The sequence below is a fragment of the Azospirillum picis genome, from assembly GCF_017876115.1.
Classification (GTDB): Bacteria; Pseudomonadota; Alphaproteobacteria; order Azospirillales; family Azospirillaceae; genus Azospirillum; species Azospirillum picis.
Genome location: NZ_JAGINO010000008.1, coordinates 1 through 55045, shown reverse-complemented (window position 1 = coordinate 55045; position 55045 = coordinate 1). Strand labels below are relative to the sequence as shown.

Annotated in this window: 52 protein-coding genes and 2 tRNA genes; 24 read left to right on the top strand and 30 right to left on the bottom strand. The window is 69.8% G+C overall.

Going from position 1 to position 55045, the window contains the following annotated elements; all coding sequences use genetic code 11:
• Positions 1–161 precede the first annotated feature (161 nt).
• The gene (locus J2850_RS13090) at positions 162–1433 is read right to left on the bottom strand and encodes a pentapeptide repeat-containing protein (protein ID WP_209982286.1); all 1272 of its coding nucleotides are present in this window, start codon (positions 1431–1433) and stop codon (positions 162–164) included.
• 6 nt (positions 1434–1439) lie between these two features.
• A complete protein-coding gene (locus J2850_RS13085; RefSeq protein ID WP_209982284.1) occupies positions 1440–2384 on the bottom strand; it encodes a hypothetical protein in 945 nt (314 codons plus the stop codon).
• Positions 2385–2597: 213 nt separating this feature from the next.
• Here J2850_RS13085 and J2850_RS13080 point away from each other — a divergent pair, with 213 nt between their 5' ends.
• On the top strand, positions 2598–3728 hold the full coding sequence (locus tag J2850_RS13080) for a Do family serine endopeptidase (protein WP_209982282.1): 1131 nt from the start codon (positions 2598–2600) through the stop codon (positions 3726–3728).
• An 18-nt stretch (positions 3729–3746) separates the two neighbouring features.
• The gene (locus tag J2850_RS13075; protein ID WP_209982280.1) at positions 3747–4499 is read left to right on the top strand and encodes a hypothetical protein; all 753 of its coding nucleotides are present in this window, start codon (positions 3747–3749) and stop codon (positions 4497–4499) included.
• A gap of 255 nt (positions 4500–4754) precedes the next feature.
• On the opposite strand, the gene J2850_RS13070 is transcribed toward J2850_RS13075, so the two are convergent.
• From J2850_RS13070 to J2850_RS13060, 3 genes are all read right to left on the bottom strand, one after another.
• Positions 4755–5333: a tyrosine phosphatase family protein gene (locus tag J2850_RS13070; protein WP_209982278.1), complete on the bottom strand. Its 579-nt coding sequence runs from the start codon at positions 5331–5333 to the stop codon at positions 4755–4757.
• A 172-nt stretch (positions 5334–5505) separates the two neighbouring features.
• Positions 5506–5766 (bottom strand): hypothetical protein, encoded by a 261-nt coding sequence (locus J2850_RS13065; protein WP_209982277.1) that lies wholly within the window; start codon positions 5764–5766, stop codon positions 5506–5508.
• A gap of 505 nt (positions 5767–6271) precedes the next feature.
• On the bottom strand, positions 6272–7000 hold the full coding sequence (locus tag J2850_RS13060; protein ID WP_246513041.1) for a tRNA-uridine aminocarboxypropyltransferase: 729 nt from the start codon (positions 6998–7000) through the stop codon (positions 6272–6274).
• 322 nt (positions 7001–7322) lie between these two features.
• On the opposite strand from J2850_RS13060, the gene J2850_RS13055 reads away from it, so the two are divergent.
• Positions 7323–7508 (top strand): hypothetical protein, encoded by a 186-nt coding sequence (locus tag J2850_RS13055; protein ID WP_209982273.1) that lies wholly within the window; start codon positions 7323–7325, stop codon positions 7506–7508.
• Here J2850_RS13055 and J2850_RS13050 read toward each other — a convergent pair.
• From J2850_RS13050 to nhaA, 5 genes are all read right to left on the bottom strand, one after another.
• On the bottom strand, positions 7502–8440 hold the full coding sequence (locus J2850_RS13050; protein WP_343206883.1) for an ImuA family protein: 939 nt from the start codon (positions 8438–8440) through the stop codon (positions 7502–7504). The two genes, J2850_RS13055 and J2850_RS13050, sit on opposite strands and share 7 nt — an antisense overlap.
• A gap of 267 nt (positions 8441–8707) precedes the next feature.
• Positions 8708–9148, bottom strand: a complete 441-nt coding sequence (locus J2850_RS13045; protein WP_307354402.1) for an SH3 domain-containing protein — start codon at positions 9146–9148, stop codon at positions 8708–8710.
• A 470-nt stretch (positions 9149–9618) separates the two neighbouring features.
• Positions 9619–11034: an oxygen-independent coproporphyrinogen III oxidase gene (hemN, locus tag J2850_RS13040; protein ID WP_209982269.1), complete on the bottom strand. Its 1416-nt coding sequence runs from the start codon at positions 11032–11034 to the stop codon at positions 9619–9621.
• A 144-nt stretch (positions 11035–11178) separates the two neighbouring features.
• Complete coding sequence (locus tag J2850_RS13035) at positions 11179–11616, bottom strand: DUF4112 domain-containing protein (RefSeq protein ID WP_209982267.1); 438 nt, start codon at positions 11614–11616, stop codon at positions 11179–11181.
• 177 nt (positions 11617–11793) lie between these two features.
• A complete protein-coding gene (nhaA, locus tag J2850_RS13030) occupies positions 11794–12993 on the bottom strand; it encodes a Na+/H+ antiporter NhaA (RefSeq protein ID WP_209982265.1) in 1200 nt (399 codons plus the stop codon).
• A gap of 316 nt (positions 12994–13309) precedes the next feature.
• Between nhaA and J2850_RS13025 the strand changes: the two genes are divergently transcribed.
• The gene (locus J2850_RS13025) at positions 13310–13564 is read left to right on the top strand and encodes a hypothetical protein (protein ID WP_209982263.1); all 255 of its coding nucleotides are present in this window, start codon (positions 13310–13312) and stop codon (positions 13562–13564) included.
• 186 nt (positions 13565–13750) lie between these two features.
• Complete coding sequence (locus J2850_RS13020) at positions 13751–14476, top strand: TerC family protein (protein ID WP_209982261.1); 726 nt, start codon at positions 13751–13753, stop codon at positions 14474–14476.
• 85 nt (positions 14477–14561) lie between these two features.
• Here J2850_RS13020 and J2850_RS13015 read toward each other — a convergent pair whose 3' ends face one another.
• Positions 14562–15761, bottom strand: coding sequence for a YbfB/YjiJ family MFS transporter (locus J2850_RS13015; protein WP_209982259.1), 1200 nt, complete (start codon positions 15759–15761; stop codon positions 14562–14564).
• A gap of 168 nt (positions 15762–15929) precedes the next feature.
• Between J2850_RS13015 and J2850_RS13010 the strand changes: the two genes are divergently transcribed.
• The 5 genes from J2850_RS13010 (at position 15930) to J2850_RS12990 (ending at position 20490) form a co-directional block, all read left to right on the top strand.
• On the top strand, positions 15930–16883 hold the full coding sequence (locus J2850_RS13010; protein ID WP_209982257.1) for a LysR family transcriptional regulator: 954 nt from the start codon (positions 15930–15932) through the stop codon (positions 16881–16883).
• Between the two features lie 126 nt (positions 16884–17009).
• Positions 17010–17342 carry a ferredoxin FdxA gene (fdxA, locus tag J2850_RS13005; RefSeq protein ID WP_209982255.1) on the top strand — a complete coding sequence of 111 codons (333 nt, stop codon included), beginning with the start codon at positions 17010–17012 and terminating at the stop codon, positions 17340–17342.
• 366 nt (positions 17343–17708) lie between these two features.
• The gene (locus tag J2850_RS13000; RefSeq protein WP_014248912.1) at positions 17709–18209 is read left to right on the top strand and encodes a CarD family transcriptional regulator; all 501 of its coding nucleotides are present in this window, start codon (positions 17709–17711) and stop codon (positions 18207–18209) included.
• Between the two features lie 231 nt (positions 18210–18440).
• Positions 18441–19337, top strand: coding sequence for a metallophosphoesterase family protein (locus J2850_RS12995; RefSeq protein ID WP_246513040.1), 897 nt, complete (start codon positions 18441–18443; stop codon positions 19335–19337).
• 256 nt (positions 19338–19593) lie between these two features.
• Positions 19594–20490 (top strand): RNA polymerase factor sigma-32, encoded by an 897-nt coding sequence (locus J2850_RS12990; protein WP_209982251.1) that lies wholly within the window; start codon positions 19594–19596, stop codon positions 20488–20490.
• 98 nt (positions 20491–20588) lie between these two features.
• Here J2850_RS12990 and purH read toward each other — a convergent pair whose 3' ends face one another.
• The 4 genes from purH to J2850_RS12970 form a co-directional block, all read right to left on the bottom strand.
• Positions 20589–22193 carry a bifunctional phosphoribosylaminoimidazolecarboxamide formyltransferase/IMP cyclohydrolase gene (purH, locus tag J2850_RS12985; RefSeq protein WP_209982249.1) on the bottom strand — a complete coding sequence of 535 codons (1605 nt, stop codon included), beginning with the start codon at positions 22191–22193 and terminating at the stop codon, positions 20589–20591.
• 269 nt (positions 22194–22462) lie between these two features.
• A complete protein-coding gene (locus J2850_RS12980) occupies positions 22463–24082 on the bottom strand; it encodes a heparinase II/III family protein (protein WP_246513039.1) in 1620 nt (539 codons plus the stop codon).
• Positions 24083–24357: 275 nt separating this feature from the next.
• A complete protein-coding gene (gene rsmB / locus J2850_RS12975; protein ID WP_209982244.1) occupies positions 24358–25650 on the bottom strand; it encodes a 16S rRNA (cytosine(967)-C(5))-methyltransferase RsmB in 1293 nt (430 codons plus the stop codon).
• A gap of 148 nt (positions 25651–25798) precedes the next feature.
• Positions 25799–25873 (bottom strand) — tRNA-Gly (locus J2850_RS12970).
• A gap of 148 nt (positions 25874–26021) precedes the next feature.
• On the opposite strand from J2850_RS12970, the gene J2850_RS12965 reads away from it, so the two are divergent.
• The 3 genes from J2850_RS12965 to J2850_RS12955 all read left to right on the top strand — a co-directional run bounded on the left by J2850_RS12965 (position 26022) and on the right by J2850_RS12955 (position 29390).
• Positions 26022–26816, top strand: a complete 795-nt coding sequence (locus J2850_RS12965; RefSeq protein ID WP_209982243.1) for an enoyl-CoA hydratase-related protein — start codon at positions 26022–26024, stop codon at positions 26814–26816.
• 206 nt (positions 26817–27022) lie between these two features.
• On the top strand, positions 27023–27745 hold the full coding sequence (locus J2850_RS12960) for an aspartate/glutamate racemase family protein (RefSeq protein WP_209982241.1): 723 nt from the start codon (positions 27023–27025) through the stop codon (positions 27743–27745).
• 136 nt (positions 27746–27881) lie between these two features.
• Positions 27882–29390 (top strand): DHA2 family efflux MFS transporter permease subunit, encoded by a 1509-nt coding sequence (locus tag J2850_RS12955; RefSeq protein WP_209982239.1) that lies wholly within the window; start codon positions 27882–27884, stop codon positions 29388–29390.
• A gap of 4 nt (positions 29391–29394) precedes the next feature.
• On the opposite strand, the gene J2850_RS12950 is transcribed toward J2850_RS12955, so the two are convergent.
• The gene (locus J2850_RS12950) at positions 29395–30504 is read right to left on the bottom strand and encodes a hypothetical protein (protein WP_209982238.1); all 1110 of its coding nucleotides are present in this window, start codon (positions 30502–30504) and stop codon (positions 29395–29397) included.
• Positions 30505–30850: 346 nt separating this feature from the next.
• Between J2850_RS12950 and J2850_RS12945 the strand changes: the two genes are divergently transcribed.
• The gene (locus J2850_RS12945; RefSeq protein ID WP_209982539.1) at positions 30851–31741 is read left to right on the top strand and encodes a LysR family transcriptional regulator; all 891 of its coding nucleotides are present in this window, start codon (positions 30851–30853) and stop codon (positions 31739–31741) included.
• Positions 31742–33018: 1277 nt separating this feature from the next.
• On the opposite strand, the gene J2850_RS31755 is transcribed toward J2850_RS12945, so the two are convergent.
• From J2850_RS31755 to J2850_RS12930, 3 genes are all read right to left on the bottom strand, one after another.
• A complete protein-coding gene (locus J2850_RS31755) occupies positions 33019–33804 on the bottom strand; it encodes a response regulator (protein WP_246513038.1) in 786 nt (261 codons plus the stop codon).
• 426 nt (positions 33805–34230) lie between these two features.
• Positions 34231–34917 carry an SOS response-associated peptidase gene (locus tag J2850_RS12935; RefSeq protein WP_209982236.1) on the bottom strand — a complete coding sequence of 229 codons (687 nt, stop codon included), beginning with the start codon at positions 34915–34917 and terminating at the stop codon, positions 34231–34233.
• Positions 34918–34994: 77 nt separating this feature from the next.
• Positions 34995–35645, bottom strand: coding sequence for a glutathione S-transferase family protein (locus J2850_RS12930; protein WP_209982234.1), 651 nt, complete (start codon positions 35643–35645; stop codon positions 34995–34997).
• Positions 35646–35832: 187 nt separating this feature from the next.
• Here J2850_RS12930 and J2850_RS12925 point away from each other — a divergent pair, with 187 nt between their 5' ends.
• From J2850_RS12925 to J2850_RS12910, 4 genes are all read left to right on the top strand, one after another.
• A complete protein-coding gene (locus J2850_RS12925) occupies positions 35833–37227 on the top strand; it encodes a leucyl aminopeptidase family protein (protein ID WP_209982535.1) in 1395 nt (464 codons plus the stop codon).
• Positions 37228–37398: 171 nt separating this feature from the next.
• The gene (gene fliG, locus J2850_RS12920) at positions 37399–38421 is read left to right on the top strand and encodes a flagellar motor switch protein FliG (RefSeq protein ID WP_209982231.1); all 1023 of its coding nucleotides are present in this window, start codon (positions 37399–37401) and stop codon (positions 38419–38421) included.
• A 40-nt stretch (positions 38422–38461) separates the two neighbouring features.
• Positions 38462–39412, top strand: coding sequence for an AraC family transcriptional regulator (locus tag J2850_RS12915; protein ID WP_246513037.1), 951 nt, complete (start codon positions 38462–38464; stop codon positions 39410–39412).
• Positions 39413–39437: 25 nt separating this feature from the next.
• The gene (locus tag J2850_RS12910) at positions 39438–39899 is read left to right on the top strand and encodes a DUF2000 domain-containing protein (RefSeq protein WP_211113896.1); all 462 of its coding nucleotides are present in this window, start codon (positions 39438–39440) and stop codon (positions 39897–39899) included.
• Positions 39900–39904: 5 nt separating this feature from the next.
• Here J2850_RS12910 and J2850_RS12905 read toward each other — a convergent pair whose 3' ends face one another.
• Positions 39905–41137: a sensor histidine kinase gene (locus J2850_RS12905; RefSeq protein ID WP_209982230.1), complete on the bottom strand. Its 1233-nt coding sequence runs from the start codon at positions 41135–41137 to the stop codon at positions 39905–39907.
• 88 nt (positions 41138–41225) lie between these two features.
• Entirely contained in the window at positions 41226–41723 is a 498-nt protein-coding gene (locus J2850_RS12900) for a low molecular weight protein-tyrosine-phosphatase (protein WP_209982228.1), read from the bottom strand.
• Between the two features lie 108 nt (positions 41724–41831).
• On the opposite strand from J2850_RS12900, the gene cobB reads away from it, so the two are divergent.
• Both cobB and J2850_RS12890 read left to right on the top strand, forming a co-directional pair.
• Positions 41832–42572: a Sir2 family NAD+-dependent deacetylase gene (gene cobB, locus J2850_RS12895; RefSeq protein ID WP_209982227.1), complete on the top strand. Its 741-nt coding sequence runs from the start codon at positions 41832–41834 to the stop codon at positions 42570–42572.
• An 88-nt stretch (positions 42573–42660) separates the two neighbouring features.
• Entirely contained in the window at positions 42661–43230 is a 570-nt protein-coding gene (locus J2850_RS12890; RefSeq protein WP_209982528.1) for a uracil-DNA glycosylase family protein, read from the top strand.
• Positions 43231–43270: 40 nt separating this feature from the next.
• Here J2850_RS12890 and J2850_RS12885 read toward each other — a convergent pair whose 3' ends face one another.
• On the bottom strand, positions 43271–43621 hold the full coding sequence (locus tag J2850_RS12885) for a metallopeptidase family protein (protein WP_209982223.1): 351 nt from the start codon (positions 43619–43621) through the stop codon (positions 43271–43273).
• Positions 43622–43743: 122 nt separating this feature from the next.
• Between J2850_RS12885 and J2850_RS12880 the strand changes: the two genes are divergently transcribed.
• Positions 43744–44049 carry a 4a-hydroxytetrahydrobiopterin dehydratase gene (locus J2850_RS12880; RefSeq protein WP_370878929.1) on the top strand — a complete coding sequence of 102 codons (306 nt, stop codon included), beginning with the start codon at positions 43744–43746 and terminating at the stop codon, positions 44047–44049.
• A gap of 45 nt (positions 44050–44094) precedes the next feature.
• Here the strand turns inward: J2850_RS12880 and J2850_RS12875 are convergent, their stop codons facing one another.
• A complete protein-coding gene (locus J2850_RS12875; protein WP_209982221.1) occupies positions 44095–45957 on the bottom strand; it encodes an extracellular solute-binding protein in 1863 nt (620 codons plus the stop codon).
• A 164-nt stretch (positions 45958–46121) separates the two neighbouring features.
• Here J2850_RS12875 and ppa point away from each other — a divergent pair, with 164 nt between their 5' ends.
• Positions 46122–46679, top strand: a complete 558-nt coding sequence (gene ppa, locus J2850_RS12870) for an inorganic diphosphatase (RefSeq protein WP_209982218.1) — start codon at positions 46122–46124, stop codon at positions 46677–46679.
• 130 nt (positions 46680–46809) lie between these two features.
• On the opposite strand, the gene J2850_RS12865 is transcribed toward ppa, so the two are convergent.
• Positions 46810–47760 carry an L-lactate dehydrogenase gene (locus J2850_RS12865; RefSeq protein WP_209982217.1) on the bottom strand — a complete coding sequence of 317 codons (951 nt, stop codon included), beginning with the start codon at positions 47758–47760 and terminating at the stop codon, positions 46810–46812.
• 263 nt (positions 47761–48023) lie between these two features.
• On the opposite strand from J2850_RS12865, the gene J2850_RS12860 reads away from it, so the two are divergent.
• Complete coding sequence (locus tag J2850_RS12860) at positions 48024–50717, top strand: bifunctional acetate--CoA ligase family protein/GNAT family N-acetyltransferase (protein WP_209982215.1); 2694 nt, start codon at positions 48024–48026, stop codon at positions 50715–50717.
• A 94-nt stretch (positions 50718–50811) separates the two neighbouring features.
• Here J2850_RS12860 and J2850_RS12855 read toward each other — a convergent pair whose 3' ends face one another.
• The 6 genes from J2850_RS12855 to J2850_RS12830 are packed head-to-tail and all read right to left on the bottom strand — an operon-like array spanning position 50812 to position 54458.
• On the bottom strand, positions 50812–50979 hold the full coding sequence (locus J2850_RS12855; protein WP_209982213.1) for a hypothetical protein: 168 nt from the start codon (positions 50977–50979) through the stop codon (positions 50812–50814).
• A gap of 56 nt (positions 50980–51035) precedes the next feature.
• Positions 51036–51866: a ModD protein gene (gene modD / locus J2850_RS12850; RefSeq protein ID WP_209982211.1), complete on the bottom strand. Its 831-nt coding sequence runs from the start codon at positions 51864–51866 to the stop codon at positions 51036–51038.
• A gap of 24 nt (positions 51867–51890) precedes the next feature.
• Positions 51891–52886, bottom strand: a complete 996-nt coding sequence (locus tag J2850_RS12845; protein ID WP_209982209.1) for a magnesium transporter CorA family protein — start codon at positions 52884–52886, stop codon at positions 51891–51893.
• A complete protein-coding gene (gene folD / locus J2850_RS12840) occupies positions 52883–53800 on the bottom strand; it encodes a bifunctional methylenetetrahydrofolate dehydrogenase/methenyltetrahydrofolate cyclohydrolase FolD (RefSeq protein ID WP_209982207.1) in 918 nt (305 codons plus the stop codon). Before folD ends, J2850_RS12845 begins: the two co-directional genes overlap by 4 nt.
• A 2-nt stretch (positions 53801–53802) precedes the next feature.
• Positions 53803–54174 carry a DUF167 domain-containing protein gene (locus J2850_RS12835; protein WP_209982205.1) on the bottom strand — a complete coding sequence of 124 codons (372 nt, stop codon included), beginning with the start codon at positions 54172–54174 and terminating at the stop codon, positions 53803–53805.
• Entirely contained in the window at positions 54174–54458 is a 285-nt protein-coding gene (locus J2850_RS12830) for a YggT family protein (protein ID WP_209982204.1), read from the bottom strand. The genes J2850_RS12835 and J2850_RS12830 overlap by 1 nt, the downstream gene beginning before the upstream one ends.
• Positions 54459–54719: 261 nt before the next feature.
• On the opposite strand from J2850_RS12830, the gene J2850_RS12825 reads away from it, so the two are divergent.
• Positions 54720–54795: transfer RNA gene (locus J2850_RS12825), tRNA-Ala, on the top strand.
• Positions 54796–55045 lie beyond the last annotated feature (250 nt).

The following is a 55045-nucleotide window of genomic DNA, read 5'->3' as shown; positions in this document are numbered from 1 at the left end:
GTTAAGAAGCAATCCTTTTTCCGTCCGGCGGAAGGATCTCCGCGGACATCCCGGACCGGGGTGCCACGCCGGACGGCTCCCCCGTCCGTTGCGGTGCGTTACGGAAATTTGAAACCGATCAACGGTTTCGCGCCGGAGACCGCCATCCGGCGCCCGCCCGGTCAGGGCGCGCCCAGCCTCGTCCCCTCCAGGATGGCGCCCTCCAGGACAGCCGACGAGCGGTCGCAGCCGGTCAGGTCGGCCATGGTCAGGTCGCTGCCCTTCAGGTTCGTCCTGGCCAGGGAGGCGCCGGCCAGCCGCGCCCGCACCAGCGAGGCCCGCATCACCTTCGCCCCGGCGCTGACCAGCAGCATCCCGAGGTTGGCGTTGTCCAGCCGGCTGTCGATCAGGATGGCGCGGTCCAGCTTCACCCCGCGCAGGTCGGCGGCGCTGAGATCGGCGGAGCGCAGGTCGGCCCCGTCGAACTGCGCCGCCTGGAGCTGCGCCCCGGCCAGCCGGGCGTTGCGCAGCCGGGCGCCGCTGCCCTTGGCCAGGGTGAGGATCTTGCCCGCGAGGTCGGCCCCCTCCAGGTTCAGCCCGCTGAGATCGAGCTGGCATCCCTGCTTGCCGCTGGAGCCGAGCCAGATCATGTGCTGCTTCAGCATGCTGTCGAGCTGGCCGGCGGGAAGGGCCGGCATCTCCTCGGCGGCGGCGGATTCGGGCTCGGGATCGGCCGGCGGCGCCGGCGGGGCGAGCGAGGCGGCGCGCGCCTGCTCGTCGGTGCGGATCGCCTGCTCCAGCCCCCCGTCGTCCAGCGTGGCGCCGTCGAGGATCGCGCCGCGCAGGTCGGAACCATTGAGGTCGGCCCCGCGCAGGTCGGCGCCGGAGAAGTTGGCGCCGCGCAGGTCGACGCGGTCCAGGCGGGCGCCGGACAGGCGTGTGTTGGTGAAGTCGGCCGACTGCGCGAAGCTGCCGGACAGCTTGGCTCGCGCCATGTCGGCGTTGGTGAGCTGGGCCGAGCCCATGTCGGCCGGGCCGGGATCGAAGCCCACCACCTTCAGTTCGCCGGCGCTGTTGCGGTTGACCATGCTGCCGTCGCGCAGGTCAACCTCGACCATGACGGCGCCGTCCAGCCGGGTGCCCCGCACGTTGGCGCCGCGCATGTCGGTGCGGAACAGCCGCGCCTGCGACAGGTCGGCGCCGCGCAGGTCGGCACCGTAGAGGTCGGCATGGTCGAGCACGGCGCCGCGCAGGTCGGCATCGCGCAGGATGGCGCCCGCCAGATGGGCGCCGGTGAGGTTGCGGCCGGCCAGCGACAGGCCGGACAGGTCGAAGAAGGGAAGGTTGGCGCGGGCGCCGTTCGGCCGCCCCTCGGCAAACCGGAGATGGCGCTCGCACACGCGGTCGAGCTGGTCCTGGGTCAGTCGGATGCGGGATTTGCCGTCTTGCGCCATGGCCGGTCACGCGAACAGGGCGTCGATGTCGGCCTGCGAGATCGAGGCTCCGCCATCGCCGCCGGACTCCGCTGGCGGCGGCGGGGGCGGGGGCGGTGCCGGTCTCGCGGCCGGGGAAGGCGGAGGAGGAGGGGGTGGCGGCGAGGGCTCGATGCCGGCCGGCAGCGGCTCCGCCCGCTCCGCCACCTCGGGCACGCTGGCGAACAGGGCGTCGATGGCGTCCTGGCTGACCTCCGGCCCGCCGAGCTGGGGGCCGTTCAGCAGGTGGGCGTCGGGACGGGTGTCGCCCATCTTGCGGTGCGAGGCGACGTCGCCCGGGTGGTGGTCGACGGCGGTCAGCCGGTCCACCCCCCAGATCTCGATCATCGTGTTCACCCGCTCCTCGATGTAGCGCAGCGTGTTGACGACCTTGGTGGTGCGCTGGCCGGTGATGTCCTGGAAGGAGCAGGCGGTCATGACCTCGATGCACCATGCCTCGATCGCGTCGATCCGCTCGGCGAGATCGGCATCGTCGCGCGGCATCGACATGGTGATTTCCTGGATCTTCTCCGTCGCGTTCAGGATGTCGGTGGTGGCGCGCTCGGTGGCGGCGACGATCTCGTCGAGCTCGCCGGTCGCCGCCTCGATCCGGTTCGATCCGGTGTCGGTCGCCTTCAGGGCGGCGATGTCGCTGCGTGCCTCGCGCACCACCTGGGTGATGGCGGTCAGCTCCTGCTGGATGCGCGGGTCCTCGCCGGGGAAGGCGGCATAGGCGTCGGGCTGGGTCCCGGTCAGGCGGTTGACCTGCTCCTCGAGCTGGCCGACCAGCCGCTGGAAGTCGTCGGAGGCCACGACCCGGCAGCGCCGGTCGCGCATGCGCAGGAAGGCGCGGCCGCGCGCGGTCTGCGACAGCGCCTCCTCCATCTGCAGATACTCGTGCTCGCTCAGTTCGAGCAGTGGCCCGCCGCTCATCGCGTTCAACCCGGTTCCGTCATCCGCGCCGCCCGGAACCGCCGGGAGGCTGCGCCGACGCTGGTCTATACCATCGAATTTCTTTACCGGGAGTTTCCGGCGCCGCGATCGGCAAGGACGAGAAGCAAGGGGCGAGGCAGGCTTGAACCACCTTCTTCCTTGTCCCAAATCAGCCCGGTCAACAAAGAACCCACGAATGGAAAGGACGAAGCCATGAAAGCGGTCGTGCGGCCGGTGGTGTTTGCGGCGGCGGTCGGGGTGGCGGCGCTGGCCGGCATCACCCTGTCGGCTCCCGGCGACTCGGCCCTTCACCGGTTCGGGCTGGGCGCCTCGCCGGCGGCTGCGGCGCTGCCGCTGGGCGCCGTGGGCGGCGGCACCATCGCCCCGATGCTGGAGCAGGTGACCCCGGCGGTGGTCAACATCGCCGTGCTGAGCCAGGCCCCCCAGGCGGAGAACCCGCTGCTGCGCGACCCCTTCTTCCGCCGCTTCTTCAACCTGCCCGACCAGATGCCGCAGGCCAGGCCGCAGGTCAGCGCCGGGTCCGGCGTGATCATCGACGCCGCCAAGGGCTACGTCATCACCAACAACCACGTGGTCGAGAACGCGCGCGAGATCGCGGTCACGCTGAAGGACCGCCGCCGCTTCACCGCCAAGCTGATCGGCCGCGACGCCGCCACCGACATCGCCCTGCTGCAGATCAAGGGCGAGGGGCTGACGGCGCTGCCGCTGGGCGACTCGGACCGCGCCAAGGTCGGCGACTTCGTGGTCGCCATCGGCAACCCCTTCGGACTGGGACAGACGGTGACCTCGGGCATCGTCTCGGCGCTGGGGCGCAGCGGGCTGAAGATCGAGGGCTACGAGGACTTCATCCAGACCGACGCCTCGATCAACCCCGGCAATTCCGGCGGCGCGCTGGTCAATTTCCAGGGCGAGCTGATCGGCATCAACACCGCCATCATCGGCCCGGCCGGCGGCTCGGTCGGCATCGGCTTCGCCGTGCCGGTCAGCATCGTCCGCTCGGTGGTCGAGCAGCTCCGCGAATATGGCGAGGTGCGGCGCGGCCGGCTCGGCATCGCCATCCAGGACCTGACGCCCGACCTGGCCGAGAGCCTGAACCTGAACGGCGACGAGGGCGCGCTGATCGCCAAGGTCGAGCAGGGGTCGCCCGCCGACAGCAGCGGCCTGCGCAGCGGCGACGTGGTGGTCGCGGTGGATGGCCGGTCGGTGCGCAGCGCCACCGATTTCCGCAACCGCATCGGCCTTCTGCGCGTCGGCACGCCGGTACAGTTGACGGTGGTGCGCAGCGGCGGGCAAAAGTCTCTGACCGTCCGCACCGCCCGCTGAGGAGCGATCCCGTACCGCATGATGCGCTCCGCCCCGCCCCGCCGCCCCTCCGCGCCGCCGGCGCCGTCCCCCGGACGCAGCGCCGCCCAGCGCCAGCGCGAGATCGCCACCCTGCTGATGCGGCTGGACGCCATGCTGAAGCAGTCGGCCGAGCTGGCCCAGGCGGCGCGCGAGCGCATCTCGGTCGGCGGGCTGGGACGCTACCGCCGCTTCAGCCGGCGGGTAAGGGACTTCTTCGCGCTGGCGGCGCTGGCCCAGGAGCGGCTGGACGCCGCGCCGGAGGAGATGGGGGACCTCATCGACCCGATGACCACCGCGCTGGAGCGGCTGCACGCCCGCATGGTGGTCCAGTTCGTCGAGGGCAGCGCCGCCTTCTTCGCCAGCTTCGCCCGGGTCAAGGCCCTGCCGATCGGCACGCACGAGATGTGCGGGGTGGAGTTGCGCGGCGTGCTGGAAATCCGCAAGTTCCTGGACGACCCGCTCTACGAGGGGGAGCGCGGGCAGGCGCTGCGCGTGGAAGCCGACCGCATCGCCCAGTTGATCCGCCGGGTGATGGACCGCATCCCGCCGCTGCCCGATTTCGGGGAGGAGCCGAGCATCGGCCCGCGCGGCACCGTCAACAGCCCGCTGAAGGGGCCGAACGCCCACTTGCCGCCGGGCCGCGCCGCCGGCCGGCCGGCCCCGCCCGCCGGCAAGGCCGCCCCGCCGCCGAACCCGAGCACGGAAGTCCGCTCGCTGAGCCTCGACCAGTTCGAGGACGACGAGGACTAGAGTGTGATCGTTTCAAGCGGTACCGCTTGAAACGTGAATCACACGGAAAACCAAAAGCTTAGAGTCTGCCTGGTGCTTCAATAAGCACCAGGCAGACTCTAATACCAGTGGTCATTGATGATGACCGCTGGCATCCGCGCCGACTGGCGCGGCGGTGGCACATGCCGCCGAAGCTATGATCCTGACAAGCCAGGTTCAAAAGCCGTTGGTATAAGGAAGCGGGCAGGAGGCCGACGGCAGGCCCGGCGCGCGTGCTCAGTCGATCAGGTCCTCGACCTCGCGGATGCGGCCGTTGTCGATCATGAACTGGACCAGCTCGGGGCGCTGCCTGCCGAGCGTGCGGTGGCGCCGGCGCACGGCGTCGACCAGTTCCCCCCGGCGGCCGAGGATGTCGTCTGCGAATTCGGTCATGCGCAGGTTGGGCCAGGTCTGGGCGCGGATGGCGACCACGGCGGCGACCGCCTGCTCGGCGGGAAGGTCCGGCCGCGCCTGGGCCAGGATCATGGTCAGCGCCGCGGTCGAGCGCGACACCCCGGCATGGCAGTGGACCAGCAGGTGGCGGCAGGCTTCCGGCTCGGCCATCAGGTCGCGGCCGAAGGCCAGGATGCGCTCCACATCGGCACGCTCCGGCGCGATCTGGCCGCGGGTCGGCTCGATGACGTCATGGAAGCGCAGCTCCAGCCGCTCATGTTCACCGTAATCGCCGAATTCGGTGGGTTCGGTCATCTCGGGGTCGAGGATGGACAGCACATGGCTGACCTTGCCGCCGCCGAACTGGCAGAGCTCGCTGAGACCGCAGACGGTCAGCCCGAAGGGAACGAAATCGCTGGCCATGGAATTCCCGTGATAGCGCGAGGAAGGCAGGGCATTTGGCCCCCTGCCCCGCGCCGGCGTCAACCCGGCGGCCGTTCTATGCGCAACGGCGGCCGCCCGGCCGATCGGTGATCCGGGCATTCGTCAAGTGGTCGGGACGGCCGGATGGGGCGAGCAGGTCAAGAGAGGGCTGTCATTTCCGCATTTCGCCACACACCGGGACGGTGACCTTCCTGACCCCGGACGCCTCCCCCGGGATGGTGATCATCGCGGTATCGATGGTCGTGCCGGTCATGGTGCCGAACAGCGTGGTGTTGGAGGACGAGGTCGAATAGGAGAGTGGTCGCACCGCCAGAGCGACCGGGCCTCCGGCGGCGTCGGTTTGCTCCTGATGGCGATTCGCACGCATCCGCCCTGCGGCATGTCGAAATTCCCCGGCAACGGCGCGTTCCAAGCCTCGCCCGCTCCGTGCTTGTAGTAGTTGTTGGCCCGCATCTGGGGATAGTGCGGACCGCTGCCGGTCGAGGATGCGGCGCATTCCGTTGTACCGCCCGCCGGGCGGGCGCCAGGACGTGCCACCGGAACTCCCGGGCTCTTGCGGGGTGGCCCCCTATGGAGAGAAGAGCTCCGGAAAGCGCCGGCCATGACGGGTAAGGGCTCCGCCACGCATCCGCCGGCTGCTCCCGTTTTTCAAGCAGAGTCCGGAAAGCCGGAAAGGTCCGGCTCCGGCGTCAGATCACTCGGCGCCAGATCACTCGGCGTCAGATCACATGGAACAGGTAAAGCAGGATGATGACGGGGATCGGGATGCCGACCAGCCACAGCAGAATGCCCCTCATGGCGCGTGTCCTTCCATCTCGGATGCGGGCCGGAGGTCCGGCCCCTTCACTTCCGGAAACGGCTGCGCAACCGGTTTGGTTGCACCGACGGCAATGAGCGGAAGAGGTGCACCGAAGGGATCAGTCTTCTCCGCCGTCCCCGCCCCCATCCCCGCCGCCCTCCTCCGGCGCCGTGCCGGTGGCGTCCTGCGGCTGCGGTTGGGCGGGGCGGCGCGGGCGGGGTGCGCGCAGCTTCTTCAGCAGCAGCGAGAAAGGCTTCAGTGCCGTATCGAAGACGGTCTGATCGCCTTCCAGCCGCGACAGCAGGAAGGCGCCGGCCTCCAGCGTGGACACGCTGTCGCGGCGCGGCTCCTTGCGCGCCTGGCCGTAGAGCGAACGGAACTGCGGATTCAGCACGATGCGGCGGCATTTCAGCAGCCAGGCATTGCGCCACCACAGGGTCTTGGCCTGGCTCCAGGTGCCGTCCAGGACGATGACGCCTTCCAGGTCGGCCAGGATGTCGGCGCTATCCTTCAAGAGCTGGCCGTTCCTGTCGACCACCCCGACCTCGGGCCGGGCCGGGCCGCCCTCCTTCACCGGACCGAGATACAGCACGCCCCAGCGCTTGTGGTCGACCTCGCGCCCCAGGATGCGCCTCAGGCCGGGCCAGCTAAGCCCGACCTTCACCATCGAGTTCGCGAACTGCAGATGGGCGAGCTGGGCGGTGCCGAGAGCCTCCCGCTTCTCCTGCGGGTGCTGCAGGATCAGCAGGAACACGCCGTTGTCGATGGGCTGTACCGCCTCGCAAATGCACAGATGGCTAGGTTTTAGGCAGTTCGGGCAAATGTCGGTTTCAGTGGGGCTGTGCATGGGAGGTACGCAATCCTTGAAGGCAATTCGCCGCGAATATGGGTTGGAAAGGCGCGGAAGGGAACCAGATCTCATACGGACGGCGACGGCCCCGATGGAAAGCGTGGGCGCCGCCACGGCATGTACGACAGATCCCCCGTGTCATGTGGGTGCGTATAAACCGTTTGTAGAGAGTTCGTCGTGTGTCATTGATCTTGTGTGACGCGACTCACAGCTGGCCTGGAACTTGCGTGTTTATGATCCAGGCAAACAGGACGGGTGGGCCAGGGCGGCCTTTCAGGCTGATCCGCGGTGCCATCCGGCGCTCAGAAGGAGACCTGCCATGCTGCCCGCCCACCTCGCCGACCGCCTGCTGAAGCAGCGCCGTGCCGCCGAAACCGCGGAATTCGCCCGCCAGCTCCCGCTCCATGCCGACGATCCCCGTTGGCTGACCGACCCCGCGGAGACCGGAGCCGCGGAGACGGGGCAGGAGTCACTGCAAGCCCCCCGTTGGGCCACCGACTACTGAACGGCCTCCCTCCGGCCGGAATCCGTCAGGATCGGAGGGCGCCCCTGTCGGTTGTCCGACACCGCCCAAGCTCCTGACCGTTCCGGATGGTCACGCCGGTCTCCGGCGGACCCGTCCCCGGTCGACCCGGCCTGCCATTCCTCGGCCTGCAATCGTTCTGCTTGGCGCCGTTCAACCTGATGCCAGGTCCCTTGTTCCCAGGACAGGGTCCAGCATCCCGGACGGCCGCCGCGGCAGCGCTCCAGCGCGACGCTCCAGCGTGGCGCCCCCAGCCCGGGAGGCCCTCCCCCTGGACGGGGAGCGGCATCCTCCTCCTCATCCCGGCTGGGAACCGCATCCAGGCGCCAGCGGGTCACCGCGGCGCTCATCCCGTCCGCCTGCCCCCCTGCCTGCCTGCCCGCCCGCCCCCCTGCCGCCCTGCCGTCCCTGCGCCGTGTCGGCGCGAGGTCGAGCAGCAGCCCGGTGACCCCCGACGACTCGGCGGCGAGCTGGAGCCGCCGGCCGGCGGTCAGGTCGAGCCCCTCCACCTCCCCCAGCACCGCCGACAGGGCGGAGCAGCGCAGGGCCTCCTCCATCGCCCACAGCGCGTCAGCCGGCCTTGCCGCCCGTACCGCGATCAGCCGGTCGGGTGTCAGGCCGTAGGCGGCCAGCCCGGGGGCATGCAGGTCACGCCCACGCAGGATCCAAAGGACCGGCGCGCGTGCGCTCGCCATTCTGGCCAGCAGGGCAGCGGCGAAGGCGGTGCCCGCCCCGGCATCCTCCGCGGCCAGCGCATGCAGGCAACCCAGCGGCAGGCCGCCGTCGGGGAGCTGGCCGTCGATCTCCTCGACGCCGAAGGGCAGGATCCGCCCGCCCTCGCCGCCCGCCCCCTCCATCCGCCGGATGCGCGCGCGCAGTTCCGCCAGCCGGTCGGCGCGGCTGCCAGCAGCCACGGCCATCCCGTATTCGCCCATCCCGTGTCCGCCCACTCCTTGTGATGGGAGTGCGTGCACGTGCCCCTGCCCGCTCCGGTCCGTCGCGTCGGCAGAGGATGGGGATCGGGAGAGGATGGGCATGACCGGACTCCGCTCGACAGGCATATGTTCCTGATATGTTCTATCATGGAGCCGTGTCGAGGGGGAGCCTGAGACTTCTGTCCGACGGCAGGTGGCTTTCATCCCCGCCGCCGGACAGGAGCCGGACAGGTCATTCCAAACGGGTCACTGGGCGATCGGGGTCGCGCCGATCTTGTGACGGGGGGCGGCCTTGATCGTCGGCCCGGCATTGTCGACCGGCTTGGCCAGCGTCGTGGTGGTGCCGCGCGAGCCGGCCGGCGTGCTGCCTTTCAGCCGCAGCAGGTAGAGCCGGACATAGGCGGTGGAACCGCCCGCCTTCACCGCGATCCAGTCGCTGTTGCGCACCCGCCCCAGCGCGGCGACCGGCTGTCCGGCGGCGAGCGAAGCGACGACGCCCGCCCCCGCCGCCGGCTTGGCGTAGAGCGGCGTCGGCTTGTCGGTTTCCCATTCGCCATGGATCGGCTCCAGCCCGGCACCGGCGTCGGGCGCGGTGCGCACGTTCGGCGGGTTTGGGATGCGTTCCCGCGGCATGCAGCCGGGAACCAGAAGCGCGGACAGCGCCAGCAGGAGGGGAAGGGTACGCACGCGCCGGATCATTGCTCACCTTGTCAGTCGGTGCTTCCAAGAGAAGGGCCGCAAAGGGGGTGTCGACCTTCGGCGCGACCATACAGGAGCCGGGGAGACCTTCGCCACCGCAGCGCACCCACGGGGGCTATGCGCTTTTTGGGGCGGGAACGGAAGGGCGTGCGCCTGCCGCTACCCCGAATGTTCCAGGGCATCCCTGCGCAGGAGCCGCCCGCCGACCGCGTATCTGGATGGCCGGCCGACGGTGGACCGGCGGCGGCACGGCCTCCGGCGGCGGGCCGCGCATGCTGCCGATGCCAGGGATCGGCGGGGTTGCCGCGCAGCCTTGTGGATTCGGAGGCGCGATACGGGAAAAGGCGGCCGGCGGATGGTGCCGGCCGTCTTTTCCCTTCGGCCTTTTTCCCTTGAGCCTTTTTCCCGTCAGCCCTTCTCCCGGCCCCGCCTTGGCGGCTTCCGAAACGCGGGCGGGATCACACCGCGCGGCTGTGCCGGCCGGCTCCCTTGGACAGGTGGGTGTCGAAGCGGGCGGCGACGATGCGCATCAGCGGACGGGCGCTGTCCGGGACATGGACGCGCCGCCCCTCCACCACCGCCACGCCGTCGGCGACGAGGTCGGCCATGCCGGCCAGTTCCGGCTCGAAGGTCGCCTCGTCCAGGCCGTGGGCGCGGGCGATGGCGGCGGTGTCGACCGACAGGTCGCACATCAGCCGCATGATCAGGTCGCGGCGCACCCGGTCGTCGCCGGTCAGCGCGATGCCCTTGGAGGTCGGCAGCCGGCCCTCCTCGATGGCGGCGGCATACTGGTCGAAGGGCACGGCGTTCTGCACATAGCCCTGCGGCAGGGCGCCGATCGACGAGGAGCCGAAGCCCAGCAGCACGTCGGCATCGTCGGTGGTGTAGCCCTGGAAGTTGCGGCCGAGCCGGCCCTCCTCCTGCTGTACCGCCAGCTCGTCGCCCGGACGGGCGAAATGGTCGAGCCCGACGGCGCTGTAGCCGGCGGCGGCCAGGGTGTCTGCGATCGCCGCGAACTGCTCCCAGCGGCCGAGCGAGCCGGCCAGCACCGATTCGTCGATCTTCTTCTGGTGGGTCTTCATCCACGGCACGTGGGCGTAGCCGAAGACCGACAGCCGGTCGGGCGCCATCTCCAGCGCGATTTCGGCGGAACGAGTGACGCTTTCCACCGACTGGTGGGGAAGGCCGTACATCAGGTCGAGGTTGATGCCGCCGATGCCGGCGTCCTGCAGCCAGGCCAGCGCCTGCTCGGTCACGGCGCGCGGCTGGACGCGGTTGATCGCCTCCTGCACCGTCGCGTCGAAATCCTGGACGCCCAGCGAGGCGCGGTTGACCCCGGCACGGCCCAGCGCCGCCGCCATCTCCGCGATCAGGGTGCGCGGATCGATCTCCACCGCCAGCTCGGCGCCGGGGACGACGTCGAAGCGCTCGCGCAGCAGGCCGATCAGCGATTCGAAATCGCCGGGCGCCAGCATCGTCGGGGTGCCGCCGCCGAAATGGATGTGGCGCACCGCCAGCCGGCCGGGGATGCGGTCCGCCACCATGGCGATCTCGCGCCGCAGATGCCCGAGATACTCGGCGATCGGGGCATAGCGGGCGACGATCTTGGTGTGACAGCCGCAGTACCAGCACATCTTCTGGCAGAAGGGGATGTGCAGGTAGAGCGAGCCGGACTGCGACGGCTCCACCGCCTCCAGCCAGCCGCCATAGACGTCGCCGTTCACGTCCGGGGTGAAGTGCGGCGCGGTCGGGTAGCTGGTGTAGCGCGGCACCCGCAGCCCGTCATACTTGGCGAGCAGGGCGGCGTCGACCGCTTGGGCGGGGGACCGGAGGGCGGGGGCCGGACGAACGGCCAGGGGCGTGATCGCGTTCATGGGCGACAGAGTGCCGCAGCCCCCCTGGCCCTGCCTTGATCCACGTCAAGCTGCCCAGGCACTCGTGCCGGCGCGGAAGCAGGCCAGCACAGGCCGCGTCCCGGCCCCGAAGCGGAAGCGAAGGATCCCGGATATCGGCGCCTGTCAGCGCCTCGCCGGCGCACCGGCCAGACGCTGCTCCAGATGCTCGTGCAGCAGGTTCAGGTTCATCCGGTTGGCCTTGAAGGCCACGTCGAACAGCGTCCCGATCACCGGAACGGAACCGCCCGCCCAGTCGAGCATGACGTTGAAGACCATGCGGGCGATCAGCGACTTGGGCAGCCCGAAGCGCGACGCCTCCAGAATGAGGTAGGCCGACACCACCGCCGTCGCCGTGTCGCCCGCCACCGGCACCAGGCTGGCGATGCCGTCCAGGCCGATGGGGATGCGGGTGCCGGGGATGCGCCAGCGCGTGTCCATCAGCCGCGTCAGCCGGCGCAGCCGCTCCAGGCGCTGGAAATCGTCGGGGCTCAGCCCGCCGGGCTGATCCGGCCGGGGATCATGGGTGACGGTGCGCCGGCGTGCGCGGATGGCATCGATCATCGCATGTCCCCCGTCTGGCGGTCTCGCGCCCACCGCGCATGGTCCCGCATGCTGTGAAACCTGCGACCACCCCGTCGGGTTCCGCGCCCGGCGGCAAAGTTGGTGCGACAAACGAATGCAGGGCGAATGCCGGGCGACTGCGGGGCAAGGGCGGGGCGAGGGCGTCCCGGAGCCGGATTAGCGTGCCACCGCCACCGTGCGCCGCCGCCGGCCGGACAGGTGGAGCAGCGCGTATCCCGCCAGCGCCGAGCCGACCGAGCCGGTCAGCACGCCCAGCCGCACCTCGACCGCATGGACGGGGTCGGAGAAGGCGAGCGTGCCGATGAACAGGCTCATGGTGAAGCCGATCCCGGTCAGCACGGCGACGCCGTAGATCTGGCCCCAGCGGGCCCCGGCCGGACGCTCCGCCGCCCCCGTGTGCACGGCGATCCACACCGCCAGGAACACGCCGGCCTGCTTGCCGAGGAACAGGCCGAGTGCGATGCCCAGCGGCACCGGCTCCAGCAGGATGGCCGGGCTGATGCCGCCCAGCGGCACGCCGGCATTGGCCAGCGCGAAGACCGGCATGATCAGGAAGGCGACCCAGGGGTGCAGCGCATGTTCCAGGCGAAGAAGCGGCGCGTCGCCCGCGCGCCTGCCCCCGTCGCCGGCGTCCCGCAGCGGGATGGCGAAGGCCAGGACCACCCCGGCCAGCGTGGCGTGGATGCCGGACTTCAGCACGCACACCCACAGCACCAGCCCCAGCAGCAGGTAGGGAGCCAGCGTGCGCACGCCCGCCCGGTTCAGCAGGAAGAGCCCGAGCGCCGATGCCGCCGCCAGCACCAGCGCCGCCGGCACCAGCCCGTGGCTGTAGAAGACGGCGATGATCACGATGGCACCCAGGTCGTCCATGATGGCCAGCGCCAGCAGGAAGACGCGCAGGCTGCCGGGCACGCGGTTGCCCAGCAGCGCCAGCACGCCGAGGGCGAAGGCGATGTCGGTCGCCGCCGGGATCGCCCACCCCTGCAGGGCGCCCGGTTCCGCCTGGGCGAACAGGCAGTAGACCAGGGCGGGGGCCGCCATGCCGCCAAGCGCCGCGATGCCCGGCAGCATCGCCTTGGCCGGGCTGGACAGTTCGCCCTCCAGCGCCTCGCGCTTGATCTCCAGCCCGACCAGCAGGAAGAAGACCGCCATCAGCCCATCGTTGATCCACAGGATCAGCGGCTTGTCCAAGCCGACGCCGCCGGCCGTCACCGCCACCTTCATCGCCAGGATCGCGTCGTAGAGCGGAGCGGCCGGCGAGTTCGCCCACAGGAGCGCAAGCACCGCCGCCGCCATCAGGACCACGCCGCCGGCGCTCTCGGTTTTCAGGAAGGCGGCAAGCCGCGTCAGCTTCATGGGCCTCGTCCCCTCCAGCTTTCATCGACTGGAATACATGGGAATGCCAAGCCTCGCTTGGTAGACGACCGCAGTGCGAAACGACCGTAAAGAGAGTCGCGTCGAAGTGACGCGCTTCAGCACCTAAGCTGCTGCTGCCGTTCCAAATTCTGAAATCGAATACTTCCCTGCCGGCATGATATGTCTTTTGCTTGCTGGCGGCCGTCCGGATCATCGGACACAATACAGTCCACAGCATCAGAAAAGCCGCAAGGGACAGTCACCCTGCGGCTTGGGACAAGGCCGGGCAACGGCCGTCCTTCCGGAGGAAACGACCATGACCACGCTTTATTGCGCCTGCTGCGGCCGGCCCTTCGTCCGCCCATCCACCCGCGGCCCGGCGCCACGCTATTGCTCGCAGGATTGCCGGGTGCAGATGGCGGTGCGCCGCCGGGCCTGGGCCGCCCGCGCCGCTCCCCAGGCGATCGCCGGGCGGCTGGAGGCCGACCGGGCCGCGCCGGCCTTGTCCGGATGGGCCATTCCCGACCGGGCCTCCACCAAGGCCGGCGGGCGGCGGATTTTCGCCCCCTGATCCCGGACCACTCCTCCCCGATGGGCCTATGACCGGCTTTGCGGCGCAAAAACGGCGAAAGTCGCTCTTGCAGAGGGTCGCGCGCGACCTCATGTGGTCGCGGTCACGCTGGCCCGTCGGTGTCGGCGTGCCGCCGACCAACCGCGCCCCGACCGCGCCCAACGACAGCCGGAGCCCTGCCCCTTCATGCTCGACCTGCTTGCCGACCCGAATGTTTGGGCCAGCCTCCTGACGCTGACCGCGCTGGAGATCGTGCTGGGCATCGACAACATCATCTTCATCTCGATCATGGCGTCGAAGCTGCCGGTCGAGCAGCAGAAGAAGGCCCGCCAGTTCGGCCTGGCGCTGGCGCTGCTGTCACGCCTCGCCCTGCTGGCCTCCATCGCCTGGGTGGCGCAGCTAACGCAGCCGCTGTTCACCGTCGCCGGCTGGGACGTCTCAGGCCGCGACCTGATCCTGATCCTGGGCGGCATGTTCCTGCTGGCGAAGGGCACCCTGGAAATCCACCACACCGTGGAAGGCCATGAGGAGGAGGGGTCGGGGCCGAAGCGCGCCACCTTCACCTCGGTGGTCATCCAGATCATGTTCCTGGACATCGTCTTCTCGCTCGACAGCGTCATCACCGCCGTCGGCATGTCCGACCACCTGCCGGTGATGATCGCCGCCGTCGTCATCGCCATGGCGGTCATGCTGTTCGCCTCCGGCCCGGTCGGCGACTTCGTCAACCGTCACACCACGGTGAAGATGCTGGCGCTGTCCTTCCTGCTGCTGGTCGGCGTGGCGCTGGTGGCCGACGGGCTGGGCTTCCACATCCCCAAGGGCTACCTGTACTTCGCCATCGCCTTCTCGGCGCTGGTGGAGGCGCTGAACCTGATGGCGGCCGGCAGGCGGAAGAAAGCGGCAGGCCATTGAAAGACGGGCTGGGAGGCGCCGGCCAGGCCGCCTCCCAGCCCTCAAGCCCCCGACCGGGTCGAGCGGAAAACCTGCAAAACCTGTTTCAGGCTTTCGTCGAGATCATCGCCGGGTCGCCGGAGGATTGCCGGCCGGCGATCAGCATCCCCAGCACCAGCAGCACCGCCGCCGCCAGCACCGCCGCCGCCGCGCCCACCAGGGCGAGGTTGAAGCTGCCGGTCCGCGCCACCACCATTCCGGCGGGCAGCGGCCCGATGATCTGGCCGAGCCCATAGATCGCGGTCAGCGCCCCGACCACCCGCGCCGAGCCTCCGGCCGAAAGCTGCCGGCCCAGCGCGAAGGACTGCGACACGGCGCCGACGAAGGTGCTGCCGAACAGGATGGCGGCGACCAGGGCCAGGACCGGCGACCCGCTCATCGGCAGCAGCACGACGGCCGCCTGGACCAGGTGGAGCAGGATCAGCGACCACCAGCCGCTGGTGCGGCGGGCGACCGCCGCCCACGTCACGCCGCCGCCCATCGCGCCGAGCCCCGCCATCATCCAGGCCATCTCGCCGACCGCGGCGGTCCCTGGATCGGTCTTCAGGATCGACACCATGAAGGTGGCCGACACGATGTAGCCGCCGCCCTGAAGGAAATAGGCCGCCGTCAGCAGCAGCAGCGGCATCGACAGACCGGGCGGCTTTCCCGCCGCCGTTCCGGCCGCAGGATGGGCGGGTTGCAGCGGATCGCTCAGCCACAGCCAGGGCATCAGCCCGAGCCCGGCGCAGATCGCCCCCAGCGCCAGCCAGTCGCCGGCCCAGCCCAGCCAGCCGCCGGCCAGCCCCACGAACAGGCCGGATGCGGCGATGCCGGAGCCGACCCCGGTGTAGAGCCAGCCGGCGAGCCGCTCGCCGCCGCGGCGCGTCAGCGTGTCCAGCACCATGGCGATGCCCAGGATGAAGATGCCGGCGCTCGACAGGCCCGAGACGAAGCGCAGCACCAGCCACACCGGCATCGCACGCTCGGCGTTCCCGAGATCCAGCCCCATCGCCGCGGTGCTGCAGACGCTGAGCAGCAGCGACACGCGGAACACGGCGGTGCGGACGCGGCCGTGCGGCACCAGCCCGGCCGCCAGCGCGCCGAGGAAATACCCCAGATAGTTCACCGAGGCGAGCAGCCCCGCCCCGTCCGTCCCCAGCCCGGTGGCGGCCTGCATCGCCGGCAGGATCGGGGTGAAGGCGAACCGCGCCACCCCCATGGCGATGGCAAGCGCGACCACCCCGCCGATCAGCACCCGAACCATGGTCCACGCCCTCTCCTTTTTCGGCCGGCCCGTTGGAAACCGTTCGGCCTGCCGATTGATGACCCAACCATCATGAGGGCGCCCAGCCCCTCATTTCCAATGAATTGTTCTGATGATAAGCTCCACTCCCGGTGATGGAAGCCATGCGCGGAAGCGGGAGTCGATGGGATGGACCTGGCCGGATTGCGTGTCGTGAAGGCAGTGGCGGATACCGGCAGCGTCAGCCGGGCGGCGGAAGCCCTGCACTGCGTCCAGTCCAACGTCACCGCGCGGATCAAGCGGCTGGAGGAGGAGCTCGGCGTCGACCTGTTCCTGCGGCTGAGCCGCGGCATGGAGCCGACGCCGGCCGGCCGGGTGCTGGCCGGCTACGCCGACCGCGTGCTCCGGCTGGTCGCCCAGGCCCGCGACGCGGTGGCGGAGGCGGCGGGCCGCGGCGGACGGCTGGCGGTCGGCTCCATGGAATCGACCGCGGCGGTGCGGCTGCCGCCGATCCTCGCCGGCTTCCACCGGGACCATCCCGACATCGACCTCACCATCACCCCCGGCCCGACCGAGACCCTGCTGGCCGAGGTGCTGGCCGGGCGGCTCGACGGCGCTTTCGTCGGCGGGCCGGTGGCACATCCCGACCTTGCCGCGCAACCGGTCTTCGAGGAGGAGCTGGTGCTGGCGGAACCGGCCGCCGGCCTCACCCGGGAGTCGGCCCGCCACACCCTGATCGCCTTCGGCCGGGCCTGCGCCTATCGCGGCCGGGCCGAGACGGCGATGCGCGAGGCCGGGCGCCTGCCGTTCCGCGTCATGGAGTTCGGAGCCCTCGACGCCATCCTGGGCTGCGTCGCCGCCGGCATGGGCGTGACGGTCATCCCCCGCTCGGTGGTGGAGCGCGAGCCCTGGCGCGACCTGCTGGCGCCCCGCGCCCTGCCCGAGGCGCTGGCCCGCATGCCGACGCAGTTCGTCCGCCGCGCCGACGCCATCGAAACGGGCGGCATGCGCGCCTTCCTGGAGGCGGTGACCGATCCTGCCCGCTTCGGATCTCCCGCCGGACGGATGCCTGCGCCCCTTGCCGGTGCGACAGTGTCGCCCACATCACGCACAGGGTTGAACGGGCTGACGGCGGCGTGCTAGGCAGGCGCGGGTTGGCCATCCGGCCCGGCATCACCCGCAAGGATACCCGTCCGGCATCCGGCCCCGATCGGGCAGGAACAACAGCAGCGGGACGAGGCCGCCGGCCGGAACAGCGGAGAATGAATCATGCCCTACGTCGTCACCGACGGCTGCATCAAGTGCAAGTACACCGACTGCGTCGAAGTCTGCCCCGTGGATTGCTTCTACGAGGGTGAGAACATGCTGGTCATCCATCCGGACGAATGCATCGACTGCGGCGTGTGCGAGCCGGAATGCCCGGCCGAGGCGATCGTCCCGGACACCGACGACCGTGCGACCAAGTGGCTGGAGCTGAACCGCGACTATTCCGGTCAGTGGCCCAACATCACCCGCAAGAAGGACGCCCCGGCCGACGCCGACGACTTCAAGAACGTCGACGGCAAGTTCGAAAAGTACTTCTCGAACAAGGCCGGCGGCTGACGAAGGGCCGGTGTCGGCCCGGCCGGCCGGGGCTTTGCCCCCGAGTGCCTTCCCCGAGTCGGGCCATGCAAACAGATTGTGTCCGTCCATATTGCTATGCAAAATCGACGGGGCGGCCATCGGGCGATTTTCGCCCGAGGCGCTGCGCTTCCCTTTGTAACCCGGGCGTAACATCGTTATAATGCGCGCCCGGAGCCGGCCTTCGCGCCATTGCCGGCTTCCTGATCGTCCAAGGACTCGTGATTGTTGTGATCGTCGTGGATGGGTCCCATCCCCACGGCGCCGCATCCGTCTCGTGGGTCCTTTTTCGTCCCTTCCACCGGGACGGCAAAATGGCGTGATCGCGAGAAGTGAGAGCCAATCCACATGTCGAACAAGCTTGACTTCGAAGCCGGTGACTTCGTCGTTTACCCGGCTCATGGCGTCGGTCGGGTCGAAGGGATCGAGACCCACAGCATTGCCGGTCTCGAGGTTCAACTCTACGCGATCACGTTCGAGAAAGAGCGCATGACGCTCAAGGTTCCGGTCACCAAGGCCCGCAATGCCGGCCTGCGCCGCCTGTCGTCCAAGGACCGCATCAAGGTGGCCCTGGAGACGCTGCAGGGCCGCTCGCGCGTCCGCCGCACCATGTGGAGCCGGCGTGCCCAGGAATACGAAGCCAAGATCAACTCCGGCGACCCGGTGTCGATCGCCGAGGTGGTGCGCGACCTGTACCGCGGCGCCGACCAGTCCGACCAGTCCTACAGCGAGCGCCAGATCTACCAGGCCGCGCTCGAGCGCCTGGCCCGCGAGCTGGCCGCCGTCGAGAAGATCGACGAGACCAAGGCGACGGAGCGTCTGGAATCGGTCCTGTCGAAGGCCGCCTGAGCGGTTCGGGCCGTTCCTCACCTCCATCCCCTCCGTGACACGAACGGGCGCGCGGCTGCTACATCGGGCCGCGCGCCCGTCTCGCTTTTGGCCTTTGTTTCCCCGGCCCTGGGCGCCTAAACTCCCGGCCGCCTGCGGATGACCGTCGGCGAGCCGACCTGGAGGGGGTAGAGTTTGGGCCTGCCGCCACGCCTTGGAACGACAGCCGCACCCTATACTGCCGCCCATGCCATGACTGCCGAGGACGACAGCCGCTTCGCCCCGCTCGGCCGGCCGCGCCGGGTCTGGGCGGTGGGGGCGATCCATGCCCAGCCCGACCGCCTCGACGTGATCCACCATGCCATCGGGCAGCGGTTCCGTCCCGGCGACCGGCTGGTCTATCTCGGCAACATGATCGGCCACGGCGAGCGGGTGCTGGAGACCATCGACCGGCTCCTGGCCTTCCGCATCGCCCTGCTGTCGATGCCCGGCATGCTCGCCTCCGACATCGTCTACCTGCGCGGCCAGCAGGAGGAGATGTGGCAGAAGTTGCTGCAACTCCATTTCGCCCCCGATCCGCGCAGCGTGCTGGACTGGATGCTACACCAGGGGGTCGCCGCGACGCTCGCCGCCTATGGCGGCGCTCCCGATGCCGGCAGGGCGGCGGCACGCGGCGGCGCCGTGATGCTGGGGCGCTGGACCCGGACCCTGCGCGAGGCGGTGGCCGCCCGGCCGGGGCACGAGGCGCTGTTCAACGCCCTGCGCCGGGCCGCCTACACCGGCAGCGACGAGAGCGGCGGCCGCGCCGCCGGCGGGAGAAGCAGCAGCAGGGGCGGCGGCAGCCTGCTGCTGGTCAGCGCCGGCATCGATCCCGCCAAGCCGCTGGCCATCCAGGGCGACGCCTTCTGGTGGGGCAGTGCCGCCTTCGCCCGGCTGGAGGAGCCCTATGCCGGCTTCCGCCGGCTGGTGCGCGGCTTCGATCCGGCCTGGACGCCGGGCCGCGGCGTCGACGTCGGGCCGGTGACGGTGACGCTCGATGGCGGCTGCGGCCGCGACGGGCATTCGGGAAGCGGGCATTCCGGAAGCGGGCATCTGGTCTGCGCCTGTTTCGATTCCTTTGGCGAGATGCTGGACCTTTTCCAGGTCTGATCCGTTCCCGCGCTGACGGACCGGGAATACGCCCGCCGTCGCGGGCGGCATTGGGAATACGCCCTCCGCAAGATTCGTCTGACCTAATGTGATCCGGTGCTCCTACACCTGCGTATGATTCCGCAACAGGGCGCGCACATGTTTGTTGTCTAAACCGGCGGGATCGGCCGCGGGTGGGCGGCGATGGAGCGGAAGACCCAGGCTACGGGGATATGCGAAGGAACACGATGCCGCCCAGACGGGAAGGAAGAGACGGATGGCATACATTGACGATCCGGAGACTCAGCGTGCGAATCTGAGCTTCATCAAGGCATCGATGCGCGAACCTCTGCTGACGCGCGATCATGAATTCGAACTGGCCCGCAAATGGCGCGACCATGCCGACGAACGGGCCCTGCATGAACTGGTCCGGGCCTACACCCGTCTCGTGGTGGCCACCGCATCCCGGTTCCGCAACTACGGCCTGCCGATGGGCGACCTGGTCCAGGAGGGCAACGTCGGCCTGATGCAGGCGGCGAGCCGCTTCGAGCCCGACCGCGAGGTGAGGTTCTCCACCTATGCGGCCTGGTGGATCCGCTCGGCGATGCAGGACTACATCCTGCGCAACTGGTCGATCGTGCGCACCGGCACCACGGCGGCGCAGAAGTCGCTGTTCTTCAACCTGCGCCGCCTGCGCGCCAAGATCGACAGCGCCACCCGCAACGGCAGCGGCGCGCCGCTGACCAAGGAAGGCCGCGAGTGGATCGCCGGCGAGCTCCAGGTCGAGGTGGCGGAGGTCGAGGCGATGGAGATGCGGCTGTCCGGCTCCGACCAGTCGCTGAACACGCCGGTCGCCGACGGCTCCGACGACGACTGGCAGGACTTCCTGGCCGACCAGCGCCCCTCGCCCGAGGACGTGGTGATCGGGATGCGCGACGCCAACACCCGCTCGCAGTGGCTGGCCGAGGCGCTGGGCGAACTGAGCCCGCGCGAGCGCACCATCATCCGCCAGCGGCGCCTGCGCGAGGAAGGTGCGACGCTGGAGGAGCTCGGCCGCGAACTGGGCGTCAGCAAGGAACGCGTGCGCCAGTTGGAGCACCGGGCCCTGCTGAAACTGCGCCAGTCGATGCTGAAGCGGGTCGAGGACTCCGACGAGCTGCTGGCCGAGGCGTAAGGCCTGCTGCCCCCTCCCTACCCCTCCCCCGGTTCGCGGGAGAGGGAGGGTCGGGGCGGAGGGGAACCGCCCCCTTCACATCCGCATCACGCCGGCCGTCAATGCCGGAAGTGGCGCATCCCGGTGAGCACCATCGCCAGCCCCTTCTCGTCGGCGGCGGCGATCACCTCGTTGTCGCGGATCGAGCCGCCGGGCTGGATCACCGCGGTGACGCCCGCCTCCGCCGCAGCCAGCAGGCCGTCGGCGAAGGGGAAGAAGGCGTCCGACGCGACCACCGACCCCTTGGTCAGCGGTTCCGACAGGCCAGCGGCCTTGGCGGCCTCGGCCGATTTGATGGCGGCGATGCGGGCGCTGTCGACGCGGCTCATCTGGCCGGCGCCGACCCCCACCGTCGCGCCGTTCTTGGCATAGACGATGGCGTTCGACTTGACGTGCTTGGCCACGCGGAAGGCGAAGAGCAGGTCGGCCAGCTCCCGTTCCGTCGGCGCGCGCTTGGTGACGACCTTCAGTTCGGCCGGGTCGACGCGCCCGCTGTCGCGGTTCTGCAGCAGGAAACCGCCCGACAACTGCTTCACCATCATCCCCGCCTCGGCGGGGTTCGGCACGTTCTTGGTCAGCAGCACGCGCAGGTTCTTCTTGCCGGCCAGCAGGGCGCGGGCCGCCTCGTCGGCGTCCGGCGCAATCACCACCTCGGCGAACAGCTTGGAGATCTCCTCGGCCGTCTCGGCGTCGAGCACGCGGTTGACCGCGATGATGCCGCCGAAGGCGCTGACCGGGTCGCACAGCAGGGCCGACCGGTAGGCGTCCAGCAGGCTCGCCCCCTGCGCCACGCCGCAGGGGTTGGCGTGCTTGATGATGGCGACGGCCGGCTGCTCGAACTCTGCGACCAGCTCGAAGGCGGCGTCGGTGTCGTTCAGGTTGTTGTAGGACAGCTCCTTGCCCTGGAGCTGGACGGCGGTGGCGACGCCCGGGCGCTTCTCGCCGGTGACGTAGAAGGCCGCCTGCTGGTGCGGGTTCTCGCCGTAGCGCAGGGTCTGGGCCAGCGTGCCCGACAGCGTGGCGCGCGGCGGGAAGGTCTCGCCGAGTTGGCCGGCCAGCCAGGTGGAGATGGCCGCGTCGTAGGCGGCCGTGCGGGCGTAGGCGCGCTGGGCCAGCCGGCGGCGCAGCGCCAGGGTGACGCAGCCGTCGTTGGTCGCCAGCTCGTCCATCACCGCCTCGTAGTCGGACGGCTCGGTGACGATGGCGACGAAATCATGGTTCTTGGCGGCGGCGCGGATCATCGCCGGCCCGCCGATGTCGATGTTCTCGACGCAGTCGTCGTAGGCCGCCCCCTTGGCCACCGTCGCCTCGAACGGATAGAGGTTCACCACCACCAGGTCGATCGGCGGGATGTCGTGCTCGGCCATCGCGTCGGCGTGGATGTCGCGGCGGGCCAGGATGCCGCCATGGACGCGCGGGTGCAGCGTCTTGACGCGGCCGTCCATGATCTCCGGGAAGCCGGTGTGGTCGGAGACCTCCTTGACCGGCACGCCGGCCTCGGCCAGCCGCTGGGCCGAGCCGCCGGTCGACAGGATCTCGACGCCGCGGGCGGCGAGCGCCTTGCCCAGCTCCACCAGTCCGGTCTTGTCGGACACGGAGATCAGGGCGCGGGTGATGCGGACCTTGTCCGGGGCGGGGGCGTGGTTGGCTTTGGGCGGGCTCATGGCGGATCCTGATCGCTGCTGGCGTTGGCTGAGCCGCAGGCGACCGGGGAAACCCGGACAAGCACGGAAGAAGAAAAGCACGGACGGCCACGGAAATGCCGCTCTGCCATGCTTATCCCTGCCCGCATGCCGGCGCACCGCCGGACGGACATGGATAAGCACGGCTGGTCGAGTCCCGTGGTCGTCCGTGCCTGAAATCCCGTGTTCATCCGTGTTTCCACACCCCTCCCTGTCTGGAACGGGTCCGGCCACCGCGGATGGCCGGGGATTTACGCCGCCTTGCGCTCCCGGCGCAAGGCCCATTTCACCGTGATGCCCTCGGGGCCGCATTGCCCCTGCATCATGATCTGGCGGGTACGGCGCGGTTCCTCGCCGCTGCCGAGATAGATGCTCTCCGCCACCTCCAGCACCGCGCCGGTGACCCGCATGCGCCAGGAATTGCCGCTGGGCAGGCGCAGCAGCACCTGGTCGCCGCTCTGGACGGGCACCACCTTGACCTCCGGGTGCAGGTGGAAGCGGATGGCGTAGGGCTGGGGCTGCGGCGTGGCGCCGATCACCGCCTCCAGCGTGTCCTCGCCGCGCAGGTCCTCGCCGTTGTCGGCCAGATAGACGCGGCGGCGGTGCAGCAGGCCGAAGCCCTTGCTGTAGCCGTTGTGGGTGGCGACCACCAGCATGGCGCCGTCGGATTCCTGCCGCTCGCAGGCGACGTGGGTCGGCCGCCGGCCGAGACCGCCGGCCTCCAGCACCTCCGAGGAGTTGGTGTCGGCCACCACCATGGTCGAATGGGCGGCGGTGCCGGCGAGCGCCGCCCGCCAGGCGCCGCGGTTGGAGGGATGGCTGCCGCAATTGACGATCAGCCGCTCCTTGTTGACGGAGACCTCCATCGACAGGGTACCGGCATGGGCGGTGCGGTCCAGCCCGCCCGCCGGCGGCGCGCCGGTGTCGAGCAGCACCAGGGTGCGGCCGGCGATCAGTCGCTCGAACCCGGTGTGCGGCGCGCTCTTCAGCGGGCGGCCGCGGGCGTCGGCCTGGGCCAGGACGGTGTCGATCAGCGCCGGCTCCTCCTCCCGCCCGCCGTTGAACAGGGCGAGGCCGCCGTCGACATGGCGGAAGAAGCGCAGCGCCGGCGTCATCCGGTCGATGGCGTGCTGGAGGGTTTCCGGCACCTCCTCCCGGGCGACGCGCAGCACGGCGCGCATGTCGATCAGGTCGCGCAGAACGCGGAGCTGGATGGAGGGGTTGCGCTCGACATGGCCGCCGTCGGGCAGGATCTGGCGGGGAAGCTCGCGGTCGAGCAGCCGCAGCGCCTCGCGCGCCGCCTTGTCCTGGTCGGGCAGGCAGAAGCCGCCGTAGAGCAGCCCCTTGACGGCGCCGATCAGCCGCTCGCCGTCCAGCTTGGCCGGCAGCACCCGCAGCAGGTGGCGGAGCTGGCGGGCCATGCTCTCGAACACCCGGGCGCGGAACTCGTCGTCGGCCGACGCGCAGTAGAAGTCGTGCAGGCCGATCCAGCTCGCCAGCCGCATCCCCAGCACGTCGGGCGCCCAGCTCTGGGCATGCCAGCCGGCATTCTGGTCCAGCCACGACCACACCAGTACCCGCGCCCGCCGCCGCGCCGCGTCGCCGCCGACGGCGCGCAGGTCGCGCAGCCATTCGAAGCCGTGGGCGGCGCGCAGCCAGCCGGCCGAGGCGCCCTGGGGGCGCCAGTGCGGCGTTGCGTTGGGATCGACGCCGATGGCCTGCCCGGCCAACAGCATCCGGCCGGCCAGCATGGCGGCGCCGTTGTCGGCGTCGCCCGGCCAGGGATCGGGCGGGATCACCGCCAGCGCCCCCGGCGCCTTGCCGCCCAGCATCAGGGCATAGAGGGGGTTCCCATAGGCAAGGCGTGCCATGCCGCTGCGAAACCGTCCGTTCCCGTCCCCCATGCGCGCCGACTCCTTCAGGACCGCGGACGGCGTCGGCGGCCGGCGGAGAGTGATGACGAAGGGCGATGAAACGCGGAGGGAAGCATGAGGGGTGTCGTATCAATTCGCCGTCCGCACCGCAAGACGGCCCTGGGTTTTATTCCAGACTCGCAAAACCGAAACAAGGTCCTAGGACTTGCGGCAGCTTGCGGCCCGGCGTCGCGACGGGCAATGGAGGGCAGCGGCGGGGCGGACGGCGGGCGTCAGGACCGGCGGCGCAGCCGCGCCACGAAGAAGCCGTCGATCCCGCCGGCGTCCGCCAGCATGCCCGGCAGCGACCGCACCTCCCCCGCCGCGTTGATCGGTTCGGACAGGCCGCCCAACTCGTCGGCGGCGACCGGCCAGCGCTCGACCCGGCCGTCCTGCTGCAGCAGCCGCGCGACCTGGGCTTCGCCCTCCTCCGGCTGGATGGAACAGGTGCAGTAGACCAGCGTGCCGCCGGGCTTCACCAGGTCGACCGCACGGGCCAGCAGCCGCCCCTGGGCACGGGCCAGCTTGGCGATGTCGTCCGGCGTCTTGACGCGCAGGATGTCGGGGTGGCGCCGCACCGCACCGGTGGCCGAGCAGGGGGCGTCCAGCAGCACCGCGTCGGCCGGCTCCTCCGGTTCCCAGGTGGCGGCGTCGGCGGCCAGCACCTCCGCCTCCAGGTGCAGGCGCTTCAGGTTCTCGGTCACCCGCTCCAGCCGGCGGGCCGAGCGGTCGATCGCGGTGACCTGCGCGCCCTGCGCCACCAACTGCGCGGTCTTGCCGCCCGGCGCGGCGCAGAGGTCGAACACCCGCTTGCCGGCAAGCGGGCCGAACAGCTTGGCCGGCAGCGAGGCGGCGAGATCCTGCACCCACCACGCGCCCTCCTCGAAGCCGGGTAGTTCGGTCACCGGGCCGCCGGGCGGGCGGCGCAGCGTGCCGGTCGGCAGCAGCGTCGCCCCCAGCCGCTCGGCCCAGGCCGCGGGATCGGACTTGACGGTGATGTCGAGCGGCGCCTCGTGCAGGTGCGCCTCGACGATGCCGCGGGTACGGGCGGTGCCGTAGGCGGTGCGCCAGGACAGCCACAGCCAGTCGGGGGTGTTCAGCCGGCCGGCGTCCTGCGCCTCGGCCATCGCCGGCCCCTCGCGCCCGATGCGGCGCAGGACGGCGTTGATCAGGCCCTTGTAGGGGGCGGCATTGCGCGCCGCCGCCAGCTCCACCGCCGTATCGACGGCGGCATGGGCGGGGGTGTTGAGGAAGACGAGCTGCGCGGTGCCGAGCCGCAGCATGTCGTGGATCGCCGCCTTGGGCAGTCCGGGCTTGGCCAGGCAGGACTGGATCAGCTCGTCGATCTGCCCCAGCCGGCGCAGGACGGTGGCGACCAGCAGGCGGACGAAGCCGCGGTCGCGCGGCTGCAGCGAGGCGAGCTCGGGATGCGCGTCGAACGCATCGTCGAAGGGAACGGACTTGCGCAGCACGTCGCGCAGCAGGTCGAGCGCAACGCCGCGGGCGGCGAGGGAGGTGTCGGTCATGGAAGGGATCTAGCGCGCCGGAGGGCAGGTGTCGATACGGGATGCCAGCCCATCGCGATGGAAGCGGATCGGGCCGCCTCCGGAAAAGCGAAGGGCCGGTGCGTCGCCGCCCGGCCCTTTGGATCGCTTGCCCTGTTTTCCGGCGACTTGGAGCGGGCGAAGGGATTCGAACCCTCGACCCCAACCTTGGCAAGGTTGTGCTCTACCCCTGAGCTACGCCCGCGCTCCCGTCGTCCGGGAGCCGCTTTCTACGGAAACGCGGCCTGCGCCGCAAGAGGAAAATTCGCACCTCCCGGATTTTTTTCCGCAAGCCGCGCTCCGCGGCCCTGGATTATGGTTCCGTCCATACGCCAACGGATGGAGACCGCGGCATGGCCGGCACCGTCACCCTCGGCCGCGACGGCGTGGTCGCGACCCTGACCCTGTCCAACCCCGGGCGGCTCAACGCCTTCGACAAGCCGATGTGGCACGCGCTGAACGCCCATCTGGCGGCCCTGGAGGGGGATGGCGGCGTGCGCGTCGTGGTGGTGCGCGGCGGCCCCGTCGGTGATGGCGGCACCCGCGCCTTCTCCCCCGGCGCCGACATCTCCGAGTTCGAGAGCGAGCGCAACAGCCCGGAGCAGGGAGCGGCCTACGGCGACCTGATGGACGAGGGGCTGGACGGGCTGCGGGGGCTGCGCCATCCGGTGCTCGCCGCCATCGACGGCCCCTGCTGCGGCATCGGGCTGGCGGTGGCGCTGGCCTGCGACCTGCGGGTCTGTTCGCAGGGCAGCCGCTTCGGCGTGCCGGTCAGCCGGCTCGGCATCTCCATGGGGCCGACGGAGCTGAAGCTGGTCGCCGACGTCGCCGGCGGCCCGGCGGCGCTGGAGATCCTGCTTGAGGGCCGCGTCTTCGGCGCGGCGGAGGCCAGGGACAAGAACCTCGTCCACCGCGTCGTTCCCGACGAGGGGTTCGAGGCGGAGATCGCCGCCACCGTCCAGCGCATCGCCGCCGGCGCGCCGCTGGCCGCCACCCTGCACAAGCGCTATGTCCGCCGCCTGGCCGACCCGGCCCCGCTGACGGAGGCCGAGATCGCCGAGTGCTACCGCTGCTTCGGCACCGACGACTTCCGCGAGGGGTACCGCGCCTTCTTGGAGAAGCGGAAGCCGGTGTTCGGCGGGCGGTGAGGCGCGGGAGCGCCGCGGCGACCACGGGCTTCCGGCCGCCCCGCCGGGGGCCGTCGCCGGGGGCCATCGCAGGGGGAAATCCCGGCGCTTGCCCGGTGAACGGTCGCCATGGCCGCGACATCCGTGTAATGCCTGCCCTTCACCGCCGCCTCGCTCCCCGGCCCGCGCCGGAAGGAGGCGCCACTGCGAGAAAAGGACCTGCCACGATGACGACCCGCCCCCTGCCCCAGAAGACCATCGGCGTTCTCGGCGGCATGAGCAACCAGGCGACCGGGGAGTATTACCGGCTGCTGAACGACGGGCTGAACACCCGGCTGGGCGGCTGGGACAACGGCGAGATCGTCGTGGTCAGCGTCAACTTCGGCAACATCGAGCATTTCGTCCGCACCGGCGACTGGGAGACGGCGGAGCGCTATCTCGCCGGAAAGGTCGACGCTCTGGAACGGGCGGGCGCCGATCTGGTCATCTGCGTGTCCAACACGATGCACCGGGTGGTCGAGCCGATCATGGCCGGCCGTCCCACCCCCTTCATCCACATCGCCGACCCGACGGGCGAGGCGATCCTGCGGGCCGGGCTGAAGCGGGTCGCCCTGCTCGGCACCGCGCCGACCATGCGGTCGGACATGCTGCGCGAGCGCTTCCGCGACCGCTTCGGCATCGAGCTTCTGGTGCCGGACGAAGCCGATCAGGGCTTCGTCGACCGCGTCATCTTCGACGAGCTGGTCCGCCGCGACCTGCGGCCGGCATCGAAGGCCGGCTATCTGCAGGTCGTCGACACCCTACGCCGACAGGGCGCCGAAGGCGTGATCCTGGGCTGCACCGAGATCTTCCTGCTGATCGACCAGCCCGACCTGCCGGGCTTCCCGGTTTTCGACACCACCCGGCTGCACACGCAGGCGGCGGTGGAGTTCGCGCTGTCGGACCGCTGAGTCCGGCGGCCGACCGGGAGTCGCCGGAGGGGGCGGACCGGCTTTCGCATGGCAGGGCCTTCACATCGGCGATGGTCAAAGTGGCGGAACGCCTCACATTCGTGTGATTGCCTATCTCGTCCTGCCGGTCCGTCCCATGTCTCGCGTTACCCCGCTGATCATCGCCTGCGCCCTGTTCATGGAGAATCTGGACTCCACGGTGATCGCCACCGCACTGCCACGCATCGCGCAGTCGATGGGGGAGGATCCGCTCCGGCTCAGCCTGGCGATGACCTCCTACATGCTGGCGCTGGCGGTTTTCCTGCCGGTCAGCGGCTGGATGGCCGACCGCTTCGGCGCGCGCACCGTGTTCGCCAGCGCCATCGGCGTCTTCACCCTGGGGTCGGTCGCCTGCGGCCTGTCCAACGGGCTGGCCGAACTTGTGGCCGCCCGCATCGTCCAGGGCCTGGGCGGGGCGATGATGGTGCCGGTCGGGCGGCTGATCCTTCTGCGCACCGTGCCCAAGGGCGAACTGGTCCGCGCCATGGCACGGATGACCCTGCCGGCGCTGGTCGGCCCGGCGCTGGGGCCGCTGGTGGGCGGCGCCATCACCACCTATGCCTCCTGGCGCTGGATCTTCTTCATCAACGTGCCGATCGGGATGATCGGCATCGGGCTGGTGCTGGCGCTGATCCCGAACCTGAAGGACGAGCAGCGCGATCCCTTCGACGCGCGCGGCTTCGTGTGGAGCGCGCTGGCGCTCGCCGCCTTCATGTTCGGGTTCGAGAATGTCGGGCGTGACCTGCTGCCGCCGGCGGCGGTGGCGGGGCTGCTGGCGGTGGCGCTGCTGGCGACGCTCGCCTACTTCCGCCATGCCCGCCGGGTGGTGCGGCCGGTGCTGGATCCGTCGCTGTTCCGGCTGCCGACCTACCGTGCCTCGGTGCTCGGCGGCACGCTGTTCCGCATCGGCATCGGCGCCGTGCCCTTCCTGATGCCGGTGATGCTGCAGATCGGCTTCGGCCTGACCGCCTTCGAGTCGGGGGCGCTGACCTTCGCCGGAGCCGCCGGCGCCCTGACCATGAAGGCGCTGGCCGGCCCCATCCTGCGCCGCGCCGGCTTCCGCCGGGTGCTGATGCTGAACGCGCTGATCAGCGGTGCGGTTCTCGCCAGCTATGGCGCCTTCCGTCCCGACACCCCGCACCTGCTGATCCTGTTCGCCCTGCTGGTCGGCGGCTTCTTCCGCTCCCTGCAGTTCACCGGCCTGAACAGCCTCGCCTATGCCGAGGTGCCGCAGCCGATGACCAGTCGCGCCAACACGCTGGCCAGCGTGATGCAGCAGTTGTCGCTGAGCCTGGGCGTCGCCGTCGGCGCCACCGCGCTGCACCTGACCACGCAATGGATGGGCGGGGGGATGGGCGGGGGAAGCGGCGCGCTGACCCCGGCCGCCTTCGTTCCGGCCTTCCTGGCGGTCGGGCTGATGGCGTGCCTGTCCAGCCTGTTCTTCTGGCGCCTGCCCGCCGATGCCGGCGCCGAGATCAGCGGGCATCGCAGCCGCAGGATCGCGGCGTCTCCAGCCGTCGGCCGGGACGATGGCCGGGAGGTCGACGAGCACGCCGACCGCGCCGCCGCCGGCAAGGCCGCCGCCCTCTCCGACGCCGCCGACTGAGCCGTCAGCCCGCGGCGGGCGCGGTTGCCGGGGTGGCGGCAGGGGTGCCGGGCGCCAGCCCGCGCAACAGCCCCATCACCGCCTCGACCAGTTCCCCGACATGTTCGCGCACGTAGCCGGAGCGCGTCTGCGACTGGATCATCATCAGAGGCTGCCGGTCGGTGCCCTGATCGGGATCGAAGAGGCCGTAGCGGGCCTGCGACTTGGCGTATTCCGGATGCCAGGCCGCGTTCTCTTCGATGAACTTCCCCATCATGCCGCCCTTCATCGCCTCGTTGCCGGCCGCTCCCCGGCCGCTGCCCGCCAGCATGTCCACCATGCCCGCCTTCACGTCCTCGGCCGACATCCCGGCGAGCTTGTCCATCATCCTGTCGTCGAACATGATCTCGATCTGGTCATAGCCGTCCTTTTGCCCGTTCGGCAGGGCCAGCGTGATCATCGAGGTGTTTGCCGTTCCTTCCGGCATGGCGGGCGGGCCGGCGTCGCCCTCCTTCTCCTTCGCCAGCAGGGAGGCCGGTTTCTGCGGCAGCGCCACCCCGTCGAGCGCCATGGTCTTGTCGATGGCGGCGGCGATGTCGCCGGACAGCACGAGGCCGTAATCGGTATCCTCGCCGCCCAGCCGGCCGAACTCCCCGCGTACATAATCGGCGCGCCCGCGATGATGCTCCATCAGGGCGGAGCCATACGCGATCACGTCGTCGGACTGGTTTGAATCGAACCTCGGCAGGTCGATTTCACCTTCGACGCGCATCTTCCATGGCGGCGGGTCCGACGGCCGTGCCTGTGCCCGGCTGTCGGCCGGGGCGTTGGTGGAGGCGCCGGCCGGGGCGGCGCCCTGTGCCGGAGCCGTCCCTGCGGATATGCCGGCCGATGTGCCGGCCGATGTGCCGGATGCCGCCGCCGGAGTCCCCATGCCGCTTTTCAGCATCGCCAGCGCCTGTTTGGAAAAGGCGACGTCGTCGACCGGCCCGCTCCCTCTCCCGCCCGGCTTGCCGTTCGTCGCCTTGAACAGCGCGCCGCCGATGTCCTCCGGCCGCCCCGGCTTCCCGCCGGCCGCCAACGGGGAGTTGGAAAGAAGCGCGGCAAATTGTCCGGACAACGGCCTTATCGACATTGCGGGTGCTCCGGTGGAAGATGGGCGGGACAGGACGGGATCGAACCACGACATTGCGCCCGAAGCGTTCACCACCTCACGATAACACAACCTTCGATGATCGTCATGCCCCAGCCCTCCCCCGTTCGCAGTCGTCTCCGCCAGTTTTCCAGCCTATGCATGGAAAGATAGCGGGGTGCTCGGATGAGAATAATTCCGGCGATCATGATTAATTTTCGTGCGAGTGAGGGTTGGTAGCACGTGCGTTCCGGGCGCGTTCCCGGTATAAACATGCATAGCGGCCATGCGCCGACTTCAAGATAAACGGGAGGCTCCGGGTCAATGCGCTACGGAGCGGGACAGCATGATGGATTGGGACAAGCTTCGGGTTTTCCATGCGGTGGCCGAAGCCGGCAGCTTCACGCACGCCGGCGAGACGCTGAACCTCAGCCAGTCGGCGGTCAGCCGGCAGATCAGCGCACTTGAGGAAAGTCTGGGCGTTCCACTCTTCCACCGCCACGCCCGCGGGCTGATCCTGACCGAGCAGGGCGAACTGCTGCACCGGACCGCCCGCGACGTCTTCGCCAAGCTGTCGATGACCGAGGCGATGCTGACCGAGAGCCGGGAGCATCCGAAGGGTCCGCTGCGGGTGACGACCACCGTCGCCTTCGGATCGACCTGGCTGACGCCGCGCATCAACGAGTTCATGTCGATCTATCCCGACATCCAGTTGACGCTGCTGATCGACGACAACGAGCTGGACCTGGCGATGCGCGAGGCGGACATCGCCATCCGCATGAACACGCCGCGCCAGCCCGACCTGATCCAGCGGCACCTGATGTCGATCCGCTTCCATCTCTACGCCAGCCAGAACTACCTGAAGAAGCGGGGGACGCCCAAGACCCTGGCGGACCTGGACAACCACGACATCATCGCCTATCCGCCCGACGTGCGGGCACCGATCCCCAACGTCAACTGGATCATGGAGATGGGGGAACCGTCGCCCAACCGGCGGCCGATCCTGCAGGTCAACAGCGTCTACGCCATCTACCGCGCGGTGGAGAGCGGGCTGGGCATCGCGGCCCTGCCGGACTTCCTGGTCGACAGCTTCTCCAAGGACGTGACGCGGATCATGCCCGACGTCGACGGGCCGAAGGTCGACGCCTACTTCGTTTATGCCGAAGAATTGCGCCATTCCAAGCGCATCGCGGTCTTCCGCGACTTCCTGGTTAAAAAAGTGGCAGAGACCCCGTTCTGATCGGGGGCTATTTTCGAAGCGTTGCAATAGCATTGCCGAAATCGACCCGGTTTCCCCATCTTTCGGAGGCAGCTTGGTCGGTTTCGGCATTTTTATTAGCAATTTCAGCTTTCGAGCAAGCCATGCGTCGCTTGCATGGTAGATTTATTCATTTATGCCTGGAAAGTTGGCAGCAGAATGGTCAAATTTTGATCGTTGGATGTTGCGACGCAGCATTCGATGTTTCGTCCCGAAGGTTCTCCTTCGGGGTTGGGTCCTCGGACCCAGCGTCTCCCAGACGTGAAGCCTCCCTGTTCAACTCGCCGCTAATCCATCGGATTAGCGGCGGTTTTTTTATGTGGTCAGGGGCTGGGGGAACTCAGGGAAAAGAACGCTCCCCAGCTTGCCGGCTCGCCCCTGTAAGAGCGAGCGGTCACCCGCCATGCCGTCCGGTCGGAACGGTCGTCCGTATCGTCGAGCACGCCACGCCGCGCGGTTGCCCAAGGCCGATTCTCTTCTCCCGACCAGGGAACATGCCGCGACCGCTCATGCGGCCAAGCTTGCCGCACGCGCCTTCACCAACGCCAGCAGCAACGAAACCGCGGCGCTTCAGCCGGACTCTACCCGCTCAGCGGTAGCCCGACCGTAACGTCCTGGATCGACGCTGCCGGACCGCATCCGGGCAGGAGCTGTGGGGGTGTGTTTCGGCACGATCTCCCATGCCGCTCCCATCACAACCTGGTCCCGATGGTGGAGGCGAGTTCATCAGAGCCTGCTCGCGTCAGACTCAATCCAGCGACGGCGCCGAACTTCATGCAGTATTTCTTCGGCCTCCAACCGCAGCTCCGCCGCTCCGTTCCTCTGCCCGGCAGATAGGGATTGAACGTTCCTGACCCAGGTCCGAGTATTCAGAGCCCATGCGCGAAGATCGTCCATGAACTCTTCAATGTCGTCAGAATGGCTATCCATCATGGCGTCATTTTAGTTCAGCCTGAGTCTGCAGATAAATCAGCTCAGCGATGTAATCGTTCTCCCCGCAGAATAGGCAACTCAGCCAGCTCTCGGCCAAAGGTGCAGCGGTCGGGGCGGTGCCGGTCGTATGACGGGAGCGCTGGGAAAAGAAGGGGCGACCTGCGGGATAGCGGTCGCCCGAGTTGCATGGATGACAGTATGCGAGCTGTCATGAACACCCTAACCCGGCCCACCTCGCATCGCCCATACGGCACACCCCTATCTTGAAAGAGAGCATCCTTGTCCGCCACGCCCATCGGCGCGGCGTCCGGCCGAGATGGCCGAGGTCATGGAGGCGTGAGGTTCTCCCTTGCCCAGAAGGCGGCAAGGGAACGGACGGAGGCGACGAAATCCTCGAACCTCGTCTGCTTCACCACATAGGCGCTGCCGCCTGCCTCATAACATGCCTCCAGGTCCCTCTCGTCCCGCGAGGAGGTCAGCACGACGACGGGGAGCTTTCTGGTGGCCGGCTCAGCCTTGATCCTCCTTAGGACCTCCATCCCGTCGATTTTCGGGAGCTTCAGGTCGAGAAGGATGACCGCCGGGAGCACGCGCCCGGGACCATCGTTGAACAGGCGCGACAGTGCCTGCTCGCCGTCGTTCGCGATCACGATGTCGTTTTCCAACCCCACTTGGCCGAAGGCCTCGAGCACCAGTTCCAGATCCCTTCGATTGTCCTCGACGATAAGGATCGGCTTCAGTTCGGCCGGTGCGTCCGTGAACTGCGGATTGCCTTCGGATGCCTCGGCGCCTTTCTCGCTCCAACGCCTTCGCATTTCCCTGCGCATGGCGATGAGCCCGGCGAGATGCGCCTGCACGATCTGCGAATTACCGGACTCCTGAAGGGCGGAGAGGGTCGCCGACTGCAAGTCGAACAGCTCCTTGTCCGCCAGATGCCGGAGCTCGCCGGAAACGCTTCCTATTTCCCGGGAATCCGAAATGGAAAGCGGCGCGACCGGTTGGACCGTGTCTTGACCATCTGGCGTTTCTGCCAGCCTGATCCTGGCTTTGCTGGCGAACGACTCCCACTCTTCCATATGACCTTGTTCCTGATGATTCGGCGTATGCATCATATCGAAGCGCAATCCTTGCGGACAAGGCGCTTGCCGGTGACCAATTCACCGAAACGGCCGGTGAGGGCACTGCCTGGCTGATTGCCCGCCTATCCTTCCTCTCCGCTGGACCAGAGTCCCCGTATCCTTCCCAGCTCCGGGAGGCAGCCTCTCTTCCGGCGCGGGACCGTCTTGCGACCTCCCGGCATGATCGGGGAACGGGTTCCCTCCCTGCGGAACTGCCCGCCTCGCTTCCGTAAGGCGGGCATCTTCAGATCGGATCGCGTGAAACCGGAATCGATGTGGAGCGTGAACAGGATCGTCGAACGAAGGCCACAACGCCGTGCGTTTCATATGAAACGCACGGCGCCGCACACCCGCTTCCGGATCCCCGGCTCCCGCCTGGCCGCGGAGCCTCACCCACGCGGGCGTAGGCCGGCCCAGGCGTCAGGCCGGGTTGATCGGCTCGATCAGGTCGACGCGGTCGTTCCGCACGTTGCCGACATCGCGGTGGACCGGCCACAGCCGGGTCCGGTCCGCCGGATAGGGCCGCATCAGCCCCACCAGGCGATCGTCGCCGGCCTCCTCCTCGCCGAGCCACGCCGGCCAATCGGCCGGCGGCAGGATCACCGGCATGCGGTCGTGGACGTCCCGCGTGGCGTCGTTGGCGGTCGTGGTGATGATGGTGAAGGTGTGCAGCCACTCTCCCGTGGCCGGATCCTTCCATCCCTCCCACAGGCCGGCGAACGCGTCCGGCTTCTCGTTGCCGGTGGTGCCGATCGCATAGGGCTGCTTGGCCTTCCCGTCGGCCTTCCATTCATAGAAATTGTCGAAGGGGATCAGGCAGCGGCGCTTGCGGAAGGCCGATCGGAACGCCGGCTTCTCCGGCACCGACTCGGCCCTGGCATTGATCATCCGCGCCGCGCCGGCGGCGTCCTTCGACCAGACCGGCAGCAGGCCCCAGCGCAGCAGGCCCAGCCTGCGCTCCTTGGTCTCCGGATGGGCGCGGACCACCGGCAGCATCTGCAGGGGCGCCGCATTGTACCGCGGCCCGAACTCGGGAAGTTGCCCGACCGTGCCGAAGCGCGCGGCGATCTGGTCGGTCGGGCTGTGAATGGCAAAGCGTCCGCACATATCCCCAGGATGGGGACCGGGACCGGCCTCGTCAACCGGGCCGGCCGGCACGCTCCACCGGCGGTCGCCGCCCGGAGCTACAGCACCCAGGGCTCCGCCTTCGCGTCCGCGATCCACTGCCGCAGCGCCGGCAGCGCCAGCACGGCGTCCATGTAGGCGCGCGTCTCCGGCCTGACCGCGACCCCGTAGGTTTCGAGGCGGGTGACCACCGGGGCGAACATGGCGTCGGCAATGGTGAAGCCACCGAACAGGAACGGGCCGCCGGTTTCGCTCCCGCGGCCGGAACCGGCACGGGCGTCGGCCCACAGCGTCTCGATGCGCGCGATGTCGGCGGCGGTTTCCGGCGTCATGCCCTCGCCATGGCGGTCGCGCTTGAGGTCCATCGACATCGTGTTGCGCAGCGACGCGAAGCCGGAATGCATTTCCGACGATATCGAGCGGGCGACGGCGCGGGCCGTCCGGTCGGCCGGCCACAGCCCGGCTCCGGGGGCGATTTCCGCCACATACTCGCAGATCGCCAGCGAGTCCCAGACGGTGATGCCGCCATGGATCAGGCAGGGTACCCGGCCCGAGGGCGAATGGCTGCGGATGCGCGCCGCGGTGTCCGGCTGGCGCAGCGGGATGACGGTTTCGGTGAAGGGGAGGCCGGCCTGCTTCAGCGCCAGCCAGGGGCGCAGGGACCAGGACGAATAGGCCTTGTTGCCGAGGATCAGGGTCAGGTCGGACATCGCGGGCTCTTGCGTGGACGAGGAAGGGGGGAGCGAGCATGCAGCCGGCCCGCGCCGGGGGCAACAGCCGGGACGGCGCGCCCGGCGGACATGCCCCCTTTCCAGCCGGCCTCCGGCGCGCCATCCTCTGGTGACGGACATCCGCACCGGATGCGTGATGCGACCTCGTGAGAAGGGATTCTTCGTCTTGCTCGCCACCCTGCTTGCCGGCGACGGCGCCGATACCGTCGCCCTTACCCCCATGACCAAGGCCGGGCTGGCCGACTGGCTGGCATCGCAGACGCCGGCCGTGGCGTCCTGGGTCAAGGCGGTCGGCTTCACCGGCGACGCCGGGTCGACCGCCTTCCTGCCGGGACCGGACGGCGCCATCGCCCGCGTCCTGGCCGGCGTGTCGGCCATAGACGATCTGTGGGCCTTCGCCGGCCTGCCGGCCGCCCTGCCGGCCGGCTCCTACAGGATCGACTTGGCCGGAACCGGAGCGGCGATGGACGCGCGGGCGGCGACGCGGGCGGCGCTGGGCTGGGCGCTCGGCAGCTACCGCTTCAGCCGCTACCGGAAACCGCCGGAGAAGGGCTTCGCCTGCCTGGTCTGGCCGGCCGAGGCGGACCGCGGCGAGGTGGAGCGTGCGGCGACCGCCACGTTCCTGGTGCGCGACTTGGTGAACACCCCGGCCAGCGACCTCGGCCCGGCCGAACTGGCACAGGCGGCGCAGGATCTGGCCGGCGAGTTCGGCGCAACGGTCGAGGTGACCGTCGGCCGCGACCTGCTGGACCGCAACTATCCCGCCATCCATGCCGTCGGCCGCGCCAGCCCGCGCGAGCCGCGGCTGGTCGACCTGCGCTGGGGTGACCCGCAGCATCCGAAGGTCACCATCGTCGGCAAGGGCGTGTGCTTCGACACCGGCGGACTGGACCTGAAGCCGTCCTCCGCCATGCTGTTGATGAAGAAGGACATGGGGGGTGCGGCCCATGCGCTGGCGCTCGGCCGCATGATCATGATGGCGGGGCTGCCGGTGCGGCTGCGCGTGCTGGTCCCGGCGGTGGAGAACGTCGTGTCCGGCGATGCCTTCAAGCCGCAGGACGTGCTGAAGACGCGCAAGGGCCTGACCGTCGAGGTCGGCAACACCGATGCCGAAGGCCGGCTGATCCTGTGCGACGCGCTTGCCGAGGCGGACTCGGAAAAGCCGGCCCTGCTGGTCGACTTCGCCACCCTGACCGGTGCCGCCCGCGTGGCGCTCGGCCCGGACCTGCCGGCGCTGATGAGCAACGACGACGGGCTGGCCGCCGACCTGACCGAGGCCGGGTCGGCGGTCGACGACCCGATGTGGCGGCTGCCGCTGTGGGCGCCCTACCGCAAGGGGCTGGACAGCAAGGTGGCGGACATCGGCAACGTCACCTCGAACGGCTTCGCCGGCGCCATCACCGCCGGTCTGTTCCTGCAGGAGTTCGTGTCGAAGGAAACCCCCTGGGCTCACCTCGACACCTACGCGTGGAACGCCTCCTCCCGGCCCGGCCGGCCGGAAGGCGGCGAGGCGCTGGGCCTGCGCGCGGTCTATGCGGTGATCCGCAAGCGCTTCGGCTGAACCGGCCCTCCGGGGGCAAGGAAGGGATTTGTCTAAACTTGTCTCTTCTTTGCTCCTCCGGAGGGATGGAACCCCCATTCGGATCGTATTACAACGTAAGGACAGTTCAGGGGCTGGCCGCCGCATTCCCGCGCGGCGCCGTTGCGCAGGCGGAATGGTGGAGGCGGACACATGGCACTGAAGGTTCGTGAGGATTACCGGACCCTCACCGGCCCGGAAAAGGCCGCCATCATGATGCTGGCGCTGGGCGAGGAGCATTCGTCCAAGCTGTTCTCGCTGATGGACGACGAGGAGATCAGGGAGCTGTCCCAGGTGATGGCCAACCTGGGCACCGTGTCGGCCAACCTGATCGAGCGCCTGTTCGTGGAATTCGCCGAGCAGATGTCGGCGACCGGTTCGCTGGTCGGCTCCTTCGATTCGACGGAACGCCTCCTGCTGAAGACCCTGCCCAAGGACAAGGTCGACCAGATCATGGAGGAGATCCGCGGTCCGGCCGGCCGGACCATGTGGGACAAGCTGGCCAACGTCAACGAATCGGTCCTGTCGAACTACCTGAAGAACGAGTATCCCCAGACCGTCGCGGTGGTGCTGTCGAAGATCCGCCCCGAGCATGCCGGCCGCGTGCTGACCCAGCTCCCGGAAAGCTTCGCGATGGAGGTCATCATGCGCATGCTGCGCATGGAGGCGGTCCAGAAGGAGGTGCTGGACGACGTCGAGCGCACCCTGCGCACCGAGTTCATGACCAACCTCGCCCGCACCAGCCGCCGCGACAGCCACGAGATGCTGGCGGAGATCTTCAACGGCCTGGACCGCACCACCGAGCACCGCTTCATGGCGGCGCTGGAGGAACGCAACCGCGACAGCGCCGAGCGCATCAAGTCGCTGATGTTCACCTTCGAGGATCTGTCGAAGCTCGATCCCTCGGGCGTGCAGACCCTGCTGCGCACGGTGGACAAGCAGAAGCTGGGCACCGCGCTGAAGGGCGCGTCGGAGACGCTGAAGGACCTGTTCTTCTCCAACATGTCCGAACGCGCCGCCAAGATCCTGCGCGAGGACATGGCGGCCATGGGTCCGGTCCGCGTCCGCGATGTGGACGAGGCGCAGATGTATATGGTCCAGCTCGCCAAGGATCTCGCGGCGCGCGGCGAACTGGTCATTGCCGAAGGCAGCGGCGAGAACGAACTGATCTACTGACCGGCCGGTTCCTTCCGGCGGTCCGCTGGAGAGGTGCCGGATGGATGGACAGGCGGGGAAACGCCGCGACTGGGTGGCGATGCGGCGCGACGCCGAAACCGGGGTCGAGACCATCCGTGCCCATTTCCAGGGCCATGCCTATGACCTGCACGACCATGACGAACTCCTGGTCGGCGTTACCGAGCAGGGGGTGCAGGCCTTCCGCTGCCGGCGGCGGCTGCACACCAGCACGCCCGGCCGCGTCATCCTGATCGAGCCCGGCGAGGCGCATGACGGCCACAGCCCCGGCGACGACGGCTTCACCTACGCCATGCTCTACCTGCCGGTGCCGCTGCTGGCCGCCCGCGCCGACGCCCTGCGCAGCCTGATGCCGCGCCCTCCGGCGCTGGGGTTCCGCGACACCCTGGCCGACGACCCCCGCCTCGCCGCGGCGATCGGCGGCGCCTTCCTGGCGCTGCACGGGCGCGAGGGCCGGCTGGCCCGCGACTTGGCGCTTGACCGGCTGGCGGCGAGGCTGGCCGGGCATGTCGCGCCCCTTGGAGCCCTGTCCGGCCCGCCGGCGGGTGCGCTGCGCGATCGCCCCGACCGGGCGGCGGTGCGGGCGCGCGACCTGCTGCATGCCCGGATGGGCGAGGATGTCGGGCTCGACGACCTGGCGGCGGCGTCCGGCGTCGACCGCTTCCGGCTTAATCGCGCCTTCCGCGCCGCCTTCGGCCTGTCGCCGCATGCCTATCTGGTGCGCCTGCGGCTGCGCGCCGCCCGGCGTCGGCTGGCGGCGGGGGAGGCGCCGGCCCTGGTTGCGGCGGAGGTGGGGTTCGCCGACCAGAGCCATCTCGGCCGCTGGTTCCGCCGCGCCTACGGCCTGACCCCCGCGGCCTATAGGGATCTGGCGGGCAGGGATATCGCAGGCAGGGATATCGTCGGCTGCGATCCGGCGGCTCGCGATCTGTGCACAAACGTTCCAGACCGGAGCGGCCGGCATCGGGCATGAGGGACGGCGAAAGGAGACCCGTTCCATGCCCGATCATTCATTTCCTGCCGATCCCGCCGCTTCCGCCGAGGCTCCGGTGCGCTTCGACACCAAGGTCGCGCTGATCGTCCGCGAGGATCTGCCGGTGTGGCAGAAGCTGAACGTCGCCGCCTTCCTCGCAACCGGCGTCGCCGCCGCGGCACCGGACGCGATCGGCGAGGCCTATGTCGATGGCGCCGGGCGGAGCTACGGCCGCATGCTGGGCCAGCCGATCCTGATCTTCGCGGCCGACGGCGACAGGCTGCGCGCCGTCCGCGATGCGGCGCTGGACCGCGGGCTGACGCTGGTGCCCTATGTCGCGGCCATGTTCACCACCGGCCACGACGCCGCCAACCGCGCGGCGTTCCGCGCGGAGGACCCGGCCGCGCCCGATCTCGTCGGCCTTGCCCTGCGCGGCCCGAAGAAGGCGGTGGACAAGACGGTGAAGGGCCTCGCCCTGCACGGATGAGCGGGTCAAGGCTCCTGCGGCATCAGGATCGTCACCGCCGTCCCGCCGCCGGGTGCGCTGTCGATCTCCAGGCGCCCGGCGAGCGGACCGGTCACCGTGCTGAAGGCCACCGCCAGCCCCAGTCCCCGGTGCCCACGGCCGCGCGCGGTGGTGAAGAAGGGGTCGGTCAGGGTGGGCATGTGCCGCGGCGGGATGCCGGCGCCATGATCGCGCACGGTCAGCCGCCAGGCCGGCTTGCCGTCCAGGGCCGCCGTCTCGACCGCCAGCTCGGCCACCCCCGGCCCGCCGCCATAGCCGTGGGCCGCGGCGTTGGCGAACAGGTGATGCAGCACCCGCTCCAGGTGCGGGGCATAGCCGATCCACGGGCAGGGCGGCCCCGGCAGCATCCGGACCTCCAGCGGCAGGTCCGGATGCTGGACGGCGAACAGCGCGGCCGCCTCCTCCGCCGCCCGCCGCAGGTCGGTCGCCTCCAGCGGCTCGGCGTTCTGGCAGGCGGCGATGGCCGAGAACGCCTCCACGAGTTCGACCGCGCGGGCAAGGTTGGCTTCCAGCAGCGCCGCCGGCTCCCGCAGATCCTCGGCGGTGAGCGGGCCGGCGCCGATACCGCCGGCACCGATCCTGGCGCCGGCCCGGGCGATCTCCTGCAGATGGCTGGCGGTGGTCACGCAGACGCCGAGCGGCGTGTTCAGCTCATGCGCCAGCCCGGTCACCACCTGGAGGAGGGTGCGCTGGCGCGCCAGCGCCGCCTCGGCGACGCGGGTGCGGCGTTCCAGGTCCTCGCGGACGACCCGCCCCGACACGTCCCGGACCGTCCCGCTGAGCTTGCGCAGCAGCTTCGCCAGCATGTCCGGCGAGGGGGAGATCAGCGCCAGGAACAGGTCGCGGTCCAGTTCGAACACCGTCACCGGCGTGGCGGCGATCACCGAGGCGGAGCGGGCGCCGCCATCGATCAGCGCCATCTCGCCGAAACAGTCGCCGGCACGGCGGAATCCCACCTCCACCTGGCCGCCGCAGGCATCGCCGCACACCACCCGCACCGTACCGGCAACCAGGACGTGGAGCGCGCGGGCCTCGTCGCCCTCCCGCATCAGCACGGTCCCCGCCGGTGCGTCGAACAGCCGGCCGCGTGCCGCCACCGCCGCGCGCTCCTCCGGCGTGAAGGACTCGAACAGGACGACGCCGTCGAGGATGTCACCGGGAACCACGGTGCCGGTGGGGGCGACGATGGCGCTGGTCATGGCGGGGAGATGCTCCAAAGGGGCCGGGCATCCGCAGCCTAAACCATGCGGCGGCCGGCCGGCGACCCGTTTGCCGGCCTTTTCCGCCTCAGCCGGCGCTTTCCCGGGCCACCAACCGGTTTTCGCGGGCGAGGCGGTCCAGCAGGCCGCGCGCGCCGGCCTCGCACAGGTCCAGGACCTCACCGAACCCGTCGGGGCCGCCGTAATAGGGATCCGGCACCGAGCGGCCGGCGAGGCCGGGGGCATCGTCGAGGAACAGGCGCAGGGCGGCACCGGCGCCCGGCGGGGCGATGCGGCGCAATTGCTCCAGGTGGCCGTGGTCCATCGCCAGGATATGGTCGAAACGGGCGAAGTCGCCCGCCGTCACCTTGCGGGCGCGCAGGCCCGACAGGTCGATGCCGCGGGCCAGCGCGGCACGCTGCGTGCGCGGGTCGGGCGGCTCGCCGACATGGTAGGCGTGGGTTCCCGCGGACTCGGCGGCCACCAGGCCGGACAGGCCGGCGCGCCCGGCCAGATGGCGGAATACCCCTTCCGCGGTCGGCGAACGGCAGATGTTTCCCGTGCAGACGAACAGGACCTTGACCACCTCTGGTCTCCCTCCTTCTTTACTTCCTGACGCGGCGGGCGTACGCCGCTCCCAGGTCCTGCGCGACAGTGTCCACATGACCGGTTTCCGAACCGCTAAGGTGATGCCATGCCCTCCCCCGCCCTGATCAACCGCCTGCGCCCGACCGACTCGGTGGTCATCCTGACCGGCGCCGGGATCTCCAAGGAATCGGGGCTCGACACCTTCCGCTGCGCCGGCGGCATCTGGAGCCAGGTCGATCTGGAGGACGTTGCGACGCCGGAAGGGTTCGCCCGCAACCCGGACCTCGTCCACCGCTTCTACAACGACCGCCGCCACGGCCTGCACGACCCCGCCGTGCAGCCCAATGCCGCGCACCGGGCGCTGGCCGAGCTGGAGCGGCGCTGGAAGGGCGACATCCTGCTGGTGACGCAGAACATCGACGACCTGCACGAGCGCGGCGGGTCGAAGGCGCCGCTGCACATGCACGGCGAACTGCTGAAGGCGTTCTGCCTGCATTGCCGGGCGGCGGTGGAGGTGCATGGCGACCTGTCGGTGCACGACCATTGCCTGACCTGCGGGCGCAAGGGCGGCATGCGGCCGGACGTCGTGTGGTTCGGCGAGATGCCCTACGGGATGGAACGCATCCAGCGGGCGCTGGAGGAATGCGACCTGTTCGTGTCGATCGGCACCTCCGGCCACGTCTACCCCGCCGCCGGCTTCGTGGCGGAGGCGCGGTCGGCCGGCGCCTATACGGTCGAGCTGAACCTGGAACCGTCGGAGGGCGCCTCCTATTTCCACAGCTCGATCCACGGCCCGGCCACCCAGGTGGTGCCGGCCTTCGTCCAGGATATGCTGACGCTTGTCTGACCTTGATAACGGCCCGGATCCCGGTGGCCCAGATCTCGGTGGCCCAGATCTCGGTGGCCCGGATCTCGACCACCCGGATCTCGGCGGCCTGTTCGCGCGGGTGCGGGCCTGCACGCTGTGCGCCGGCCTGCTGCCCCATGGCTGCCGGCCGGTGCTGCGCGGCAGCGCCTCCGCCCGCCTGCTGATCGTCGGACAGGCGCCGGGAGCCAGGGTGCATGCCAGCGGCATCCCCTGGGACGATCCGTCGGGCGACCGCCTGCGGAAGTGGCTGGCGATGGACCGGCCGGCCTTCTACGACGAATCGCGCATCGCCGTCGTGCCGATGGGGCTGTGCTATCCGGGGACGATGCCGAAGGGCGGCGACTATCCCCCGCGGCCGGAATGCGCGCCGCTCTGGCATCCGCCGCTGCTGCAGGCGCTGTCGGGCGTCCGCCTCACCCTGCTGATCGGCCAGTATGCCCAGGCGCGCTATCTCGGCGACCGCCGCAAGGCGACGATGACGCAGACGGTGGCCGCCTGGCGCGACTACGGCCCGGCCGTCCTCCCGCTGCCGCATCCGAGCTGGCGCAACACCGCCTGGCTGAACCGCAATCCCTGGTTCGAGGCGGAGCTGGTGCCCGTCCTGCGCCGGCGGGTGGACGAGGCGCTGGCGGGCTGACCGCCCGCCGCGGCCCGCCACGCCCCCTGCGCGGCTGCCCTTATTCCATCGCCTCGATCCGCTCCATGTCGTCGTCGGAGAAGCCGAAATGGTGGCCGATCTCGTGGATCAGGACATGGCGGACGATGGCGGGCAGATCCTCCCCGGTCTCGCACCAGTAGTCCAGGATCGGCCGGCGGTAGAGGAAGATCATGTCGGGGCCGCCGCGGACGTCGGCGACGCTTTGCCGCGTCAGATCCACGCCGCGGTAGAGCCCCAGCAGGTCGAAGGGGCTTTCCAGTTCCATCTCCCGCCCGGTATCCTCGTCGGGAAAATCCTCGACGTGGATGACGAGGTTCCCGACCGGAGCCAGCAGCTCGGCCGGGATGGTGTCCAGCGCCTCTTCGGCCATGCGCTCCAGGTCTTCGACCGTGGGCGGAACCGTATGGGGACCTGATGGTTTCCGTATCATGCCCGAGAAGGTAGCGAAACGCCGCCGGTTCGCCAAGACGGGGCGGCAGAATTAGGGAGGTCATGATGTCGGATCGCCTGGTCGGCACCCATCGCCAGACGGCGCTGAAGGAGCTTCACGGATGGGCGGAGGTGCTGGAGCGCGACGCCATCCGCAAGACCTACCATTTCGCCGATTTCCCGGCGGCCTGGGGCTTCATGAACCAGGTCGCCCTGCTGGCGGAGAAGACGGCCCACCATCCCGAATGGTTCAACGACCTCGGCCGGGTCGAGGTGATCCTCTACACCCGCACCGCCGACGGCGTCACCCAGGCCGACATCGATTTCGCCCACCGCCTCGACCAGATGGCGCCGCTCCACGACCGGTGACCGGACAGCCGCCATTCCGGGAGCCCCGCCGGGGCAACGCGGCGGCTATTCCACCCACCAGGTCTCCGTCAGCGGGCCGTAGAGCGGCGTGACCGCCGGGCGGTGCAGCCTGGTCCAGCGGGCGATACGGTCGACCGGGCTGTGGAACAGCGGGACCATGTAGTGGCCCCACAGAAGCACCCGGTCGAGCGCCCGCACCCGGCCGACCAGCTCCGCCCGGGTGCCGGCGGCGGCGATGGAGCGGGCGAGCGCGTCAACCACCGGGTCGCGGATGCCGGCGAGGTTGCGGCTGCCGCGGTCCCCGGCGGCGGCGGTGCCGTAATAATAGAGCTGCTCGTTGCCCGGCGACAGGCTGGACGCCCACCAGCGCAGCGTCATGTCGAAGTCGAATCCCTCCAGCCTCGCCTGGAACTGCGCGCTGTCCACCGTCCGCACCCGGGCGTCGATGCCGAGCGGCTCCAGCGAGCGGGCGAACTCCAGGGCCACCCGCTCCTCCGCCGGGTCGGACAGCAGGATCTCGAAGGCAAAGCGGGCACCCGCGGCGTCGGCCAGCCGGCCGTCCCGCACGCGCCAGCCGGCCTCCGCCAGCAGGCGCATCGCCTCGCGCCGGTTGGCGCGCAGTCCGGCCGGACCGCCGCCGGTATCGGCGCCGGACGTCGCCCCCGGCAGCGGCGGGGGGCGGGTGAACAGCGCGCGCGGCAGCCGATCGCGGAAGGGCTCCAGCGCCGCCAGCTCCTCGCCGTCCGGCAGGCCGCGGGCGGCGAGCTCGGAATTCGGATAGTAGCTGGCGGTGCGGGTCAGCAGGCCGCGGAACAGGTTGCGGCCGATCCAGTCGAAATCTGTCGCCATGCCCAGCGCCTGCCGCACCCGGACGTCGGCGAACAGCGGCCGCCGGGTGTTGAAGATCAGGCCGCGCGCCGGTTCGGGCCGGCGGTTCGGCAGCTCCTCCAGCACGATCCTGCCGCCGTTCAGGGCCGGACCGTCATAGCCGACCGCCCATTTGGCCGGATCGCTCTCGTAGCGGACATCGCCCTGCCCGGCCTTGAAGGCTTCCAGCGCCACGGAGTCGTCGCGGTAATAGTCGAACTCCAGGCGGTCGGCGTTGAACTGCCCGACGCGGGTCGGCAGGTCCCGCCCCCAGTAGTCGGGCACCCGCTCGTAGAGGATGCGGCGGCCGGGATCGACCGCCCCGATCCGGTAGGGACCGCTGCCCATCACCGGCTCCAGCGTCGTATGGTCGAACTCGCGCCCTGTCCAGAACGCCTTGCTGTGGATCGGCATCAACCCCATCAGCAGCGGCATCTCGCGGTCGATCCCGCCATCCGGGCCGCCATCCGGGCCGCCGTCGGAGGTGGCGAAGGCGAAGCGGACGGTACGGGGGTCAGGCGCCTCGGCCGTCGCGACCTTGGCGTAGAACAGCCGGCGGTTCGGCGTGCCGTGCCGGCGCTGGACCTCCAGCGAGAACAGCACGTCCTCGGCGGTCACCGGCGTGCCGTCGTGCCAGCGCGCCTTCTCGTTGATGTGGAAGGTGACGGCCGACCGGTCCGCGGCCACCTCCACCCGGTCGGCCAGCAGGCCGTAGAGCGAGAAGGGCTCGTCCCACGAGCGCGTCAGCAGCGTCTCGAACACATATCCCAGCCCCAATGCCGGCACGCCCTTCACGATGTGGGGATTGAGGCTGTCGAAGGTGCCGACCACCGCCTGCCGCATCGTCCCGCCCTTGGGCGCCGACGGGTTGACATAGGGAAAGGCGGCGAAGCCCGGCGGCAGGGCGAGGTCGCCATGCATGGCGATGCCGTGCGTCGGGATGCCGTGCGTCGGGACGCCGGGGCCGGGATCGGCGGCGGAGGCGAAAGCGGCCGGCAGAAGCAGCGAAAGCAGGAGGATCGGGACTGACGGGCGGATCATGGCCGGCAGGGTTGCCGCTTTGCCGCATCCGCGCAAGAGCCCGCGCAAGTTCCTTGGCCTTGATCGGCGTTCCGCCTAAACTCCGGCCCCGCGTGGCGCCGGACCGGGCATCGGCGCCGAAATAAGAACGTGCCCTGAATACGCCAGTCGAAGGAACGCGATACATGGATCTGAGCAAGCTCGCCGCGGGCAAGAATCCCCCCTGGGACGTGAACGTCGTCATCGAGATCCCGATCGGCGGCCAGCCGGTGAAGTACGAGGTCGACAAGGACTCCGGCGCGGTGTTCGTCGACCGTTTCCTGCACACCGCCATGTTCTATCCCTGCAACTACGGCTTCATCCCGCACACCCTGTCGGGTGACGGCGATCCGGTGGACGTCTGCGTCGTCGGCCAGCACGGCGTCGTCCCGGGCGCGGTCCTGCGGTCGCGCCCGATCGGCGTCCTCTACATGGAGGACGAGGCCGGCGAGGACGAGAAGCTGCTGGCCGTTCCGGTCGACAAGCTGCACCCGTTCTACACCGACGTGAAGAACTACACCGACCTGCCGTCCATTGTGATCGAGCAGATCGCCCACTTCTTCGAGCACTACAAGGATCTCGAGAAGAACAAGTGGGTGAAGGTCCGCGGCTGGGGCAACGCCGAAGAGGCCGCCAAGAAGATCGAGGAAGGCCTGGCCCGCGCCCTGGAAGCCAACAAGGGCACCCCGGGCCCGGTGGTCTGACGGTAGTCGCGATTTCCGGTGGCCCGTGAAACGGCCGGCGTCAGGGTCCTGACGCCGGCCGTTTTCCGTTCTCGAAGAGCGGAAAGGCCCGTCGCCGCGCCGCAGGCGTCGCGGGGCATGCGGGATGGCCTCAACTGATCCAGCCCATCCGCCGCTCGACCCCGTCCGCGGCCTCCTTCAGGATTTCGGCGCTGCGGCGCAGGGCGGCCTCCTCCTCCGCCGACAGGTTCGGCAGGATGGTGTCCAGCGCCCCCGAGGCCCCGATCACCCGCGGCAGCGACAGCACCACCTGCGGCACGCCGGCGACCTCGTCGTTCAGCATGGCGCAGGTCGCCACCAGCCGTTCGTCGGCGCCGATGGCGGCGACCAGCCGGGCCAGCCCGCCGCCGATGCCGAAGGCGGTGTGGCCCTTGCCGTTGATGATGTGGTAGGCGGCGCGGCGCACCCCCTCGTCGATCCCGGCGCGGTCCTCGGCGGTCAGGCTGCGGCGGAGCTGGTCCGCGGCGCGCTCGACCGGCAGGCCGGCCACCGTGGCGCTCGACCACAGCAGCACCTCCGAATCGCCGTGCTCGCCGACGACATGGGCGTGGACCGACCGCGGCGTCACCTTCAGCCGGTCGGCCAGCAGGAAGCGGAACCGCGCGGTGTCGAGCACGGTGCCCGAGCCGATGACCCGGCAGCGCGGCAGGCCGCTGATCCGCGTGGCGATCTGGGTCATCACGTCGACCGGGTTGGTGGCGACCAGCAGCACCGCGTCCGGCGCCGCCTTCAGGACCGCGGGAATGATGGCGCCGAAGACCTTGGCGTTGCGCTCCAGCAGGTCCAGGCGCGTCTCTCCCGCCCGCTGGGCCACGCCGGCGGCCAGGACGACCACCCCCGCCCCCTCCAGCGCCTCGTACGGCCCGGCATGGACGCTCACGGCATGGGTGAAGGGCACGGCATGGGCGATGTCCTGGGCCTGGGCACGGGCCAGCGCGTCGTTCATGTCGACCAGCACGACCTCGCTGGCGGCGGCGGTGGTCACCATCGCGAAGCCGGCGGTGCTGCCGACGAACCCCGCCCCGACGATTCCGACCTTCATGATCGCGCTCCTTCCCCGATTGCCGATGCACGTGCAACAGCTTGGCGAGGATCGGCGTCCCGCCGCAAGGGGCCTGCGCCGCCCCCGGCCCGATTTCCGCCAGCGCGACGAAACGCCCCCTTGCCCGATGGTCATACCAGCCGTTAATTTTGCATCGCAGCAAACATATGGGATGAAAGTCCACCATCGCGCTGTTCGTCATCAAAACCGTCGGGAACCCGTGGCACACTGGCCCGGCGGCTTCACCAGCACCGGACCGGGTCATGACTGTTCGCAACCTCGACAAGCTGTTCAAGCCTGCCTCGATCGCCCTGATCGGCGCCAGCCGCAAACCGGGCACGGTGGGCGCGGTGGTGGCCCGCAACCTGTTCCAGGCCGGCTTCGACGGACCGGTGATGCCGGTCAACCAGACCGAGCGTGCCGTCGAGGGCGTGCTGACCTACAAGACGGTCGACAGCCTGCCGATCACCCCGGACCTGGGCGTCATCTGCACGCCCCCCGACACGGTGGCCGCAACGGTCGACGCGCTGGGCAAGCGCGGGACCAAGGCGGCCATCGTCATGACCAACGGCATGACCGCCGAGCAGATCCAGTCGATGCTGGACGCGGCGAAGCCCTACCTGATGCGGGTGCTGGGTCCGAACAGCCTGGGCGCCATGGTGCCGGGGCGGGGCATGAACGCCAGCTTCGCGCCGGTGGCGCCACGCAAGGGCGACGTCGCACTGGTGGCGCAGAGTTCGATGGTGCTGACCTCCATCGCCGATTGGGCGACCTCGCGCGGGATCGGCTTCTCGCACCTGGTGTCGCTGGGCGACCGCGGCGACGTCGACTTCGGCGACCTGCTCGACTATCTGGCCAGCGACGTCACCGTCCGCGCCATCCTGCTCTACATCGAGAGCATCACCCACGCCCGTAAATTCATGTCGGCGGCCCGCTCGGCCTCGCGCCAGAAGCCGGTGATCGTCATCAAGGCCGGCCGCTCGGACGAGGCGCAGGAGGCCGCCGCCTCGCATACCGGTGCTCTGGCGGTATCGGACGCCGTCTATGATGCGGTGTTCCGCCGTGCCGGCGTGCTGCGGGTCAACGACCTCGCCGAGCTGTTCGATGCCGCCGGCACGCTGGGCACCGGGGTGCCGATCACCGGCGACCGGCTGGCGATCCTGACCAACGGCGGCGGCATGGGCGTCATGGCCACCGACAAGCTGATCCAGGCCGGCGGGCGCCTCGCCGCCCTGGGGGCCGAAACGCAGGAGGCGCTGGCCAGGACGCTGGGTCCCCAGCCCGGCGGCCCCTTCCGCAACCCGCTGCGCATCGGTGCCGACGCCACGCCCAAGCGCTATGCCGAGGCGCTGAACGCGCTGATGCAGGACACCGGCAACGACGCGGTGCTGGTCCTTCACTGCCCGTCGGCCCTGACCGACAGCGCCGCCATCGCCCAGGCGGTGGCGGAGACGGTGCAGGCCAACAAGGCGCGGCGCCACCCGGTGCTGACCAGTTGGATCGGCGACCAGTCGGCGGTGGGCGCCCGCAAGCTGTTCGCCGACAGCCGCATCCCCACCTACAGCGGCCCCTCCGAGGCGGTGCGCGCCTTCATGCACCTGGTGCGCTACCGCCGCAGCCAGGAACTGCTGATGGAAACGCCGCCCTCGGTGGCGGAGGATTTCCAGCCCGACGAGATCACCGTCAAGAAGGTGGTTTCCCGCGCCATGGCGGAGAAGCGGGAGTGGCTCAGCGAGTACGAGGCCAAGCGCGTGCTGGCCGCCTACGGCATCCCGGTGGTCGACACCCGCGTCGCCGCGACGCCCGCCGATGCCGCCAATGCCGCCCGCGTCATCGGCGGCCCGATCGCCCTGAAGATCCTGTCGCACGACATCACCCACAAGTCCGACGTCGGCGGCGTCGTGTTGGGCCTGACCAGCCCGGAGCAGGTCAGGGCGGAGGCGGAGGCGATGCTGGGCCGGGTGGCCGAGCTGGCGCCCGAGGCGCGGATCGAAGGCTTCACCGTCCAGGAGATGGCGGTCCGCCCCGACGCCTATGAACTGATCGTCGGCATGACCGAGAACGAGATGTTCGGGCCGGTCCTGCTGTTCGGCGAAGGCGGCATCGGCGTCGAGGTGGTGGAGGATTACGCCCTGGCCCTGCCGCCGCTGAACATGAAGCTGGCGACCGAGCAGATGGGCCGCACCCGCATCCACAAGCAGCTCCAGGGCTACCGTTCGCGCGCCGCGGTCGACCTCGATGCGGTGGCGCTGACGCTGAACAAGGTCAGCCAGCTCGTCGTCGATTTCCCCGAGATCGCGGAGATGGACATCAACCCGCTGCTGGCCGATGCCGACGGCGTGACGGCGCTCGACGCCCGCATCAAGGTCGGCGTGCCCGCCCTGCCGGGGGCGACGCGGCTGGCCATCCGCCCCTATCCCAAGGCGCTGGAGGACCGCATCACCATCAGGGACGGCCGCCAGTTCCTGGTCCGCCCGATCCTGCCGGAGGACGAGCCGCTGGTGCACCACCTGGTGGAGAACCAGACCGCCGAGGATCTGCGGCTGCGCTTCTTCGCGCCGCTGAAGCGGCTGTCGCACCAGGCGGCGGCGCGGCTGACCCAGATCGACTACGATCGCGAGATGGGATTGATCGCCGTCGGGCCGGACCCGCAGACCGGCGACACCATCATGTACGGCGTGGTGCGCATCACCGCCGACCCCGACAACCGCCGCGCCGAATATGCGGTGATGGTGCGGTCCGACATGAAGGGCCAGGGGCTGGGCTTCATCCTGATGAACAAGATCCTCGACTATGCCCGCTCGCGCGGCATCAAGGAGGTCTATGGCGAGGTGCTGCGCGAGAACACCAACATGCTGAACATGTGCCGGGCGCTGGGTTTCGTCCGCAAGGAGAACCTGGACGAGCCCGGCGTGGTGGAGGTGCGCATCGAACTGGGCGGTGGGCTGGCGGCGTAGAAGGCTTGGTAGCGGCGGTTGACTGCGGGGATGGATAGGGCAATATCAGGCTTGGCGGGCAAGGGATACCACCCCTTGCCCGCCGGCCCGATCCTTACCGGTAGAGGTCAAGCAGCCGCTTGACGATCTCCAGAACCAGGATCAGGAGCTTGAGGATATAGAGCATCCTCTTCACTCCTCGTAAGCGGCGGGGATGGTGGCCGGTCCGCCATCCCGTCCGCGTCACCACTGTGGCGCACGCATAGGTATTGCGGAAGATCATTTGCTCGCAAAATCGGGACTCTCAGGGACTGCGGCCGGCTGTCGCAGACCTCGCCGCTATGCCGGCCCTAGAACCACCCGCACATCGGCCGGCTGGCCGAAGAAGGGTGCCGAGGTGACCAGCAGGCGGCAACCGGCCGCGGCATAGGCGGCGGCGTTGGCTTCGGTGACGCCGCCGGCGGGCGCCACCACCGGCGGCGGCGCCAGATCCCGCGTCGCCTCGATCACCGCGCGGGCGGCGTCGGGCGGCAGCTTCTCGAGCTGGATGACGTCGGCACCGGCGCGGGCGAAGAGCACCGCCTCCTCCACCGAGCCGACCTCGACCACGATCTTCTTTTCCGGGGCCTTGCGGCGCAGGTCGGCGATCCAGCCGTCCGGCGGACCGTCCAGGAAGGCGCGGTGTTCGGGGAAGACCAGCAGGGTTTCCGACAGGCCCAGCCGGTGCATCACCGCCCCGCCCGCCTGCACCGCCTTGACGCTGATGTCCTTGGCCCCGGGAAAGTTCTTGCGGGTGCAGGCGACGGTGACGCCGGGGGCGGCCTCGACGATGCGCCGGGCGCGGGTGGCGATGCCGGAGGCGTATTCGACCAGCGTCTGCGCCACCTTCCAGGCGCGGTGCAGGGAGCCGGCTGCCCCGTTGGCCTCCAGGAAGACCGCGCCGGCCGCAACGGCCGTGCCGCTGGGCTCGGCGCGCAGCACCCGCCCGCCCGCCCTCTCCACCAGCCGCGCCGCCTCCTCGGTGCCGGCCAGCACCATCCCGGCGCGGGCGGCGAAGCTCATGCGGGCCGGCCGGCCGGCGATGCCGAGCCCGTCGGTGGTCAGGTCGCCGTAGGGGACATCCTGCGCCAGCAGCGCGTCGATCGCGGCGTCGGGCAGGATGGTCGTCATCGGCATATCCTCACATGCGGGACGCTACAGCCAGCCGCGCCGGCGGAAATACCAGAGCGGCACCACCGCCGAGAGTATCATCAGCAGGATCGCCATGGGATAGCCGAACTCCCAGTCGAGCTCCGGCATGTACTTGAAGTTCATGCCGTAGGCCGAGGCGATCAGGGTGGGCGGCATCAGCGCCACCGACACCACCGAGAAGATCTTGATGATGGCGTTCTGTTCGATGTTGATCAGGCCGAGCGTGGCGTCGAGCAGGAAGTTCGCCTCGTGCGCCAGGAAGCCGGCATGTTCGGTCAGCGAGCGCAGGTCGCGCGTCATCGTCTTCAGCGCGGTCTTCTGTTCCTTGTTCAGCCGGCCGCCGCTGACCGAGGTCAGGAACACCACCAGCCTGTCGAGGCCGGCCAGACTGTCCCGCACCTTGTGCGTCAGGTCGCCGGCGCGGCCGATGCCGCGCAGCACGTCCTGCAGCTCGTCGGGCTTCTTGGACTGCTTGCCGAAGCCGCTCTCCTCCAGCGAATCGTCGAAGACGCGCGCCGACAGCTCGTCGATGCGGCCGCCGACCAGCTCCAGCACGTCGGCGACCCGGTCGATCACCGCGTCGAGCAGACCGAACAGCGCGCTTTCCCCGGTCGCCAGCAGTTCCGGCTGGCGGACGCAGCGGGCGGCGAAGGTGATGACCGGCAGCGGTTCGGTGTAGCGCAGGGTGATGAGGTGGCGCGGCGTCAGCACGAAGGTCAGCTCGCCCTGTTCCGGGTGGGGCGAGGTCGCGCGCGAGATGATCGAGGAGGTCATGTAGAGCCCTTCGCCCTCGACATAGAGCTGGCTGGAGGCCTCGATCTCCTTCATCTCCTCGCGCGTCGGCAGGTCGCAGCCGGTCAGTGCGCCGACATGAGCGCGCTCCGCCTCCGTCGGGCGCAGCAGGTCGACCCAGACCGCCTCGGCGGGCAGCGGCTCGCCGAGTTCCAGCGGCTGGCGCATCACCCGCCCGTCCTCGGCACGGGCGTGGACGGTGATCAACGCGCCATCCCTTGGGCGGCCTCTTCGGGAACCGGGGCGCCGGCGGCGCGACAGGCGGCGGCCAGCGTGTTCAGCATCAGGCAGGCGATGGTCATCGGCCCGACGCCGCCCGGCACCGGTGTGATGGCGCCGGCCACCTTGACCGCCTCGTCGAAGGCGACGTCGCCGACCAGCCGGCTCTTGCCGGCCTCTGCCGCCGGCACCCGGTTGATGCCGACGTCGATCACCGTGGCGCCGGGCTTGATCCAGTCGCCGCGCACCATCTCCGGCCGGCCGACCGCCGCCACCAGGATGTCGGCGCGACGGCATTCGCCGGGCAGGTCGACGGTGCGGGAATGGGCCATCGTCACCGTGCAGTCGGCCTGCAGCAGAAGCTGAGCCATCGGCTTGCCGACGATGTTGGAACGGCCCAGCACCAGGGCGCGCTTGCCCTTCAGGTCGCGGCCCAGCGTGTCGCGGATCAGCAGCAGGCTGCCCAGCGGGGTGCAGGGCACGATGGCGCCGGGCTGGCCGGTGGCGAGCAGCCCGGCATTGACGACATGGAAGCCGTCGGCATCCTTCTCCGGCACGATCCGGGCCAGGACCTTCTGGCTGTCGATGTGCCCGGGCAGGGGAAGCTGGACCAGGATGCCGTGAACCGCGGGATCGGCGTTCAGGTGGTCGATCAGCGCCAGCAGCTCGGACTCGGCCATGTCGGCCGCCCTGTGGTGGTCGAAGCTGTTCATGCCCAGTTCGACCAGCGCGCGCTCCTTGGAGCGGACATAGACCTGGCTGGCCGGATCCTCGCCCACCAGCACGACCGCCAGGCCGGGGGTGACGCCGTGGCTGGCCTTCAGCGCCGCCACACCGTCCGCCACCCGGGCGCGGAGGCCGGCCGCAAAAGCCTTGCCGTCGATGATCTTCGCGTCCGCCATGCTCACTCTCCACCCTCACCGGCGGCCGTGCCGCCAAGTCCGGCGGCGGCGCCCAATCCATTGACCAAGGCCGTCAGACGCGGCAGCAGCGCCGCCGGATCGCCGGCCACATGCAGTATCTTGTTCCGGTCGGTGGCCCCGGCCACCACCGTCAGGCTCGTCTTCGGCAGTTTCCATGCCTTCGACAACAGTTTTATGACGGCCTCGTTCGCCTTGCCGTTCTCCGGCACGGCGGTGACCGCCACCTTCAGCACCCGCCCGCCCCCGACCGCGTCGGCGACGCCGGTCACCGCGTTGCGCGACGCCTTCGGCGTCACCCGCAGCGCGACGCGCAGCCCGTCGCCGACCGGCTCGAACGGGGCGGTTGCCGCCATCAGAAGCGCGGCCAGTACTGGGCCATCAGGTTCTGGATGAAGGAGATCAGCAGCAGGACGACGATCGGCGACAGGTCCAGCCCGCCCATGTTCGGCAGGACGCGGCGGATCGGGCGCAGCACCGGCTCGGTCAGCCGGTACAGGAAATCGCCGATCAGGTAGATCGCGCGGTTGCGCGTGTTCACCACGTTGAACGCGACCAGCCAGCTAAGGATCGCCGACAGGATGAGGACCCAAAAGAACAGGTCCAGGATGGTGTTGATGAGCACATACAGCGCGATCATGCCGGGCCCGCTCCAGTTGGTTTTTCGCGGCGGCCGCACGTACGGGAGGTGTAGGGCGGGCGCCAGCCTTTTGCGGGCACCCTAAGCATAAGCGGAGAGTGCTGTCCAGCACGGCGGCCCCGAACCCGCTTGTCCGGGGCACCCGACGCGGCCCGCTCCCCCCGCCGTCATTTTTTCCAAATCCGACGCTTGACAGCACCCCCCGACATGGACAATATCCGCGCCACGCCGCGACGACGATGCGTCGCAGCGACATGGTGTGGGGCCGTAGCTCAGCTGGGAGAGCGACGCGTTCGCAATGCGTAGGTCGGGAGTTCGATCCTCCTCGGCTCCACCATTACTTCCCAAGATATTGATTTGGTTCGGAAAATTGCCCCTGATGGGGCGTCGAACCTACCGTGTGACACACCACCGTCGCACACGGTGCGCGCCGAATCGGCCGCAACGCCTTGTAAACCCGACGAAAAATCACCCCGGCGCTGTAGCACAAGGCTGTCGCACAAGCGGCACCACACCGGCCTGTGGCTGCGTGGAGCCGTCTGGCAATTCCGGGTCCGCGTTCCAACCAGCGTCCGCCAGCAGTTCGG

What these genes read in the sequence shown, in the direction of transcription:
- J2850_RS31755 (WP_246513038.1), bottom strand. Translation starts at nt 33,804, where the DNA reads ATGATGCATACGCCGAATCATCAGGAACAAGGTCATATGGAAGAGTGG.
- J2850_RS12905 (WP_209982230.1), bottom strand. Translation starts at nt 41,137, where the DNA reads ATGACCAGCGCCATCGTCGCCCCCACCGGCACCGTGGTTCCCGGTGAC.
- J2850_RS13015 (WP_209982259.1), bottom strand. Translation starts at nt 15,761, where the DNA reads ATGGTTCGGGTGCTGATCGGCGGGGTGGTCGCGCTTGCCATCGCCATG.
- J2850_RS12930 (WP_209982234.1), bottom strand. Translation starts at nt 35,645, where the DNA reads ATGTCCGACCTGACCCTGATCCTCGGCAACAAGGCCTATTCGTCCTGG.
- purH (WP_209982249.1), bottom strand. Translation starts at nt 22,193, where the DNA reads ATGAGCCCGCCCAAAGCCAACCACGCCCCCGCCCCGGACAAGGTCCGC.
- cobB (WP_209982227.1), top strand. Translation starts at nt 41,832, where the DNA reads ATGCCCTCCCCCGCCCTGATCAACCGCCTGCGCCCGACCGACTCGGTG.
- J2850_RS13060 (WP_246513041.1), bottom strand. Translation starts at nt 7,000, where the DNA reads ATGCACAGCCCCACTGAAACCGACATTTGCCCGAACTGCCTAAAACCT.
- J2850_RS12980 (WP_246513039.1), bottom strand. Translation starts at nt 24,082, where the DNA reads ATGGCACGCCTTGCCTATGGGAACCCCCTCTATGCCCTGATGCTGGGC.
- J2850_RS12830 (WP_209982204.1), bottom strand. Translation starts at nt 54,458, where the DNA reads ATGATCGCGCTGTATGTGCTCATCAACACCATCCTGGACCTGTTCTTT.
- nhaA (WP_209982265.1), bottom strand. Translation starts at nt 12,993, where the DNA reads ATGAAGCTGACGCGGCTTGCCGCCTTCCTGAAAACCGAGAGCGCCGGC.
- J2850_RS12860 (WP_209982215.1), top strand. Translation starts at nt 48,024, where the DNA reads ATGACTGTTCGCAACCTCGACAAGCTGTTCAAGCCTGCCTCGATCGCC.
- J2850_RS12955 (WP_209982239.1), top strand. Translation starts at nt 27,882, where the DNA reads ATGTCTCGCGTTACCCCGCTGATCATCGCCTGCGCCCTGTTCATGGAG.
- folD (WP_209982207.1), bottom strand. Translation starts at nt 53,800, where the DNA reads ATGGCGGACGCGAAGATCATCGACGGCAAGGCTTTTGCGGCCGGCCTC.
- J2850_RS12945 (WP_209982539.1), top strand. Translation starts at nt 30,851, where the DNA reads ATGGATTGGGACAAGCTTCGGGTTTTCCATGCGGTGGCCGAAGCCGGC.
- J2850_RS12965 (WP_209982243.1), top strand. Translation starts at nt 26,022, where the DNA reads ATGGCCGGCACCGTCACCCTCGGCCGCGACGGCGTGGTCGCGACCCTG.
- J2850_RS12835 (WP_209982205.1), bottom strand. Translation starts at nt 54,174, where the DNA reads ATGGCGGCAACCGCCCCGTTCGAGCCGGTCGGCGACGGGCTGCGCGTC.
- J2850_RS12990 (WP_209982251.1), top strand. Translation starts at nt 19,594, where the DNA reads ATGGCATACATTGACGATCCGGAGACTCAGCGTGCGAATCTGAGCTTC.
- J2850_RS12950 (WP_209982238.1), bottom strand. Translation starts at nt 30,504, where the DNA reads ATGTCGATAAGGCCGTTGTCCGGACAATTTGCCGCGCTTCTTTCCAAC.
- rsmB (WP_209982244.1), bottom strand. Translation starts at nt 25,650, where the DNA reads ATGACCGACACCTCCCTCGCCGCCCGCGGCGTTGCGCTCGACCTGCTG.
- J2850_RS12885 (WP_209982223.1), bottom strand. Translation starts at nt 43,621, where the DNA reads ATGGCCGAAGAGGCGCTGGACACCATCCCGGCCGAGCTGCTGGCTCCG.
- J2850_RS13020 (WP_209982261.1), top strand. Translation starts at nt 13,751, where the DNA reads ATGCTCGACCTGCTTGCCGACCCGAATGTTTGGGCCAGCCTCCTGACG.
- J2850_RS13070 (WP_209982278.1), bottom strand. Translation starts at nt 5,333, where the DNA reads ATGGCCAGCGATTTCGTTCCCTTCGGGCTGACCGTCTGCGGTCTCAGC.
- modD (WP_209982211.1), bottom strand. Translation starts at nt 51,866, where the DNA reads ATGACGACCATCCTGCCCGACGCCGCGATCGACGCGCTGCTGGCGCAG.
- J2850_RS12910 (WP_211113896.1), top strand. Translation starts at nt 39,438, where the DNA reads ATGCCCGATCATTCATTTCCTGCCGATCCCGCCGCTTCCGCCGAGGCT.
- J2850_RS12915 (WP_246513037.1), top strand. Translation starts at nt 38,462, where the DNA reads ATGGATGGACAGGCGGGGAAACGCCGCGACTGGGTGGCGATGCGGCGC.
- J2850_RS12880 (WP_370878929.1), top strand. Translation starts at nt 43,744, where the DNA reads ATGATGTCGGATCGCCTGGTCGGCACCCATCGCCAGACGGCGCTGAAG.
- ppa (WP_209982218.1), top strand. Translation starts at nt 46,122, where the DNA reads ATGGATCTGAGCAAGCTCGCCGCGGGCAAGAATCCCCCCTGGGACGTG.
- J2850_RS13035 (WP_209982267.1), bottom strand. Translation starts at nt 11,616, where the DNA reads ATGATCGATGCCATCCGCGCACGCCGGCGCACCGTCACCCATGATCCC.
- J2850_RS13085 (WP_209982284.1), bottom strand. Translation starts at nt 2,384, where the DNA reads ATGAGCGGCGGGCCACTGCTCGAACTGAGCGAGCACGAGTATCTGCAG.
- J2850_RS12935 (WP_209982236.1), bottom strand. Translation starts at nt 34,917, where the DNA reads ATGTGCGGACGCTTTGCCATTCACAGCCCGACCGACCAGATCGCCGCG.
- fliG (WP_209982231.1), top strand. Translation starts at nt 37,399, where the DNA reads ATGGCACTGAAGGTTCGTGAGGATTACCGGACCCTCACCGGCCCGGAA.
- J2850_RS12865 (WP_209982217.1), bottom strand. Translation starts at nt 47,760, where the DNA reads ATGAAGGTCGGAATCGTCGGGGCGGGGTTCGTCGGCAGCACCGCCGGC.
- J2850_RS12995 (WP_246513040.1), top strand. Translation starts at nt 18,441, where the DNA reads ATGACTGCCGAGGACGACAGCCGCTTCGCCCCGCTCGGCCGGCCGCGC.
- hemN (WP_209982269.1), bottom strand. Translation starts at nt 11,034, where the DNA reads ATGAACGCGATCACGCCCCTGGCCGTTCGTCCGGCCCCCGCCCTCCGG.
- J2850_RS13025 (WP_209982263.1), top strand. Translation starts at nt 13,310, where the DNA reads ATGACCACGCTTTATTGCGCCTGCTGCGGCCGGCCCTTCGTCCGCCCA.
- fdxA (WP_209982255.1), top strand. Translation starts at nt 17,010, where the DNA reads ATGCCCTACGTCGTCACCGACGGCTGCATCAAGTGCAAGTACACCGAC.
- J2850_RS13075 (WP_209982280.1), top strand. Translation starts at nt 3,747, where the DNA reads ATGATGCGCTCCGCCCCGCCCCGCCGCCCCTCCGCGCCGCCGGCGCCG.
- J2850_RS13010 (WP_209982257.1), top strand. Translation starts at nt 15,930, where the DNA reads ATGGACCTGGCCGGATTGCGTGTCGTGAAGGCAGTGGCGGATACCGGC.
- J2850_RS13090 (WP_209982286.1), bottom strand. Translation starts at nt 1,433, where the DNA reads ATGGCGCAAGACGGCAAATCCCGCATCCGACTGACCCAGGACCAGCTC.
- J2850_RS13055 (WP_209982273.1), top strand. Translation starts at nt 7,323, where the DNA reads ATGCTGCCCGCCCACCTCGCCGACCGCCTGCTGAAGCAGCGCCGTGCC.
- J2850_RS13000 (WP_014248912.1), top strand. Translation starts at nt 17,709, where the DNA reads ATGTCGAACAAGCTTGACTTCGAAGCCGGTGACTTCGTCGTTTACCCG.
- J2850_RS12960 (WP_209982241.1), top strand. Translation starts at nt 27,023, where the DNA reads ATGACGACCCGCCCCCTGCCCCAGAAGACCATCGGCGTTCTCGGCGGC.
- J2850_RS13080 (WP_209982282.1), top strand. Translation starts at nt 2,598, where the DNA reads ATGAAAGCGGTCGTGCGGCCGGTGGTGTTTGCGGCGGCGGTCGGGGTG.
- J2850_RS12855 (WP_209982213.1), bottom strand. Translation starts at nt 50,979, where the DNA reads ATGATCTTCCGCAATACCTATGCGTGCGCCACAGTGGTGACGCGGACG.
- J2850_RS12875 (WP_209982221.1), bottom strand. Translation starts at nt 45,957, where the DNA reads ATGATCCGCCCGTCAGTCCCGATCCTCCTGCTTTCGCTGCTTCTGCCG.